This window comes from Pseudomonas sp. URMO17WK12:I11 (assembly GCF_007677725.1).
Taxonomy (GTDB): domain Bacteria; phylum Pseudomonadota; class Gammaproteobacteria; order Pseudomonadales; family Pseudomonadaceae; genus Aquipseudomonas.
This window is the reverse complement of sequence record NZ_VEDF01000006.1, coordinates 1-57,671: the sequence shown is the minus strand read 5'-3', so window position 1 is coordinate 57,671 and position 57,671 is coordinate 1. Positions and strand designations below refer to the sequence as shown.

46 protein-coding genes and 1 pseudogene (1 of these 47 running past the window's edge) are annotated in these 57,671 nt (G+C 63.0%); 21 read left to right on the top strand and 26 right to left on the bottom strand.

What is annotated here, in order from left to right; genetic code table 11:
- Window positions 1-450 carry the 3' portion of a response regulator gene (locus tag FS665_RS13240; protein ID WP_145188877.1) on the top strand. 246 nt of this gene lie to the left of the window's left edge, so 450 of the gene's 696 nt are visible here — the last part of the coding sequence; its start codon lies off the left edge, out of view; it ends in the stop codon at window positions 448-450.
- 7 nt (window positions 451-457) lie between these two features.
- On the opposite strand, the gene FS665_RS23690 is transcribed toward FS665_RS13240, so the two are convergent.
- The 4 genes and pseudogenes from FS665_RS23690 to FS665_RS13225 form a co-directional block, all read right to left on the bottom strand.
- Complete coding sequence (locus FS665_RS23690) at window positions 458-907, bottom strand: hypothetical protein (RefSeq protein ID WP_256675098.1); 450 nt, start codon at window positions 905-907, stop codon at window positions 458-460.
- A gap of 38 nt (window positions 908-945) precedes the next feature.
- Window positions 946-1,275 (bottom strand): annotated as a pseudogene (locus tag FS665_RS23685) (RHS repeat-associated core domain-containing protein); the annotation flags it as partial.
- Window positions 1,276-1,450: 175 nt separating this feature from the next.
- The gene (locus FS665_RS13230) at window positions 1,451-2,356 is read right to left on the bottom strand and encodes a LysR family transcriptional regulator (protein WP_145188871.1); all 906 of its coding nucleotides are present in this window, start codon (window positions 2,354-2,356) and stop codon (window positions 1,451-1,453) included.
- A 60-nt stretch (window positions 2,357-2,416) separates the two neighbouring features.
- Window positions 2,417-5,344 (bottom strand): aminotransferase, encoded by a 2,928-nt coding sequence (locus FS665_RS13225; protein ID WP_145188868.1) that lies wholly within the window; start codon window positions 5,342-5,344, stop codon window positions 2,417-2,419.
- Between the two features lie 179 nt (window positions 5,345-5,523).
- Between FS665_RS13225 and FS665_RS13220 the strand changes: the two genes are divergently transcribed.
- A complete protein-coding gene (locus FS665_RS13220) occupies window positions 5,524-7,728 on the top strand; it encodes a TonB-dependent siderophore receptor (protein WP_145188865.1) in 2,205 nt (734 codons plus the stop codon).
- Between the two features lie 59 nt (window positions 7,729-7,787).
- Here FS665_RS13220 and FS665_RS13215 read toward each other — a convergent pair whose 3' ends face one another.
- The 7 genes from FS665_RS13215 to gloB form a co-directional block, all read right to left on the bottom strand.
- On the bottom strand, window positions 7,788-9,395 hold the full coding sequence (locus FS665_RS13215) for an ABC transporter ATP-binding protein (protein ID WP_145188862.1): 1,608 nt from the start codon (window positions 9,393-9,395) through the stop codon (window positions 7,788-7,790).
- Window position 9,396: 1 nt separating this feature from the next.
- Window positions 9,397-10,416, bottom strand: a complete 1,020-nt coding sequence (locus FS665_RS13210; RefSeq protein ID WP_145188859.1) for an ABC transporter permease — start codon at window positions 10,414-10,416, stop codon at window positions 9,397-9,399.
- A 1-nt stretch (window position 10,417) separates the two neighbouring features.
- Window positions 10,418-11,491: a microcin C ABC transporter permease YejB gene (locus FS665_RS13205; RefSeq protein WP_145188856.1), complete on the bottom strand. Its 1,074-nt coding sequence runs from the start codon at window positions 11,489-11,491 to the stop codon at window positions 10,418-10,420.
- 1 nt (window position 11,492) lies between these two features.
- Complete coding sequence (locus FS665_RS13200) at window positions 11,493-13,328, bottom strand: extracellular solute-binding protein (RefSeq protein ID WP_145188853.1); 1,836 nt, start codon at window positions 13,326-13,328, stop codon at window positions 11,493-11,495.
- Window positions 13,325-15,154, bottom strand: a complete 1,830-nt coding sequence (locus FS665_RS13195; protein ID WP_218570366.1) for an extracellular solute-binding protein — start codon at window positions 15,152-15,154, stop codon at window positions 13,325-13,327. The genes FS665_RS13200 and FS665_RS13195 overlap by 4 nt, the downstream gene beginning before the upstream one ends.
- A gap of 97 nt (window positions 15,155-15,251) precedes the next feature.
- Window positions 15,252-16,682, bottom strand: a complete 1,431-nt coding sequence (locus FS665_RS13190) for a lytic transglycosylase domain-containing protein (protein WP_145188851.1) — start codon at window positions 16,680-16,682, stop codon at window positions 15,252-15,254.
- Window positions 16,683-16,782: 100 nt separating this feature from the next.
- The gene (gloB, locus tag FS665_RS13185; RefSeq protein ID WP_145188848.1) at window positions 16,783-17,562 is read right to left on the bottom strand and encodes a hydroxyacylglutathione hydrolase; all 780 of its coding nucleotides are present in this window, start codon (window positions 17,560-17,562) and stop codon (window positions 16,783-16,785) included.
- Between the two features lie 83 nt (window positions 17,563-17,645).
- On the opposite strand from gloB, the gene FS665_RS13180 reads away from it, so the two are divergent.
- The 4 genes from FS665_RS13180 to FS665_RS13165 all read left to right on the top strand — a co-directional run bounded on the left by FS665_RS13180 (window position 17,646) and on the right by FS665_RS13165 (window position 22,078).
- Window positions 17,646-18,419: a methyltransferase domain-containing protein gene (locus tag FS665_RS13180; RefSeq protein WP_145188845.1), complete on the top strand. Its 774-nt coding sequence runs from the start codon at window positions 17,646-17,648 to the stop codon at window positions 18,417-18,419.
- A 13-nt stretch (window positions 18,420-18,432) separates the two neighbouring features.
- A complete protein-coding gene (gene rnhA, locus FS665_RS13175) occupies window positions 18,433-18,870 on the top strand; it encodes a ribonuclease HI (protein WP_145188842.1) in 438 nt (145 codons plus the stop codon).
- A 124-nt stretch (window positions 18,871-18,994) separates the two neighbouring features.
- Window positions 18,995-19,750, top strand: coding sequence for a DNA polymerase III subunit epsilon (gene dnaQ / locus FS665_RS13170; protein ID WP_145188839.1), 756 nt, complete (start codon window positions 18,995-18,997; stop codon window positions 19,748-19,750).
- Between the two features lie 78 nt (window positions 19,751-19,828).
- Window positions 19,829-22,078 (top strand): Orn/Lys/Arg decarboxylase N-terminal domain-containing protein, encoded by a 2,250-nt coding sequence (locus tag FS665_RS13165; RefSeq protein ID WP_145188834.1) that lies wholly within the window; start codon window positions 19,829-19,831, stop codon window positions 22,076-22,078.
- On the opposite strand, the gene FS665_RS13160 is transcribed toward FS665_RS13165, so the two are convergent.
- Window positions 22,062-22,280 carry a hypothetical protein gene (locus tag FS665_RS13160; RefSeq protein ID WP_145188831.1) on the bottom strand — a complete coding sequence of 73 codons (219 nt, stop codon included), beginning with the start codon at window positions 22,278-22,280 and terminating at the stop codon, window positions 22,062-22,064. The two genes, FS665_RS13165 and FS665_RS13160, sit on opposite strands and share 17 nt — an antisense overlap.
- A gap of 157 nt (window positions 22,281-22,437) precedes the next feature.
- Here FS665_RS13160 and FS665_RS13155 point away from each other — a divergent pair, with 157 nt between their 5' ends.
- Window positions 22,438-22,998, top strand: coding sequence for an NADPH-dependent FMN reductase (locus FS665_RS13155; protein ID WP_145188828.1), 561 nt, complete (start codon window positions 22,438-22,440; stop codon window positions 22,996-22,998).
- Window positions 22,999-23,001: 3 nt separating this feature from the next.
- On the opposite strand, the gene phnX is transcribed toward FS665_RS13155, so the two are convergent.
- Together phnX and FS665_RS13145 are read right to left on the bottom strand one after the other, a co-directional pair.
- Window positions 23,002-23,829, bottom strand: a complete 828-nt coding sequence (phnX, locus tag FS665_RS13150; protein WP_145188825.1) for a phosphonoacetaldehyde hydrolase — start codon at window positions 23,827-23,829, stop codon at window positions 23,002-23,004.
- Window positions 23,830-23,858: 29 nt separating this feature from the next.
- Window positions 23,859-24,974, bottom strand: a complete 1,116-nt coding sequence (locus tag FS665_RS13145; RefSeq protein WP_145188822.1) for a 2-aminoethylphosphonate--pyruvate transaminase — start codon at window positions 24,972-24,974, stop codon at window positions 23,859-23,861.
- Window positions 24,975-25,083: 109 nt separating this feature from the next.
- Here FS665_RS13145 and FS665_RS13140 point away from each other — a divergent pair, with 109 nt between their 5' ends.
- The 11 genes from FS665_RS13140 (at window position 25,084) to FS665_RS13090 (ending at window position 43,440) form a co-directional block, all read left to right on the top strand.
- Window positions 25,084-25,950, top strand: coding sequence for a LysR substrate-binding domain-containing protein (locus FS665_RS13140; RefSeq protein WP_145188820.1), 867 nt, complete (start codon window positions 25,084-25,086; stop codon window positions 25,948-25,950).
- Between the two features lie 54 nt (window positions 25,951-26,004).
- The gene (locus FS665_RS13135; RefSeq protein ID WP_145188817.1) at window positions 26,005-27,027 is read left to right on the top strand and encodes an AraC family transcriptional regulator; all 1,023 of its coding nucleotides are present in this window, start codon (window positions 26,005-26,007) and stop codon (window positions 27,025-27,027) included.
- A gap of 63 nt (window positions 27,028-27,090) precedes the next feature.
- Window positions 27,091-31,602 carry an NEL-type E3 ubiquitin ligase domain-containing protein gene (locus FS665_RS13130; protein ID WP_178108344.1) on the top strand — a complete coding sequence of 1,504 codons (4,512 nt, stop codon included), beginning with the start codon at window positions 27,091-27,093 and terminating at the stop codon, window positions 31,600-31,602.
- 106 nt (window positions 31,603-31,708) lie between these two features.
- A complete protein-coding gene (locus FS665_RS13125; protein ID WP_178108343.1) occupies window positions 31,709-36,160 on the top strand; it encodes an NEL-type E3 ubiquitin ligase domain-containing protein in 4,452 nt (1,483 codons plus the stop codon).
- A gap of 125 nt (window positions 36,161-36,285) precedes the next feature.
- Window positions 36,286-37,932 (top strand): AMP-binding protein, encoded by a 1,647-nt coding sequence (locus FS665_RS13120; protein WP_145188808.1) that lies wholly within the window; start codon window positions 36,286-36,288, stop codon window positions 37,930-37,932.
- A gap of 13 nt (window positions 37,933-37,945) precedes the next feature.
- Complete coding sequence (locus FS665_RS13115; protein WP_145188805.1) at window positions 37,946-38,713, top strand: SDR family NAD(P)-dependent oxidoreductase; 768 nt, start codon at window positions 37,946-37,948, stop codon at window positions 38,711-38,713.
- A 10-nt stretch (window positions 38,714-38,723) separates the two neighbouring features.
- A complete protein-coding gene (locus FS665_RS13110) occupies window positions 38,724-39,917 on the top strand; it encodes an acetyl-CoA C-acyltransferase (RefSeq protein WP_145188803.1) in 1,194 nt (397 codons plus the stop codon).
- 8 nt (window positions 39,918-39,925) lie between these two features.
- Window positions 39,926-41,053 carry an acyl-CoA dehydrogenase gene (locus tag FS665_RS13105; RefSeq protein WP_145188800.1) on the top strand — a complete coding sequence of 376 codons (1,128 nt, stop codon included), beginning with the start codon at window positions 39,926-39,928 and terminating at the stop codon, window positions 41,051-41,053.
- 13 nt (window positions 41,054-41,066) lie between these two features.
- The gene (locus FS665_RS13100; RefSeq protein ID WP_145188798.1) at window positions 41,067-41,840 is read left to right on the top strand and encodes an enoyl-CoA hydratase; all 774 of its coding nucleotides are present in this window, start codon (window positions 41,067-41,069) and stop codon (window positions 41,838-41,840) included.
- Between the two features lie 278 nt (window positions 41,841-42,118).
- On the top strand, window positions 42,119-42,523 hold the full coding sequence (locus tag FS665_RS13095) for a TraR/DksA C4-type zinc finger protein (RefSeq protein ID WP_145188795.1): 405 nt from the start codon (window positions 42,119-42,121) through the stop codon (window positions 42,521-42,523).
- Window positions 42,524-42,969: 446 nt separating this feature from the next.
- A complete protein-coding gene (locus FS665_RS13090; protein ID WP_145188793.1) occupies window positions 42,970-43,440 on the top strand; it encodes a hypothetical protein in 471 nt (156 codons plus the stop codon).
- 61 nt (window positions 43,441-43,501) lie between these two features.
- Here the strand turns inward: FS665_RS13090 and FS665_RS13085 are convergent, their stop codons facing one another.
- The 7 genes from FS665_RS13085 to FS665_RS13055 all read right to left on the bottom strand — a co-directional run bounded on the left by FS665_RS13085 (window position 43,502) and on the right by FS665_RS13055 (window position 50,658).
- Window positions 43,502-43,867, bottom strand: coding sequence for a Na+/H+ antiporter subunit G (locus FS665_RS13085; RefSeq protein WP_145188791.1), 366 nt, complete (start codon window positions 43,865-43,867; stop codon window positions 43,502-43,504).
- A complete protein-coding gene (locus FS665_RS13080) occupies window positions 43,864-44,142 on the bottom strand; it encodes a K+/H+ antiporter subunit F (protein WP_145188788.1) in 279 nt (92 codons plus the stop codon). The genes FS665_RS13085 and FS665_RS13080 overlap by 4 nt, the downstream gene beginning before the upstream one ends.
- Window positions 44,139-44,627, bottom strand: a complete 489-nt coding sequence (locus FS665_RS13075; RefSeq protein WP_145188785.1) for a Na+/H+ antiporter subunit E — start codon at window positions 44,625-44,627, stop codon at window positions 44,139-44,141. Before FS665_RS13075 ends, FS665_RS13080 begins: the two co-directional genes overlap by 4 nt.
- On the bottom strand, window positions 44,624-46,303 hold the full coding sequence (locus tag FS665_RS13070) for a monovalent cation/H+ antiporter subunit D (RefSeq protein ID WP_145188782.1): 1,680 nt from the start codon (window positions 46,301-46,303) through the stop codon (window positions 44,624-44,626). Before FS665_RS13070 ends, FS665_RS13075 begins: the two co-directional genes overlap by 4 nt.
- Entirely contained in the window at window positions 46,300-46,644 is a 345-nt protein-coding gene (locus FS665_RS13065; RefSeq protein ID WP_145188779.1) for a Na+/H+ antiporter subunit C, read from the bottom strand. Before FS665_RS13065 ends, FS665_RS13070 begins: the two co-directional genes overlap by 4 nt.
- Complete coding sequence (locus tag FS665_RS13060; protein ID WP_145188776.1) at window positions 46,644-49,559, bottom strand: monovalent cation/H+ antiporter subunit A; 2,916 nt, start codon at window positions 49,557-49,559, stop codon at window positions 46,644-46,646. The genes FS665_RS13065 and FS665_RS13060 overlap by 1 nt, the downstream gene beginning before the upstream one ends.
- 148 nt (window positions 49,560-49,707) lie before the next feature.
- Window positions 49,708-50,658 carry a DMT family transporter gene (locus tag FS665_RS13055; RefSeq protein ID WP_145188773.1) on the bottom strand — a complete coding sequence of 317 codons (951 nt, stop codon included), beginning with the start codon at window positions 50,656-50,658 and terminating at the stop codon, window positions 49,708-49,710.
- A gap of 83 nt (window positions 50,659-50,741) precedes the next feature.
- Here FS665_RS13055 and FS665_RS13050 point away from each other — a divergent pair, with 83 nt between their 5' ends.
- Window positions 50,742-51,305 (top strand): helix-turn-helix domain-containing protein, encoded by a 564-nt coding sequence (locus FS665_RS13050; RefSeq protein ID WP_145188769.1) that lies wholly within the window; start codon window positions 50,742-50,744, stop codon window positions 51,303-51,305.
- Between the two features lie 6 nt (window positions 51,306-51,311).
- Here FS665_RS13050 and soxR read toward each other — a convergent pair whose 3' ends face one another.
- Window positions 51,312-51,749: a redox-sensitive transcriptional activator SoxR gene (soxR, locus tag FS665_RS13045; RefSeq protein ID WP_256675091.1), complete on the bottom strand. Its 438-nt coding sequence runs from the start codon at window positions 51,747-51,749 to the stop codon at window positions 51,312-51,314.
- A 104-nt stretch (window positions 51,750-51,853) separates the two neighbouring features.
- On the opposite strand from soxR, the gene FS665_RS13040 reads away from it, so the two are divergent.
- Window positions 51,854-52,222 carry an antibiotic biosynthesis monooxygenase gene (locus FS665_RS13040; protein WP_145188763.1) on the top strand — a complete coding sequence of 123 codons (369 nt, stop codon included), beginning with the start codon at window positions 51,854-51,856 and terminating at the stop codon, window positions 52,220-52,222.
- A 1-nt stretch (window position 52,223) separates the two neighbouring features.
- Here the strand turns inward: FS665_RS13040 and FS665_RS13035 are convergent, their stop codons facing one another.
- Both FS665_RS13035 and FS665_RS13030 read right to left on the bottom strand, forming a co-directional pair.
- Entirely contained in the window at window positions 52,224-52,994 is a 771-nt protein-coding gene (locus FS665_RS13035; RefSeq protein WP_145188760.1) for a S9 family peptidase, read from the bottom strand.
- A complete protein-coding gene (locus FS665_RS13030) occupies window positions 52,978-54,090 on the bottom strand; it encodes a DUF3182 family protein (RefSeq protein WP_145188757.1) in 1,113 nt (370 codons plus the stop codon). The genes FS665_RS13035 and FS665_RS13030 overlap by 17 nt, the downstream gene beginning before the upstream one ends.
- A gap of 185 nt (window positions 54,091-54,275) precedes the next feature.
- Between FS665_RS13030 and FS665_RS13025 the strand changes: the two genes are divergently transcribed.
- On the top strand, window positions 54,276-56,084 hold the full coding sequence (locus tag FS665_RS13025) for an aminopeptidase P family protein (protein ID WP_145188755.1): 1,809 nt from the start codon (window positions 54,276-54,278) through the stop codon (window positions 56,082-56,084).
- A gap of 58 nt (window positions 56,085-56,142) precedes the next feature.
- Here FS665_RS13025 and FS665_RS13020 read toward each other — a convergent pair whose 3' ends face one another.
- Both FS665_RS13020 and rhtA read right to left on the bottom strand, forming a co-directional pair.
- A complete protein-coding gene (locus FS665_RS13020) occupies window positions 56,143-56,424 on the bottom strand; it encodes a hypothetical protein (protein ID WP_145188752.1) in 282 nt (93 codons plus the stop codon).
- Between the two features lie 186 nt (window positions 56,425-56,610).
- Window positions 56,611-57,498, bottom strand: coding sequence for a threonine/homoserine exporter RhtA (rhtA, locus tag FS665_RS13015; protein ID WP_145188749.1), 888 nt, complete (start codon window positions 57,496-57,498; stop codon window positions 56,611-56,613).
- Window positions 57,499-57,671 lie beyond the last annotated feature (173 nt).

Below are 57,671 nucleotides of genomic sequence, written 5' to 3'. Positions count from 1 at the left end.
GTGCGTGCCAGCGAGGTGCAGAAGGTCGACGCGCTGGATGGTGGGGCCAACGACTACGTGACCAAGCCGTTCGGCATTCAGGAATTCCTCGCTCGGGTGCGGGCGCTGCTGCGCCAGGTGCCGCAGTCGGGCGGCAGCGAAGTGACCGCGAGCTTTGGACCGCTGGTTGTGAATTTCGCCTTTCGCAAAGTAACGCTCGATGGCGTGGATATCGCACTAACGCGCAAGGAGTACGCACTGCTGGCGCAATTGGCCGGGCACCCAGGGCGGGTGGTCACCCAGCAGCAGTTGCTCAAGGACATCTGGGGGCCGACCCACGTTGACGATACCCATTACCTGCGGATAGTGGTGGGGCATTTACGGCAGAAGCTTGGCGATGACCCGACGGCGCCGCGGTTCATCATTACCGAGGCCGGGGTGGGCTACCGCCTAGTGGCGGTATTGGCGTAAGCACCAGTCAGGAGGTTCTGCGAATTTGACCTAGTGTTTGCGGAATAGTAAAAGGCTCACCGCGCAGATTTAGCAAGTGCCAGCTTGTCGCGACCTCAAGAAGCCTTGCCGTTTCAATTTCGCTAATCAACCGTGCAAATGTTTTACGTGACGTTGGAATTTGGATTGCTTCGTGGAGTTGAAGGTTGCTGATGACTTGGTCTGTTCTCGCGGCTCTAAGGGTCAGTCGCAGGTCGTAGAAGTCTTTCCACTCAGATGCTTTGGCACTATGGCGCAATGGTTTTATACCCTGGAACGCACTGGCAAAGACATCGTCCAACGGTACGGAGGTCGGGGGAGTCCAAGTCCGTTTAAGTTTGATTTTAACGGATCCGATGAGTGCATTTTCGGTTTGGTGTAGCGTGGCCCCGTTTGCGCTCGCAGTCGGGTCGAGACTCTCGGAATCTTCATCTCCCATGGGTTTATAATATGCTCCATCCAGCGTCCGGTCGGGTCGCTAGCATTCACAGGGTCGCCTTGGACATAGACATAACAGTTGAGCCAGCCCGATCCGAACGGGCTGTGTGCGTCAGGTGAGTAGAAGCGCATGGTGGCGGTGGCGTATAGCCGGTGTCCGTTACCTAGCAAATAGCCGACTTGCGATGATCTATGCTCCCCTTTGTACGCTAAGGATAAATCACGGCCTTCAGTTTTTGTCAGGTGGCCGTAGACAGCGAAAGTATGCGAGTGAGTAGTGCCGCCCTGGGTACTTCCAATAACGGTGCGGTCGCCGGTGGTCGATAGCAATGAGGTCGTGCTCTCGGCGGTCCGGCTTGCGAGAATCACCTTGTCGGCCTGAAAAATGACAGTGGCTACGCTGCCAGTAACCGTTGCTTGCAGGTGGTCATTAATATAAAAGCATCTACTGCGTTTCACGGTCTGATCGCTTCCTCAGAATAATGTGAAAATAATCAGCCGCGAATGGCCATGGCACAACTGGCAAAACTATCAGGGGGCACGCTCATGGCCTGAGTGGTTGCTCAGCCAGACACTGGCGCATGATTGCCAAGTAGCGCTGCGCACCAAGGCCAAGTGGCCGTGCTTTGAGCCAGATGATGTCCACCCACAGTCGCAAACGGCTGGCCATGTTGTCGAAGCGTACTTCGGCCAGCGCGCCGGAGGCGATCAACGGCTCGACCAGAGGTTGCGGCAGGTAGGCCCAGCCCAAGCCTGATTGCACCAGGTCGAGAGTCGCCAGGTAGCTGTCGGTCAGCCAGATGCGTCGCGACAGCACCATGCGTGGGTCGGAGCCTGTGGCCTTGCCGGAGGCCACGATGATCTGCCGCTGTTCGGCAAACGCCTCTTCGGCCAGCGGCGTTTCGCTGTGTTGCCCAGCGGGGTGGCGCGGTGAGGCGACCGCCACCAGCAACTGGCTGCCAGCCTCCAGGAACGATTCCCGCTCGTCGATCCCGGGCCGCTCGAAGACCAGCGCCAACTGCACGCTGCCTTCGTGCAGCAAGCGCACTGCTTCGGTCTGCGTGGCCGAACGCACTTCGATTTCAAGGCTGGGGAATTCCTGGGCGAGTACCTGCAGCGGCTTGCTCCAGCGACCGGTTTGCAGCTCGGGCGCCATGGCGATGGTCAGACGTTTTTCCAGGCCCTGGTGCAATTGCAGGGCCTGCGCATCGAGCAGGTTGAGCTGGCAGATCACCTGGCGCGCCTGCGGCTCCAGGGCCAGGGCTGCGCTGGTGGGCAAGGCCTTGCGCGTGGACCGGTCGAACAGGGTCAGGTCCAGCTCTGCTTCCAGTTGGCCGATGGCCATGCTCACCGCCGAAGGCACACGGCCCAGCTTGCGCGCAGCGGCTGAGAACGAGCCGGCCTCGAGTACCGCAAGAAAAAGGGTCAGAGAGTCGCTGCTGAACGCCATAGCCGCCTACCTGTCGATCGGGTCGCAAAGTATGAACACTCGGCGGCCCGTATCACAGCCCTAAAGGCCTTCGGCCAGGACCTGCTCGATGCAGTCGACGAAGTAGTCGACGCTGGTTCGGGTGGTGCACATTGGCGGCTTGATCTTGAGGATGTTCAGGTGGTCGCCGGTGGGCTGCATGAAGATGCCCAGTTCGCGCAGCCGCTCGCACAGCAGCATGGTTTCTTCCGTGGCCGGTTCCAGGGTCTGGCGGTCACGGACCAGCTCCAGCCCTAGGTAGAAGCCCGAGCCATGGGCTGCGCCGGCCAGGGGGTATTTATCCACCAGCGCCTGCAAGCGCGCCTTGAAGTAACGCCCCGTTTCGCGGGCGTTGTGCCATAGGCCTTCCTCCTGCATGACGTCGAGGACCGCGATGCCGATACGGCAACTGACCGGGCTGCCACCGGCTGAAGAGAAGAAATAGCCCTCGGCCTCCAACGCCTCGGCGATCTCACGGCGAGTGATGACCACGCCCAATGGCTGGCCATTGCCCATGCCCTTGGCCATGGTGATGATGTCCGGCACCACGCCTTGCTCCTCGAAGCCCCAGAAATATTCGCCCAGGCGTCCGTAACCGACCTGCACCTCGTCGGCGATGCACACGCCACCGCGTGCGCGGACCCTGGCGTAGGCCTGCTGCAGGTAACCCGCCGGCAACGCGATACCACCGGCATTGCCGTACACCGGCTCGCACATGAAACCTGCCAACTGGCGGCCACTGGCATCGATCCTGGCCAGCTTGGCGTCGACATCGGCCAGATACTCGGCAGCCGTGTCCGCGCCGCGGAAGCGGCCACGGAAAGTGTTCGGCGCCTCGACCGGATGTACCCAGTCCGGGCGGGTTTGCAGCGCTTGTGGATTGTCGGCGATGGAGGTGGAAATGGCATCGGTGGCCACCGACCAGCCGTGGTAGGCCTCCAGCACGCTGAGCAGGTCACGCCCGCCGCTGTAGGCCCATGCCAGGCGGATCGCCAAATCGCCGGCTTCGGTGCCGCTGTTTACCATGAACACCCGATCGAAGCCTGGCGGTGCCAGCGCCAGCAGGCGCTCGGAGAACTCGGTGACGGCTGCATAATGGAAGCGCGAGTTGGTGTTGAGCAGCGACCATTGCCGCGCTGACTCGGCCACCATGCGCGGGTGGCCGTGGCCGAGCACCGCGACGTTGTTGAGCATGTCCAGGTACGAACGACCCTGCAGGTCGATCAGGTAATTGCGCCAGCCACGTTCGATCTGCGGCGGTTGGGCGTAGTAGTGCTTTTGCGAACGGGCGAAGCTGGCATCACGGCGGGCCAGCAGCGCCTGTGCGTCGGGCAGGGGCGCGGCATCGCAATCGAACCCCAGCAATGCAGCCGGCGACGGGCAGATGGCCAGCCAGGCCTTGGCATGGGACGGTTGGGCGAATCGCGGCGGGCAGATCGCCGGGTCCAGGCACAGCTGGACGGTCAGGTAAGCGCCACTGGTACCCAAGGGCTGCCCTTTGTCGAGATGCAGGCCGTCTGCCGGCGATTGCTCAAGCCCATGCAGCCACAACGTCCAGTCCGCTGTACGCAGGCAGCCTCGCCCATCGGCGTGACACTGCCAGGCGCCAGCCTGCGGTGCTTGCACACGGCTACCGGCCGGTAACAGCAGTTCAACCGCCAGCGCGCAGGTCGCAGGTTCATCGGCGCGGTCGATGTGGGTTTGCGACAGCCGGTACTCGCCATGCAGGGTGCACGCTGGTGCCGGCTGTGCCGACAGCAGTCGCTGGTCACACCCTGGCTGCTCCCAGTTGCCTGCCTGGTAATGCTCGCTAAGCACGCCCAGGTCCAAACGCGTCACCGTTTGTTCCCGCAGGTCAGGCAGCAACGGCGCACAGCCCTGCAGCGACACGACGTCCGCGGGCAATCCGGCAGCCTGCAGGATGGCCGCCTGCATCAAGGCCAGGGGCACGGCTGCGGCGGTGTCGAAGATCTCCCATTCATGGGCGATGTTATCGCGGGTGTACTGGTTATCAGGGTCGACCGCCAGTTGTTGCTCGCTGCTCAATACCAGCACCGCAGCGCGATTGAGCACCAGCGGCCACAGCGCCCGCAGCTCGGCCTCGGTCAGCGGGTTGATCGCCTGGTAGGCGCTGACTGCCGGCAGAATGCGCAGCGGGTCGCCTTCGGCGTGGTGCAACAGGGCGGCGCAGGTCACCGACAGATCGGCAACCCGCCAGGTGCGCAGCAGATCGCCGAAGTCGATGAGGCCCTGCAGTTGCCACTGCCGCTGCGCGTCACGTGCCCAGACGGTATTGTCGTCGGTGATGTCCAGGTGCACGGCCTGGCTGGGCAGGGCCTCGACCAGTGGCGCCAATACAGCGGCCGCTTCGCCGGTGATCCGTTCGAGGCGCGTACGCTGCCCGGCATCCGGTAATACAGATAGCAAGTGCGCGATCAATGTCTGGGCATGCTGCGGATCCCACTGCAGGGTACGCGTCAGTCCTGGGTGGTCGAAGCCAGCCAAGGCTTGGTCGAGCCGTGCGCACAGCTCGCCCAGCGCTGCCATGAGCTGCGCCGGCATATGCTTGAGACGGGTCAGCGGTTGACCCTCGATGAAGTCCAGCAGTCGTACGCGCAGCGCCTGGTCACCCACTTCGACGGCCAACAGGGTTTGCCCATCGCGCGCGGCTTGCACGGCCGGTACTGGCAGGCCCTGCCGGTGCAGGTAAGCCAGGGCGGCATGCTGAGCCTGCAACTCGACTTCGGCATAGCTGGCGTGGCAGGCCTTCAATACGTAACGGCCGGATGCGGCGTCGACACGCAGGTTCACGTCCTGTTGGCTACCCAGCGCCGTCAGCTCGCCCTCCATGCCATAGTGGGCCTGCAACAACGCCCGCGCCTGCGCCGCAGTGACCGCGGGGCTGGGCAGGGCAGAGCGCTCGATCAATGTCTCGAGTATGGCGGAGCTGGACTGTGGCTGGCTGGACATGGCGCTACCTTGAGTGCAGGTGTTTTTGTGTTGGGCCAACTTTATGCTTTGACTCGCTGATAGTAAAAGACGATTGTCTTCATGTTTTTTGACAGTAAGGGCGGTGCAATTATTTTCTGGATATGCGAAGCGTTACCATTTACGCTTCCTTTCCCATCCAGCGCCACCAGGTCATCACCATGTCATGCCTCTTTCCCTCGCGCCCCGCATTACTCGCGCTCTGCTGCTCGGCCACACTGGTGGCACAGGCGGCCGAGCCCATCCAGTTAGAAGCCACCGACGTCAACGCCGATGCGCTGAAGGCCCAGCCTGGCGCGCTGCCCGAAGCGTTCGCAGGCGGTCAGGTGGCCCGGGGTGGGCAGATGGGGCTGCTGGGTAACCAGGATTACATGGACGTACCGTTCACCATGACCAGCTACACCGCGCAGGTGATCGAGGACCAGCAGGCCGAGGATATCGGTGATGTGTTGGCCAACGACCCGTCGGTGCGCGAGTCGTTCGGCTTCGGCAACCAGTCCAAGGTCTTCGTCATCCGTGGCCTGCCCCTGGCCGGGGATGACATTGCCTTCAATGGCCTGTACGGTCTGCTGCCGCGGCAGATCATGTCGACCGATGGCGTCGAGCGGGTCGAGGTGTTCAAAGGACCCAACGCGTTCCTCAACGGAGTCAGCCCAACCGGCACCGGGCTTGGTGGCAACATCAACCTGCAGCCCAAGCGCGCTGGTGACCAGCCGACCCGTCGCTACACCCAGGACATCAGCACCGATGGCCGCCTCGGCGAGCACCTGGACATCGGCCAGCGCTTCGGCGCGGACAACCGCTTCGGCGCGCGCCTGAACCTCAGCCAGCGTGAAGGCGAGACGGCGATTGACGATCAGGATCAGCGCACCAAGCTGTTCACCGCCGGGCTGGATTACCGTGGCGATGGTTTTCGCCTATCCAGTGACATCGGTTACCAGAAGCAACGCATCAATCACCTGCGCAACTCGGTGCGCCTGGGCACGGGCGCCAACCTCACCACCAAGGCTCCAACCGCGCCGGATGCCAGCCACAACTATGGCCAGAACTGGAGCTACAGCGAGTCGGAAGATACCTTCGGCATGCTGCGAGGCGAATGGGACCTCAACGACAGTTGGACCGCCTACCTGGCCGGTGGCGCCCGCCATACCCGCGAGCACGGCACCTACGGCACGCCAGTGCTGGTCGGCAACAGTGGCAGGGCCACCCTCGGCGGCTCGGATATCGTCCACGGTGAGGACAATACCAGCTTCACCGCCGGGCTCAATGGCCGGCTGCAGACCGGCCCGTTCAGCCACCAGATTGCGCTGGGCGCCAGCACCTTGTGGGCGGAGCAGAGCAACGCCTACGTCTTCTACCGCTCCACCCCAGGCAACAGCAATATCTACAACCCGGGCAAATTACCGCGGCCGACTGACGTCAGCATCACCGGCGGCGACATGGGCGACCCGGGCGTCACCGGCAAGACCCGCAGCCGCAGCCTGGCGATTTCCGACACGATCGGCGTTTTCGATGACCGTCTGCTGCTGACCTACGGCCTGCGCCGACAGCAGTTGCGGGTGGAGAACTACTTCTACGACGGCACCACTCCGGCCACGCCGAGCAACCCGTCCAAGGACGGCAGCCGCAATGGCGAGCCCTACAGCGAGTCGATCACCACGCCGGTGTACGGCATCGTGTTCAAGGCCACCGACAGCATCTCGTTGTATGCCAACCGTATCGAAGGCCTGGCCCAAGGCCCCACCGCGCCGGCCAACGTGGTCAATGCCGGGCAGATGTTCCCACCGGGGCGCACCAAGCAGCTCGAGGCTGGCATCAAGTTCGACAAACAGACCTACGGTGCCAACCTGGCAGTGTTCCGGATCGAGAAGCCATCGGATGGCTACACTGACGGCGTCACCTACATCCGCGATGGCGAGCAGGTGAACAAAGGCGTGGAACTGAGCCTGTTCGGCGAGCCTGTCGAAGGCTTGCGCCTGATGGCCGGCGGCACGCGCATGAGTTCGCAGCAGAAGAACACCGCTAACGGGAGCAATGACGGCAATCATGCGATCGGTGTGCCGACCTTTCAGCTCAATGCCAGCGTCGACTGGGATGTACCCGGCGTGCCTGGCCTTGCGCTCAACGCCCGCATGCTGCGCACTGGCGGGCAATTCGTCGATGCGGCGAACAACGTCAGCCTGCCGACCTGGAACCGCTTCGATGCCGGCGCCCGCTACACGCTCAAGGTCGCCGAAAAAGACCTGACCCTGCGGGTCAACGTCGAGAACCTGACCGACAAGAACTACTGGGCTTCAGCCAATGGCGGCTACCTGACCCAGGGCGATCCTCGTCTGGTGAAGTTCTCTGGCACCATTGATTTCTAGCGTATCGGGAGCCATCGGTTCACGCCGCGCCATCAGTCATTGGCAGGGTGGCGCGTTGGCTAGCTACCCTCGACCTGCAAGAACGCCGCCTCGAGCAACTGCCGGGTATACGCATCCTGCGGAGCACGGAAGATTTGCTGCGCGTCGCCTTGCTCCACCACCTGGCCCTGCTTGATCACCATCAGTTGATGGCTCAGCGCCTTGACCACTGCCAGGTCGTGGCTGATGAACAGGTAGGTCAGGTTGTACTTGTGCTGAAGGTTGCGCAGCAATTCGACCACCTGGCGCTGGACCGTGCGGTCCAGTGCCGAGGTTGGCTCATCCAGCAGGATCAAGGCGGGCTTGAGCACCAGCGCCCGGGCGATGGCGATGCGCTGGCGCTGACCTCCGGAGAATTCATGGGGGTAACGATGGCGAGTGGCCGGGTCCAGGCCAACCTCTTCGAGGGCAGCGATGATCGCCGCCTCCTGTTCTTCAGGCGTGCCGATCTTGTGAATGCGCAGGCCCTCGCCGACGATGTCCGCCACGCACATGCGCGGGCTGAGGCTGCCGAAGGGGTCCTGGAATACCACCTGCATCTCTCGGCGCAGGGGGCGCACTTGCTGCTGGTTGAGGTGTTGCAGGGACTGGCCATGGAAGCGGATGCCGCCCTGGCTGGCAATCAGCCGCAGGATGGCCAGGCCCAAGGTCGACTTGCCCGAGCCGGACTCGCCGACGATGCCGAGGGTCTGGCCCTGGGGCAGGCTGAAGTTGATGCCGTCCACGGCCTTGACGTGGTCGACCGTCTTGCGCAGCAGGCCTTTTTTGATCGGAAACCACACCTTGAGGTCGTCGACCTCGAGCAGCGGCGCCCCCACTGGGTTATGCGCCGGCAGCCCGGTGGGCTCGGCATTGATCAGCATCTGCGTGTAGGGGTGTTGCGGTGCGCCGAACAAGGTCGCGCAGTCGGCTTGCTCGACGATCTGCCCACGCTGCATCACGCACACCCGGTGAGCGATGCGGCGCACCAGGTTGAGGTCGTGGCTGATCAGCAACAGGGCCATGCCCAGGCGTGCCTGCAACGACTTGAGCAGATCGAGGATCTTCAGCTGCACGGTGACATCCAGCGCCGTGGTGGGCTCATCGGCGATCAGCAGCTCGGGCTCATTGGCCAGCGCCATGGCGATCATCACGCGCTGCCGCTGACCACCGGAAAGCTCATGCGGCAGGGCCTTCAGGCGCTTGTGCGGCTGGGGAATACCAACCAGCTCCAGCAGCTCAAGCGTGCGCGCGGTGGCCTGTTTGCCAGTGAGTCCCTTGTGCAGCAGAAGAATCTCGTTGATCTGTTTTTCGATGCTGTGCAGCGGGTTCAGCGAGGTCATCGGCTCCTGGAAGATCATCGCGATGCGATCACCGCGAATGCGCTGCAGGCTCTTCTCGGTCTGCTGCAACAGGTCCTTGCCCTGGTAGACGATGGTGCCGCTGGGGTGATGGGCCAGCGGGTAGGGCAGCAGGCGCAGAATCGAGTGAGCCGTGACCGATTTGCCCGAGCCGCTTTCGCCGACCAGGGCCAAGGTCTCGCCCTTGCGGATATCGAAGCTGATGCCATCGACCACCCGGTTGACCTGCTCGCCCGTGACGAACTCCACGGCCAGGTCGCGTACTTCGATCAGGTTCTGTTGCGTCATTTCACTTCCTCGGGTCGAAGGCATCGCGGGCGGATTCACCGATGAACACCAGCAGGCTGAGCATGATCGCCAGCACGGCGAAGGCGCTGATGCCCAGCCACGGTGCCTGCAGGTTGGACTTGCCCTGGGCCACCAACTCGCCAAGCGAAGGCGCGCCGGGCGGCAGCCCGAAGCCGAGGAAGTCCAGCGCGGTAAGGGTGCCGATGGCGCCGGTCAGGATGAACGGCATGAAGGTCATGGTCGAGATCATCGCGTTGGGCAGAATGTGCCGGTACATGATCGCGGCATTGCGCATACCCAACGCGCGCGCGGCGCGCACGTATTCAAGGTTGCGCCCGCGCAGGAACTCGGCGCGTACCACATCCACCAGGCTCATCCACGAGAACAGCAGCATGATGCCCAGCAGCCACCAGAAATTCGGCTGCACGAAGCTGGCCAGGATGATCAGCAGGTACAGCACCGGCAGCCCCGACCAGATCTCCAGGAAGCGCTGGCCGGCCAGGTCCACCCAGCCGCCGTAGAAGCCCTGCAGGGCGCCGGCGATCACGCCGATGATCGAACTGAGCACGGTCAAGGTCAGGGCGAACAACACCGACACGCGGAAGCCGTAGATAACCCGCGCCAGGACATCCCGGCCCTGATCGTCGGTGCCCAGCCAGTTGTCCGCCGACGGGGGCGCCGGGGCGGGCACGCGCAGGTCGTAGTTGATGCTCTGGTAGCTGAACGGGATGGGCGCCCACAGCACCAGGCTGTCCTTTTTGTCCAGCAGATCGCGGATGTATGGGCTTTTGTAGTTGGCTTCGAGGGGAAACTCGCCGCCAAAAGTGGTTTCCGGGTAGCGTTTGAACGCCGGGAAATACCACGAGCCGTCGTAGCGCACGGCAATCGGCTTGTCGTTGGCGATCAGTTCGGCGCCCAGGCTCAGGCCGAACAAAATCAGGAACAGCCACAACGACCACCAGCCGCGGCGATTGGCCTTGAAGCGCTCGAAGCGGCGACGGTTGAGAGGGGACAGGGCCATGTCAGTGCTCCCGGCTGGCGAAGTCGATGCGTGGATCGACCAGGGTGTAGGTCAGGTCACCGATCAATTTCACCACCAGGCCGAGTAGGGTGAAGATGAACAGGGTGCCGAAGACCACCGGGTAGTCGCGGTTGATGGCCGCCTCGAAACTCATCAGGCCCAGGCCATCGAGGCTGAAGATCACCTCGATCAACAGCGAGCCGGTGAAGAAGATGCCGATGAACGCCGAGGGGAAGCCCGCGATCACCAGCAGCATGGCATTGCGGAACACATGGCCGTACAACACGCGCGAGCGGCTCAGGCCCTTGGCCTTGGCGGTGACCACATACTGCTTGCCGATTTCGTCGAGGAAGCTGTTCTTGGTCAGCAGGGTCATGGTGGCGAAGTTGCCGATCACCAGCGCGGTGATCGGCAGCACCAGGTGCCAGAAATAATCGAGCACCTTGCCGGTGGTGGACAGCTCGTCGAAATTGTTGGAGGTCAGCCCGCGCAAGGGGAACCAGTCGAAATAGCTGCCGCCGGCAAACAGCACGATCAGCAGGATGGCGAACAGAAAGGCCGGTATCGCGTAGCCGACGATGATCGCCGAGCTGGTCCAGACATCGAAATGGCTACCATGGCGCACCGCCTTGGCGATGCCCAGCGGGATCGACACCAGGTACATGATCAACGTGCTCCATAACCCCAGGGAGATCGACACAGGCAGCTTTTCGGCGATCAGGTCGATGACCTTGGCGTCGCGGAAGAAGCTGGTGCCGAAATCGAGTTGCGCATAGTTCTTGATCATCAACCACAGGCGCTCCGGTGCAGACTTGTCGAAGCCATACATGCGCTCGATTTCAGCAATCAGCGCCGGATCCAGGCCTTGCGCGCCGCGGTAGTTGGAACCGGCCACGGACACTTCGGCGCCGCCCCCGGCGATACGGCTGGTGGCCCCCTCGAAGCCTTCGAGTTTGGCGATCATCTGTTCCACCGGCCCGCCTGGGGCCGCCTGGACGATGATGAAGTTGATGACCAGGATGCCGAACAGGGTCGGGATGATCAGCAGCAGGCGCCGCAGGATATAGGCGAGCATGTCAGTTAGCCTCTTCCACAGGTGCTGCGTTCACCGCCGGCTGCACGTTGGGCTTGATCCACCAGGTGTCGATGCCAACGTCATACTTGGGCGACACCTTGGGATGGCCGATGTGGTTCCAGTACGCCACGCGGTTGGTCTTGATGTGCCAGTTGGGTACCACGTAGTAGCCCCATTGCAGGACACGGTCGAGCGCTCGGCAGTGCTCGATCAGGCTCTGGCGCGAGTCGGCGTTGATCAACTGTTCCACCAACTGATCGATGGCCGGGTCGCGCAGGCCAATGAAGTTGCGGCTGCCGGGGTTGTCCGCAGCGGCGCTGGACCAGAATTCACGTTGCTCGTTGCCTGGCGAATTGGATTGCGGATAACCCCCGACGATCATGTCGAAGTCTCGCGAACGCAGGCGGTTGATGTACTGCGACACATCCACGCGGCGAATCTCGAAACCGATGCCCAGGTCCGCCAGGTTGCGCTTGAATGGCAGCAACACGCGCTCGAACTGGGTTTGCGCGAGGAGAAACTCGATGCTGACGGGCTTGCCGTCCTTGTCGACCATCTTGTCGTCGACGATCTTCCAACCCGCTTCCTGCAACAGCTTGTACGCCTCGCGCTGATGTTCGCGGATCATGCCGCTGCCGTCGCTCACCGGGTTGGCGAAGGCCTGCTCGAACACCGCATCCGGGACCTTGCCGCGCAAAGGCTCGAGGATCTTCAGCTCAGCCGCCGACGGCAGGCCGCTAGCGGCCATCTCGGAGTTTTCGAAGTAGCTGTCGGTGCGGATGTAGGCGCCGTTGAACAACTGTTTGTTGGTCCATTCGAAATCGAACAGCAGGCTGATCGCCTTGCGCACTCGCACGTCCTGGAATACCGGCTTGCGCAGGTTGAAAATGAAGCCCTGCATGCCGACCGGGTTGCCGTTGGGAATCTCTTCCTTGATCAGGCGGCCGTCGCGTACGGCGGGCACATCGTAGGCGGTGGCCCAGTTCTTTGCGCTCATTTCCAGCTCGTAGTCGAATGCGCCAGCCTTGAGCGCCTCCAATGCCACGTTGTTGTCGCGATAGACATCGAAGGTCATGGCGTCGAAGTTGTAGGAACCGCGGTTGATCGGCAGGTCCTTGGCCCAGTAATCCTTGACCCGCTCGTAGCGGATCGAGCGCCCTGGCTTGACCTCGGCGACCCGGTACGGGCCGCTGCCCAGCGGCGGCTCGAGGCTGCCGCGGGTGAATTCGCGGTTCTGGTACCAATGCTTGGGCAGTACCGGAAGCTGGCCGAGGATCAACGGGAGTTCCCGGTTGTTGGTGTGCTTGAACGTGAACAGCACCTTGAGCGGATCTTCGGCCACCACTTCGGCGACATCGGCGTAGTACTGGCGGTACAACGGTGCGCCATCCTTCATCAGGGCATTGAAGGTGAACACCACGTCCTCGGCGCGCATGGGATGGCCGTCGTGAAAGCGTGCCTCAGGGCGCAGGTAGAAGCGCACCCAGCTGTTGTCCGGGGCCTTTTCGATCTGGCCGGCGACCAGGCCGTATTCGGTGAACGGCTCATCCAGGCTCTGGCGCATCAAGGTGTCGTAGATGCTGCTGATATTGTCTGCGGCCACGCCTTTGTTGATGAACGGGTTGAGGCTGTCGAAGCCGCCGAAGCTGGACTGGCGGAACGTGCCGCCTTTCGGCGCATCAGGGTTGACGTAGTCGAAATGCTTGAAGTTCGCCGGGTACTTCGGCGGCTCGTCGTACAGCGTCAGCGCATGTTGCGGCGCGGCCAGTGCAACCAGCGCCGGCAGGCTCAGGCAGGCGAGCAGGAGGCTGCGCGCCAGGCGATGGGTCGGCTTCATTGGGCTTTCTCCGAAGGCTTGATCCACCAGCTGTTCAGCCCCAGCGTGTAGGGCGGTGTGCTGACGAAGGCGAACCGGTTGCGGTAGGCCAGGCGGTGATTGTCGAGGTACCAGTTGGGAATCATGTAGTAATGCCAGGACAACACGCGGTCCAGCGCCCTGGCGGCCGCGACCTGGTCGTCACGGCTGCGCGCGGCGAGCAAGGTATCGAGCAAGTGGTCGACCACTGGATCCTTCACTCCTGCGTAGTTCTTGCTGCCTTTGACCGAGGCCTGGCTCGAATGGAAATACAACCATTGTTCGAGCCCCGGGCTCAGCGTCTGGTTGAGGGTCATCAGAATCATGTCGAAATCGAACTGGTCCAGACGCTGCTTGTACTGGGCGCGATCCACGGTACGCAAATGCGCGTCGATACCGATGCTGGCAAGGTTTTCGACGTAGGGCTGCAGAATGCGTTCCAGGTTAGGGTTGACCAGCAGCACTTCCATGCGCAGTTGCTGGCCCTTGCCATTGACCAGGCGCTGGCCGTCGAGTTTCCAGCCGGCCTGACCCAGCAGGCTCAGCGCCTGGCGCAGGGTCTGGCGGTTGATGCCGCGCCCGTCGGTGTGGCTGACCTGATAAGGCCGGGTGAACAACCGCTCGGGCAGCTGGTCGCGAAACGGCGCCAACAGCAGCCATTCCTTGCCCGTGGGCAGGCCGCTGGCGCTGAATTCGCTGTTGGGGTAATAGCTGGTCGAGCGCCGGTAGGCATCGCTGAACAGCGCCCGATTGGTCCACTCGAAGTCCAGCATCAAGCCCAGCGCCTGGCGCACAGCAGGGTCGCTGAAAGTGGCCCGGCGGCTGTTCATGAACAAACCCTGGGTTTGCGTGGGAATGCGATGAGGGATCTGCGCCTTGATCACTTCGCCCCGGCGTACTGCAGGGAAGTTGTAGCCATTGGCCCAGTTTTTCGCCTGGTGCTCGATATAGATGTCGAACTCGCCCGCCTTGAAGGCTTCGAAGGCTACCGTGGCATCGCGGTAGAATTCGTACTCGACCCGGTTGAAGTTGTACTTGCCGCGGTTCACGGCAAGGTCCTTGCCCCAGTAGTTCTTCACGCGCTGGAACACTAGCCTGCGCCCCGGTTGCACCTGGGTAATGCGATAGGGCCCACTGCCCAGCGGCGGCTCGAAGGTCGTGGCCTGGAAGTCGCGCTTTTGCCAGTAATGCTTGGGTAGCACCGGCATTTCCCCAAGGCGCAGGATCAGCAGCGGATTACCGGCCCGCTTGAACACGAAGCGAATGCGCAGTGGCCCGAGAATATCGACCCGCTGCACCTCCTGCAGGTTGGTGCGGTAGATCGGGTGGCCTTGCTTGAGCAAGGTCCGGTAGGAAAACGCGACATCGGCCGCAGTGATCGGCTTGCCGTCATGCCAGCGCGCCTCGGGACGCAGGTTGAATACCACCCAGCTGCGGTCCTCGCTGTACTCCACCGAACGGGCGATCAGTCCATAACTGGAGGTAGGCTCGTCGCCTGACGGGTCGTATTGGCCGGTACCGACCATCAGCGTTTCGTTCAGCTCACTGACGCCATACTGCAAGAAGTTGGGCGTGCTGACCGGGCTGGTACCCTTGAAGGTGTAGGGGTTGAGCGTGTCGAACGTGCCGAACGCCATGGCGCGCAAGGTCCCGCCCTTGGGCGCCTGCGGGTTGACCCAGTCGAAGTGGGTGAATGAGGCCGGGTACTTGAGCGTGCCGAATTGCGCGTATCCGTGGCTTTCGCTCACCATCGCGACGGCGGGGAAGCTCAAGGCCAGGCTGAGAGACAGCAGGAGGGGACGTATCAAGTCGGCATCCGATCCAGAGGCGTTGGGCTTTGATCGGCGTACAGTAACAGCTTGGCGGGTATGGAAAAAGAGAGGGGCTGCAAGCAGCCCCTGCGCCTCAATGCCCCAGGTAGACCGTCAGGGTCTGGCCCGGCTTGAGCGCGTGGCCACTGCGCGGGTTCCAGCGCTTGAGGTGCTGCATTTCCACATTGAAACGTTTGGCTACAAGATACAAGGAGTCGCCCTTGCGAACCTTGTATTGTGTCGAACGCTTGCCAGCGGCCGCGACCCGGTTGGCTGCCGCGCTTGGCGCATTGCCACCGCGCAGGGCCAATACCTGGCCGGCCTTGAGGCGGTTGCCGGGCAGCTTGTTCCAGCGCTGGATGTCCTTGACCGACACTCGGTTGGCTTTGGCGATGGTGCTCAGGTTGTCGCCACGCTTGACGCGGTAGCTGCGGGCCGTAGCCGGAGCGCGGCTTTCGGCCACGGCGCGAGCGAACACGGCCTTGTTCGGTTGCAGGCTGACCAGTTGCTCGGGCTTGAGGTTGGACAGGCTGGCGCTGAGCAGTTGCGCCTTGGCCGTTGGCACCAGCAGCTGCTTCGGGCCGTCGACGGTCATGCGCTTCTTGAAGGCCGGATTGAGCTGGAGCAGCTCGTCTTCGTCGATATTGGCGAAGGCGGCAACCCGCGACAGGTCAAGACGGTCGTTGATCGCCACCGCTTCGAAGTACGGCTCGTTGGCAATGGGGGTGAGGTTCACACCATAGGCTTCCGGCGTCAGCACCACCTGCGACAGGGCCAGCAGCTTGGGCACGTAGTCGCGGGTTTCCTGGGGCAGCGGCAGGTTCCAGTAATCGGTTGGCAGGCCAAGCTTTTCATTGCGCTCGATGGCCCGGCTGACCGTGCCTTCACCGGCGTTGTAGGCCGCCAGTGCGAGCATCCAGTCACCGTTGAACATGTCATGCAGCCGCGTCAGGTAGTCCAGAGCGGCATTGGTGGAGGCGGTGACGTCGCGGCGACCATCATAGAAGTTGGTCTGGCGCAGGTTGAAGTGGCGACCGGTCGCTGGCATGAACTGCCACATGCCGGCTGCGCTGGCGCGCGAGTAGGCCATTGGGTTATAGGCGCTTTCGATGGCCGGCAGCAACGCCAGTTCAAGCGGCATGTCGCGCTCTTCGAGGCGCTCGACGATGTAGTGCAGGTACAAGCTGCCGCGCTCGCCTGCGCTTTCCAGGAACGATGGGTTGCTGGCGAACCACAGGCGTTGCTGCTCGATACGCGGATTGACGTCGATGCTGTCCTGCAGGGCGAAGCCCCGGCGCATGCGTTCCCAGACATCCTGCGGCGGCTGTTCGGCGACCTTGACCACCAGCGGCGCGGGCTTGTGCTTGATCCGCGCCTGGTAGCTGTGCGCGCGGACGCTGTCGGTTTCCTCGACCTGGCGGGTGCTCTGGCAGCCCACCAGGGTGGCGGCGAGCGCCAGCGCACTGACTTGGGCCAGGCGCGTCAGGGCGACTGAATGAGCGGTTCTGCGGCTGCTGGAAGACATCGGCTGAGACAGGTATCCGGGCAAAAAATTTCGGCGATTCTAGAAACCGCACCCGGCCGGGTCAACCGTTGACAACCCATTGCGATATATCTTGAGGTTATCAGAAGCTGTCTTTCCAAGACCTCAAAGCAGCAAAAACAGTGACCTGCGAGTCGTTTGAATGTCCCTTCCATTCGTCTGCTTTTTGTTTAACTAATGTTTCAGCGGTACGTAAAAAGGGGTTGGTCAGGCGTTCCAGGCCGATGGTCGACGGCAGCGTGATGCGCTGCTCGGCGCGCAGTCGGGTGACGTCTTCGAAGCGTTGCTGAACGTGGGAGTTGCTCGGCTCCACGGCCTTGGCAAAGCGCAGGTTGCTCAACGTGTATTCGTGGGCGCAGTACACCTCGGTCTGCTCAGGCAGCGCCGCCAGGCGGGCCAAGGCAGGCTGCATCTGCTCGGGCGTGCCTTCGAACATGCGCCCGCAACCGGCAGCGAACAGGGTATCGCCGCTGAACAGCAGCGGTGTTGCTGGCTGGTCGCTGTAATAGGCAATGTGGCCCAAGGTGTGGCCGGGCACGGCCAACACCTGGAATGTGACGCCGAGCACCGTGACCTGATCGCCGTCGTCCAGCGCCTGGTCGCGCCCCGGGATCTGCTCGTTGGCCGGACCGCAGACATGCGCGCCGGTCAGTTGCTTGAGACGCTCGACGCCGCCGACATGATCATGATGGTGGTGAGTGATCATGATGGTGTCGAGTGTCCACCCGGGGTTGGCCTGCAGCCAGCCCTCCACCGGGCTGGCATCGCCAGGATCGACCACCGCGCAGCGGCGTTTGGCAGTATCCTGTAACAACCAGATGTAGTTGTCGGAGAAAGCAGGTAGAGCATCGATCTGTATCATGGTGCGGATCCGTATCGCCTGGCGTGGCACATGCAGGCATCTTAGCCGCCTTGGCGTGGTACGAGAACCTCGAGGGAGAGCGTATGACCGACCAAGCCTTTGCCCAGGCCGACCCGCAGTGGGTTGAGCTGATCAGCCTGGCCCGTGAGTGGTTCCGTGGCCCATTGGGCCAGCTGATGCTCAAGGAAGAGGAGAAACTGCTCGAAGAAGAGCTTGGGCGTTTTTTCGGCGGCTACCTCGTGCACTACGGCCCGTGCGCCGAAGCGCCCCCTACCGCACCGCGCGTGCAACGCAATGTGCGCCTCGGGGCGCCGTTGCCGGGGGTCGAGATCGTCTGCGAAGAGCAGGCCTGGCCATTGGGGGAGCACGCGGCCGACGTGGTGGTGCTGCAGCACGGCCTGGACTTCAGCCTGTCGCCCCATGGCCTGCTGCGCGAGGCCGCCAGCGCTGTGCGGCCGGGCGGGCACCTGCTGATCGTCGGTATCAATCCCTGGAGCGGTTGGGGTGTTCGCCACTGCTTCAGCCAAGGTGCGCTGCGCAAGGCGCGTTGCATTCCGCCGTCACGGGTAGGTGATTGGCTGAACCTGCTGGGCTTTGCGCTGGAGAAACGCCGCTTCGGGTGCTATCGTCCGCCGCTTGCCTCACCTGCCTGGCAGCAACGCCTGGCCGGATGGGAACGGCTGGCCGGTGGCTGGCAGAGCGCTGGCGGCGGGGTCTACCTGCTGGTGGCGCGCAAGATGGTGGTTGGCCTGCGGCCGTTGCGCCAGGAACGCCGCGAGCCGATGGGCAAGCTGCTGCCCCTGCCGTTGGCCAAGGTCAATCGCACGGCCGTTCATCCAGACACCGAAGAGCACTGAACAAGAGTGGTACATGAGCGATAGCGTCGAGATGTATACCGATGGCGCCTGCAAGGGCAATCCTGGCCCGGGCGGCTGGGGTGTCCTGCTGGTTTGCAAGGGCGTCGAGAAGGAGTTGTGGGGCGGCGAGCGCGAAACCACCAATAACCGCATGGAGTTGATGGCGGCGATCCAGGGCTTGATGGCACTCAAGCGCGAATGCGAGGTGGTGTTGACCACCGACTCGCAGTACGTGATGAAAGGCATCAACGAGTGGATGGCCAACTGGAAGAAGCGCGGCTGGAAGACCGCAGCCAAGGAGCCGGTCAAGAACGCCGATCTCTGGAAGCTGCTGGATGAGCAGGTCAATCGCCACAAGGTCACCTGGAAGTGGGTCCGCGGCCACATCGGCCACCCCGGCAACGAACGCGCCGACCACCTGGCCAACCGCGGCGTCGCTGAACTGCGATAGGTCCGCAGCAAGCGGCAAGTCGAACTGCCGGCGCGCTGGTTTTGCTTGCAGCTTGCAGCTTACCCCTTGCAGCGCGCCGAACGCGCTATAATGCGCGCCCTCGATGTAAGTTGGAGTGCCCGGCGTGGAGCAGCAGCAAGATAAACGGTTCGTCATTCTCGATACCGAAACCACCGGTATGCCTGTCAGCGAAGGACACCGGATCATCGAGATTGGCTGTGTCGAAGTCATCGGTCGACGCCTCACCGGCCGGCATTTCCATGTCTACCTGCAACCGGATCGCGAAAGCGATGAAGGCGCGATCAACGTTCACGGCATCACCGATGCGTTTCTGGTTGGCAAGCCGCGTTTCGCCGATGTCGCCGAAGAATTCTTCGCGTTCATCCAGGGCGCTACCCTGGTCATTCATAACGCGGCGTTCGACGTAGGCTTCATCAATAACGAGTTCGCCCTGGCCGGTCAGGCTGACCGCGCCGAAATCGCCAACCACTGCACCATCCTCGATACCTTGCTGCTGGCGCGTGCCCGTCACCCTGGGCAACGTAACAGCCTCGATGCCTTGTGCAAACGCTACGACATCGACAACTCGGGTCGCGAGTTGCACGGCGCGCTGCTCGACTCCGAGCTGCTCGCCGACGTCTACCTGGCCATGACCGGTGGCCAGACCAGCCTGTCGCTGGCAGGTCAAGGCGCTGATGACAACGAAGGGCAGGGCAGTGGTGGCAGCGAGATCCGGCGCATTGTCGGACGGGCACCGGGGCGGGTGATCCTGGCGAGCGCCGAGGAACTCGAGGCGCATGCCGAGCGGCTGGCAGCAGTGGCCAAGTCGGCAGGCGGCCCATCCCTGTGGCAGGCCCTGAGCGAAGCCACGGCGGGCTGATAACGGCGTCAGAAAAAGCCCACGCGGCAGTTGGGCTACTACCCTTAGGACAACGTGTCCGGCAAAGGTAGCTGGCTGATGTACAAGGACCTCAAGTTCCCGATACTCATCGTCCACCGCGCGATCAAGAGCGACAGCGTCGCAGGTGAGCGGATCCGCGCCATCGCCGATGAGCTGATCCAGGACGGCTTTGCCGTCATCAAGGCTGCCGAGCATACCGAGGCCCGGCTGGTCGCGACCACGCATCATGGCCTGGCGTGCATGCTGATCGCCGCTGAGGGGGTGGGCGACAACCTGCATCTGTTGCAGAACATGGCCGAGCTGATTGCGTTGGCCCATCTGCGCGCACCCAACCTGCCGATCTTCGCCTTGGGCGAACAAGTGACCTTGGAAAACGCACCGGCCGAGGCCATGGGCGAGCTCAACCAATTGCGCGGCATTCTGTACCTATTCGAAGACACCGTGCCGTTTCTGGCACGCCAGGTGGCCAGGGCCGCGCACAATTACCTCGACGGTCTGCTCCCGCCGTTCTTCAGGGCGCTGGTGCAGCACACTGCCCAGTCCAACTACTCCTGGCATACCCCCGGCCACGGCGGCGGCGTGGCCTACCGCAAAAGCCCGGTGGGTCAGGCGTTTCACCAATTTTTCGGTGAAAATACCTTGCGCTCGGATCTTTCGGTATCAGTGCCCGAATTAGGCTCGCTGCTCGATCACACCGGCCCCCTGGCCGAGGCAGAGGCCCGTGCGGCGCGCAACTTCGGCGCCGACCACAGCTTTTTCGTGATCAACGGCACTTCCACCGCCAACAAGATCGTCTGGCACGCCATGGTGGGTCGCGACGACCTGGTCCTGGTCGATCGCAACTGCCACAAGTCAGTGGTTCACGCCATCATCATGACCGGTGCGATCCCTATCTACCTGTGCCCGGAACGCAACGAGCTGGGCATCATCGGGCCTATCCCCTTGAGCGAGTTCAGCCCCGCTTCGATCCAGGCCAAGCTTCAGGCCAACCCGCTGGCCAGGGGGCGCGAGGGGCGGATCAGGTTGGCAGTGGTGACCAACTGCACCTATGACGGGCTGTGCTACAACGCTGGCATGATCAAACAGGCGTTGGGCGACAGTGTCGAGGTGCTGCATTTCGACGAAGCCTGGTTCGCCTATGCCGCCTTCCACGAGTTCTTCGAAGGGCGTTATGCCATGGGCACTGCGCGCGGCGAACGCAGCCCGCTGGTGTTCAGCACCCATTCCACCCACAAGCTGCTGGCGGCGTTCAGTCAGGCGTCGATGATCCATGTGCAGGATGGCGCATTGCGTCAGCTGGACCGGGACCGTTTCAATGAAGCGTTCATGATGCATATCTCCACCTCGCCGCAGTACAGCATCCTTGCCTCGCTGGACGTGGCATCGACCATGATGGAAGGACCGGCGGGGCGTTCGTTGTTGCAGGAGATGTTCGACGAGGCCCTGAGTTTCCGCCGGGCATTGGCCAACTTGCGCGAACACATCGCGGCCGAGGATTGGTGGTTCAGTATCTGGCAACCACCGGCTGCAGACGGCGCCCAGCGCCAGGACGCAGCGGATTGGCTGCTGCAACCGGACGACCCCTGGCATGGTTTTGGCGAAGTGGTCGAGGACTACGTGCTGCTCGATCCGTTGAAAGTCACGCTGGTCATGCCAGGGCTGAGCGCCGGCGGGATCTTGGACCAGCGAGGTGTGCCGGCAGCGGTGGTCAGCAAGTTTCTCTGGGAGCGCGGCTTGGTGGTGGAGAAAACCGGCCTGTACAGTTTTCTGGTGCTGTTCTCCATGGGCATTACCAAGGGCAAGTGGAGCACCCTGCTGACCGAGTTGCTCGAGTTCAAGCGCCACTACCAGGCCAATACCCTGCTCAGTACCTGCCTGCCCAGTATCGTTGCCGTGGATGGGCAGCGCTATCAAGGGCTGGGGCTGCGTGAGCTGTGCGATCAACTGCATGAGTGCTATCGCAGCAATGCCACTGCCAAACAGCTCAAGCGCCTGTTCACCCGCCTGCCTGAGGTCGCGACAAGCCCGGCGCACGCCTATGACCGGATGGTACGCGGGGACGTGCATGCGGTGCCGATCGAGCTATTGCTCGGGCGAGTGTCGGCGGTGATGCTGGTGCCTTACCCGCCAGGCATCCCCTTGATCATGCCGGGTGAACGCTTCACTGAGCAGACGCGCTCGATTCTCGACTATCTGGCTTTCGCCCGCGCCTTCAACAGCGAATTCCCAGGCTTCGTGGCCGATGTGCATGGCCTGCAGTATCAACATGGCCAGTACACCGTTGATTGCATCAAGGAATGCGAATGATCTCGACGCCCGTCTGGGCCAGTTCGAAGCGGTTATCACCCAGGTGGTTGACGCGGTCGCCGATGGCCAGGCGGTAGGTGGTGATCGGCGCGCCGACTGCGCTGCCGTCCGCCTGCAGGGTGGATTCCTGAAACTCGTGGACGGGATAGATACGGCCTTCGGCGTCACGGGCGTGAAATTGGCCGACCATTACTGCTGCCATTTGGGGGAAAACCTCTGAATTACGTAGGAAATGTCTGAATAGATAGACCGTCCGAGTTACAGGGAAGTTTTAATACCTCGGAAAAAAAACCAAGTCGCCGAGGAACGGTCATCTATAACTAACACGTCCCTTTTCCCAGCAAAGGTTGGAAATCGCCATGAGCCAGGTGTATTCGGTAGCGGTCGTCGTCGGCAGCTTGCGCAAGGATTCCTACAACCGCAAGGTGGCCCGCGCACTCTCGGAGCTGGCGCCGTCCAGCCTTGCCCTGAAGATTGTCGAGATCGGCGACCTGCCGATGTACAACGAGGATGTCGAGGCCCAGGGCGCGCCCGAGCCGTGGCAGCGGTTTCGTGATGAAATCCGTCGCAGCGATGCCGTGCTGTTCGTGACTCCCGAGTACAACCGCTCGGTCCCGGGCTGCCTCAAGAACGCCATCGACGTGGGCTCGCGGCCCTATGGGCAAAGCGCCTGGGGCGGCAAGCCGGCAGCGGTGGCCAGCGTTTCGCCGGGGGCCATTGGCGGCTTCGGGGCCAACCACAATGTGCGCCAAACCCTGGTATTTCTCGACATGCCGTGCATGCAGATGCCCGAAGCCTACATCGGCGGTGCGGCCAACCTGTTCGACGACAATGGCAAACTCAGCGAAAAGACCCGGCCCTTCCTGCAAGGTTTCATCGACAAGTTCGCCTCGTGGGTCAAGCTCAACCGCGCGGTTTGAGGTTCAGCAGGCTTGCGGCATCTCGCCTCTGGCCAGGCGCCTTTGAATATCGGCGATGGCCGCTGGCAGATCGTTGATGGTGTCGATCAGGTAGTGCGGCCGTGAGCCTGCGAATTGCGCATGGATGCGCGCCCGCTCCCGTTGCAGCTGCTCGCGACCCAGCGCCTGATAAGTCTCCCATGTCACCCCCAGGGCATTGCCCGAGCAAACCAACGCCACGGTCCACATGCCGGCGCGCCGCCCCTCGAGAATACCTGGGACGGTGTCGTCTACCTTCACGCAGGCTGCCACGTCGTCGATCCCCAGGGCGATGACGTTGGCCAGCGCTTGCGCAGGCCAGGGGCGAGCATTGGGGGTTTCATCACTGGCAACCACGTAATCGGCGCGGTAGCCCTGGCGCGCCGCCAGCTCGATGACTTTGTCCATCACCACGTTCGGATAGCCCGAACACGAGCCGATTTTCAGGCCAGCCTGGCGCAGGCGATCGAGGGTGTCCAATGCTCCGGGAATCAACGCCGAGTGCTGGGCAATGTGTTCGATCTGCAGCGGCATGAAGCGCTCGTAGAGGGCGGTCACGTCGTCGTCGCAGGGCTTGCGGCCGACTGCATTGCAGTAGCGCTCAGCGATGTGCGGCAGGTTGCACAGGGCGCGAATGTGATCCCACTTGCCCATGCCCATGGGGCCGCGCGCCTCGTCCAGGCTCAGGTGCACGCCGAACTCGGCGAACGCCTGGACGAAGATCTGGGTCGGGGCGAAAGAGCCGAAGTCGATGACTGTACCGGCCCAATCGAGGATGACGGCTTGAAGCTGACGGGGATTGCTGTAGTTCATGGTGGCCTCCAAGGGTTGCAACTGCATAATCAGCTGTTGAGCACGCGCATATCGCCTAGCACCTGGGCCACAGCGTCTACCGCAGCCTGCATACCGTTCCCAGCGGCCGCATCGATGCAGCCTATGCAGCCGATGCGAAAGGTGTCGACCTGGGTCAGCTTGCCCGGATAGATGAGAAAACCCTTGGCCTTGACCCGCCGGTAGAAATCATCGAAGCGGTAGCGTGGATGGCTGGGGGCGCGGAAGGTGACGATGATCGGCGCCTGGACATGCGCCGGCAGGAAGCTACGTATGCCGATCGCCTGCATGCCATCGAGCAAGGTCTTGCAGTTGCGGGCGTAGCGTTGCAAGCGCGCCGGTTGCCCGCCTTCTTCGGCATGTTGCTGCAGGGCTGCATGCAAGGCCGCCACCACATGGGTCGGCGGGGTAAAACGCCACTGGCCGGTTTTCGCCATGTACGCCTGCTGCTCATGCAGATCCATGGCCAGTGAGTGGGCGTTGCCTTCGGCAGCTGCCAGGGCCGCTTTCTCGGCCAGCACGAACCCCATGCCGGGCACGCCTTCAAGGCATTTGCCCGAGGCTGCGATCAACGCCTGAAAGCGGATATGTCGGGCATCGAGCGGCAACGCGCCGAATGAACTCATGGCATCGACGATCAAGTGCTTGCCGTGGCGCGCGACCACAGCGGCGATCTCCCTGAGCGGGTTGAGCAGGCCGGTGCTGGTTTCGCAGTGGATCAGCGCCACGTGGGTGAACGCTGCGTCGGCTGCGAGCACGCGTTCGAGTTCGGCGGCGCTGATGGGTTGGTCCTCGGCGCTTTGCAGCGTGCTGAAACGACGGCCCAGAACGCTGCAGATCTTCGCCAGGCGCTGACCGTAGGCGCCATTGATGAGCACCAGGACCTTGCCCGCGCGCGGCACCAATGTACCGATCGCCGCTTCCACGGCAAACGTGCCGCTGCCTTGCAGCGGTACGCAATGGTGACTGCTGCTGGCGCCGACCATGCCCAGCAACTGCTCGCAGACGCTGGCCGTCAGTTGATTGAAGTCGCGGTCCCAGGAGCCCCAGTCCGTCAACATGGCCTGGCGGGTGCGCAGTGACGTGGTGAGCGGTCCTGGGGTCAGCAGAATCGGTGTGATAGTCATCGAAGATAGCCCTCAAGCGGTAAGCGCAAGCGAGGGCACAGGTTGCAATCGCGCGGTTCATCAATCAAATTGCTTGTTCCGATCCCAGCCATAAGTCAGGCCGATGCCGATGAACCTGTTTCAGTTGCGTGCCTTCGACGCCGTGGCCCGCGAGGGCAGCTTTACCCGCGCGGCTGCGCGGTTGTTCATCAGCCAGCCGGCGGTGACCGGGCACGTCAAGGCACTGGAAGCGCATTACCAGGTGAGCTTGCTCAGGCGCACTGCGCGGCGGGTCGAACTCACCGAACAAGGCACTCGTCTGGCTGCGATCACCCGGGCGCTGTTCGGTCTGGCCGATGAGGCCCAGGCCATGCTCGAAGCCAATCGCCAATTGCTGACCGGGTGTCTGCAAGTGGCCGCCGACGGGCCGCATCGGGTCATGCCGATTCTGGCCCGGCTGCGCCAACGCTACCCAGGCGTGACCGTCAATCTGCGTTTGGGCAATGCCCAGGACACCCTGGCGGCGCTGCTCGGCGAGCATGCCGATGTCGCTGTGCTGACAGACGTCGAGCCGCGTAACGGCCTGCACTTGCAGCGCCTGTGCCAGTCACAGGTATGCGCGCTGTTGCCGGCCAGCCATGCCTTGGCCCAAGGCCAGGGCGATCTGTCCCTGGCTGAGCTCGATCAGCAGGTCATGGTGATGCGCGAGCCGAGCTCCATCACTCGAATCACTTTCGATCGGGCCTGCGCCGAGGCCGCAGTGCAGCCGCGCGTGCTGCTGGAGCTGGACAGCCGCGAAGCGGTGACCGAAGCGGTTGCCGCGCAGTTGGGCATCGGCGTGGTTTCATCGACCGAGATCGCCAACGATCCGCGGTTGGTGGCACGGCCATTGGCAGGGCAGGGGCTGGTCAACCAGCACTGGCTCGCCTGCCTTGAGCGGCGCCGGGAACTGCGCGTGATCCAGGCGTTTCTGAGCCTGGCGAGCGAGGCATGCTGACGTCTGCCAGCAGGGCCGGCTAAGATGGCCGGCAATGGAGCGATAGGGCCATCGATGAGCGAGAAAGACACCATCTCCATGCAACTGGTGCGCGAGGCGCTGTTGCAAACCTGTCCAGGTGCAGACGCTGACATGGGCTTGCTGGCGCGGGCCGGGATCGACGGGCAGGCATTGGCATGGCCAGAGGCGCGCGTCACTGCCCAAGCCTATGCCAGGCTTTGGCGACTGTTGGCGCGCCGTTGCAACGATGAATTCTTCGCCATGGACCCGCGTGGCCTGCGCAGCGGCAGCCTGGCATTCATGTGCCGGGCGAGCATGGCCCAGCCTACCCTGGGCGCTGCCTTGGAAACCGCCTTGGCGTTTCTGGCACTGATGCTCGAGGACCTGCAGCCGGCTCTCGTGCGCCAGCAAAGCCTGGCGCAGGTGGTGATCGATGAACCGCAGGAGGCGCCGCGACGGGCGTTCACCTACTTCACCTTCTGGATGATCGTGCACGGTGTTGCGTGTTGGCTGGCGGGCAGGCGGATCCCTATTCTGGCCATCGAGTCGCGCTGTGCCGAGCCGCCGTTCTGTGATGATTACCGGGTGATGTTTTCGGAAAACCTGCAATTCGACCGGCCACGCAGTCGCATGATCATTGCGGCCGATTGCCTCGATCTGCCGCTGCGGCGCAGCGAGGAAGAACTGCAGCGCTTCCTGGCCGAAGCGCCTGGCAACATTCTGGTCAAGTACCGTGACCCCGCTAGCCTGGGCCGGCGCATACGTCACGATTTGTCGCATCAACCGCCCAGCCAGTGGCCAGACGCCGACAGTCTGGCGCAGACGTTGTGCCTTTCGCTTTCGACCCTGCGCCGGCGCTTGGCTGACGAAGGGCAGACATTCCAGGGTCTCAAGGACAGCGTGCGCAGAGAGCTGGCCATCGCCTGGCTGGCGGCCCCCGAATTGAGTACGAGCGAGGTCGCCGAGCGCTTGGGCTTTGCCGACACCAGCTCGTTCTACAAAGCATTCCGCAAGTGGTTCGGCTGTAATCCAGGGCACTACCGGACGTTGATGCTGGCGCAGCAGGCAGGTGACTGATTCCCGCTGCTTGAAAGGCGCGCGATGAGCCAGTTTCGCAGGTTTCCCAGAGGGTTACCTGTCATGCCTGGATCCACATTGCCTGCCAAGATCGAACATGCCACGGATCAGTTTCTCGGCGAGATCCTGCCTCGCTGGTTGACCACGGCGCCGCCTGCGCAGATCGCTGCGCTGCGCCGGGCTTTCACTGCCCATATGGCCAGTCAGCGCAAGGTCAAGGCGGTGTTCGAGCGCCTCGTGCCGTTGCCCACCTTCGTGCAGGACTTGCTGCAAGCGGCGATCAAGCGCGACATGGGCCTGACGATCGATTTGGCCCGAGCCTGTTGGCGAGAAGAGCGGCGGACTTTTACCGTAAAACCAGGGGAACTGCCCAGCGGTGACAGTTACTTCGTGACAGTGCCGGCGCTGCAGGTGCTGATGCAGAATTTCAAGGACGGTGAGTCGTTCTACAGCGAGACTGCCTTGATTTACCCCGCCGATGAAGCCGCTGCTACCCCGGAGACAGTGCTGAGCAAGGACGCTGCCAAGGTCGTGTCCTTGTGTCGCAAAATCGACGCCGGCAAGCAGTATCAACAGCATCTGGCAAGGCTGTTCACCGACTCATTGACTGCCGAAGTGGGCGAGGACCTGCGGTGCAACTTCGTGCTGATGGCTGAACTGGCCGCCACCCGCGGCGCGTTGCCGTCGCAAGAGGTGGCTGTATTGCGTGACCTGGGACAAGGGCGCCTGCCCAAGCACAGCCAAAGTCCCACTGTTCGGTATGGCGAGTTGCAGATTCTGGACAGCTGTCTGTCAGGGCTGATGGTCATCGAACTCAGCGGCGACTGGAAACCCGGACTCACGGGTGCCGTGAAGCGCAACACGGTCAATGGTGTGCTGCTGTGCATGGCCGATGACCCCGACCAGCCGGTGCGCCACCTGAGCACCTGGGACGCGCTCAACACCTTGCTGGTGCAGTGGCTGAACGACGCGCTCAGGCGCGAGCGCCTTGTACAGCGGGTGGCACTGCACGACAGGGCACAGTTTCTTGAAACGCTCAGCCAGCGGCTGCTCGACGACGAGCCTGACCTCGGCGTGGATCTGAGTGCGTACGTTGGTCCTGCCGGGCAGTGGTTCGCGTCGCTGGCCGGGGCGCGGCTGCAGCGGATTCGCGACGATGCCCGCTTTGTCGTCGTGCCCACTGCCGATGCCGATGCCCGTCAGTCGGCCGAACGTCTGGCCTTGATGAAGTCCGTGGGCATGACCATCCTCAACCTGGCTGGCGCCTTTGCACCTGTGGTCGGGGGCTTGCTGCTGGCCGACATGGTCCGTCAAACCCTCGCGCAGGTGTGCGAAGGCGTCCTCCACTGGGCGCAGGGCCATCAGCACGAAGCGCTCGAACACGCGTTGGGCGTTGCCGAAACGGTTGCAGTCAACGCTGCTGTCCTGACCGGAGCAAAGGTCGTCGCCAGCGCCTTCAAGCGCAGTGCCTGGGTCGCCGAGCTTGAGCCGGTGGTCAACGATGCCAACCAGCAGCGGCTCTGGCGTAACGACCTCACGGCCTATCAGGATGGCAATCCCCCGGCGATGTTGCTTGAGCTCGATAACGGCCTGCTTAGCGACGGCGTCGAACAATGGTGGCGGCACGAGGGGCAGCACTATCCCGTGCGCGCCACGGCGCTCGCGGGTGGGTGGCGCCTGGTGGATGTGCAGGATCCCACCGCCTATGGTCCCGCGCTGGCGTTCAACGGCGAGCGAGGCTGGCGACTGCAGCATGAACGGCCCCTGGAATGGCAGGGTGTCGAGCAGTTGCTGGGCCGCCTGTGGCCAGCGGCGCAAGCATTGCAGGCGCAACGGATAGCCCAGGTACTCAACGTGGCGGACGTCGATGACGTTTATCTGCGCGGTTTGCTGGTGGAGAATCGTCCTTTGCCGATAGCGCTGCGCGATACCTTGGAGCGCTTCGCCGTGGATGCCAGGATCGATCGCTTCGTCGCGGCGATCGGCATTGGCGAGCCCGACACCGAGCTCTGGCAGTGGTGCATGGACGAGCTGGGCATCCAGGATCTTGGATTACCCGCGCAGCGAGCGGCGATCGGGCAGCAGGCACCTGCACTGCGTGAACGGATGTTCGAGCACTTCACCGCTCAGACAGTCGCCGATGATCCGCAGCTTGCGCTGGTACTGCGGGATTTCCCAGGGCTGCCCAAGCCCTATGCCGTGCATTTGCTAAAGGGCATCACGCTCGAGCAGCGCGTCAGCCTGCGCAGCCATGGGCGCATTCCGCTGGCGGTGGCGCAGCAGGCTCGGCAGTTGCTGCAGGTCGCGCAATTGACGCGCCTGCGTGAAGGCCTTTACCTCAACTGCTGTCAACGCGGCGACCAGCTCGAGCTGATCTTTGCCTTGCTTGAGCAACCGGGCCGCTGGCCGCTGGCCCCGACCGTGGAAGTACGTGAGGGATCGGCAACCGGCGCGCGCATCGCCAGCTTGCGCGCGCCTGTGCCGGGGGGCAAGGCTACGGTGCTGGTGCGCGCCGAGGGTGGGTTCAGGGTGCACATCGGGGCTGGCAGCGCTACCACCGAACAGAACGAGCCGGCCATGCTTGCCGAAGCATTGCTCGCATGCCTCGATGCAGCCGAGCGGGCCCGGCTGGGTTGGGAGGGGCCTCAGGCTGCGCAAAAACTGCGTGGCGACCTGCAGGCCTGGCTGCCCGCGCAGCGCTCGGCTTTGCTGCAGCTGTTGGGCAAGCCAGACGCAGGCGTCGCGCCCAATCCGATGCGCCGGCTTGCCGACGGGCGCATCGGGTACCTGCTCAGCGGGCGCCTGCCCGGTGATCACCCGCCATTGAACCTGTTGCGTGCACGAATCCGCGGGCTTTATCCAGGTTTCGACCAGCAGGAGGTGCAGCAGTACCTGGACATCCTGCTGCAACGTCCAGGCTCTGCCTATCGCAACCTGTTGCTGCAGGAGCAGGAGTACCGCGAGCTGAAAAAAGCGCTTGAGCTGTGGATCGAGCGCGCCCGCGGCAGCGAAGCCACTGCCCTGCGGCGGCGCGCAGCGCGGCGCTTGCGGCGCAACTGGCAATTGATTGGCGAGCGCATCGTCGATCAGTGGGATATCCCCCAGGGCATGAGCCTGAGCCTGGCTGACATGCCATTGCGCAGCCTGCCGCACCTGCCCTTGGCGACCAGCTTCAGCCACGTGGCCGAGCTGACGCTGACGGGATTGCGCCTGGAGCAGGTCCCTGAAGGATTTTTGCGAAGCTTCACCCGCTTGCGCTGGCTGAACCTGGGCGATAATGCGCTGACCAGTGTGCCGCCTGAGCTTGGGCAATTGAGCGAACTGCGCAACCTGCGCCTGGCCGGCAACCAGATCACCTTGAGCGCGGCCGGTGTGGGTACGTTGGCCAGGCTGACACGCTTGCAGGTACTGGACCTCAGCTTCAATCCGCTAGGCAGCATAAGCCTCAATCTGCGGCCCTTGGCGCGATTGCGCGAGCTCAGCCTGCGTAGCGCAAACCTGCTCAATGTACCGTCCGACCTGCACTGGTGCGGGCAGCTGGAAATCGCCGATTTGCGCGACAATCATCTGGCAAGCGTGCCCCAGGCGGTGCTCGACGCGCCTGAGCAGTGGCGCAGGGCACTGGTACTCAACGGTAATCCGCTGCCAGCGGCACTCAGCCGACGCTTTGGCATAGTTCCCAGCCTGGTCGAGCCAGTGGAGGACCTGCACGCCGCCGTGACCGCTGCCCGGAACACCTGGTTGCAGACGGCGAGCGAACAGGTACGCGGCGAGCGGGCCGCACTTTGGGACGCGCTGTATGCCGAGTCCGGCAGCCTCCCCTTGTTCCAGCTACTGACCGAACTGGTCGACACCCAGGATTTCCACAGTGTCCCGGCGGACCTCAGGCGACGGGTCTGGGCCTTGCTCGAAGATGCCGGCAACGATCCAGAGCTGCGCGAGGACCTGTTCACGCTGGCAAGCAATCCACGCACCTGCGTGGACAGCGTCGCGTCTTGCTTCAGTACCTTGGAGGTACGCCGCTACGTGGCCAACGCCCTGCGCGGCAGCGACCCGGCAGCGGCGACGCGGGCGCGCCTGCGCCTGGCCAGGCAGCTGTTTCGGCTCGATCAGGTCGAAATGATCGCGCGTGAAGACATGAATGTGCGTCGTGCGCAGAATCGCGCTGGCGATGAGATTGAAATAAGCCTGGCTTATCGCACGGGCCTGGCTATCGAGCTCGATCTGCCGGGCCAACCGCGCACCATGCACTTCCAGGCCCTCGCCGGGGTGACCCGCGAGCAGTTGGCTGCAGCCGCCGTCGCCGTGCGTCAGGCACAGGCCAGCGACGCATTGCCGCGCTATATCAGCCAGCGCGAATACTGGTTGGAAAGCCTGCGGGCGCAACATGGCCAAGCGTTCAGCGAGGTGGAGGCGCCATTCTGGGTGCGCCTGCAGACCTTGGAGTCGGCGCAGCTCGACAGCGTGGACTACTTGCGCAGCTCCAATGAACTGGCCATCGAACGCCAGGATGCGGTTGAGGTGCTGGCGCTGCGCCTGACCCGCGAAGCCTTGGCGAGCTTCGTCGATGACTGAGGCGCGCTGCGTTTGATCGGCGCTTCAGGCTGCACGATTCCCTCTGCCCGCGGCCCTGCCCATGGGTGAGCATCTGCGTTTTGCCAGCACAACGCAGGAGCCAAACATGGGCACTCAAGTAAAACGCTCGAACGAGGAGAAGATCTCGACGGCCACCACAGACTTCATCAGCGCCCGTTTACCCGACTGGCTCAGCCGCGCCTCGGCAGCGCAAATCGCCGCGTTGCGCGGGCTGTTCGCGGCGCACCGCGCAAGTCAGCAGCGCTTGCGGCAACACACCGCGCAACTGCTGCCGTTGCAGGTCTTTGCCGAACAGCGATTGAGCACGCTGCTGGCATCACCGCTGGCCGATGGCGTGCCGTTCAGTTCGCTCGAATGGCTGGAGATCACGCCCAGCTTCGATACCCTGACTAACGTGACGTTGCCCACCTATGGCTACGGCGAGCGCAGACGCAACGGCCTGCTGCAACTGATGAGCAACTTTGCGCCCACGGCCAGTTACTACCAAGGTACCGGTCTGGTCATGCCCGGCAAGGACCAGGTGCTTTCCGGCGACGTGGGCAGTTTGGTCCAGGCGTGTCGCACGCTGGATGTCGGCAAGCAATACCAGGGTCAGTTGAATGACACCTTTACGCCTGAGGCGATCGAGGCGCTGGCTGCAGACAAGCAAGCGGGCTTTCGCCTGGCCTGTAAGATCGCCGCGCTCAAGGGCGAGATTAGCGGCCATGAGGAGCTGGCGTTGCGGGAGATCGCCGAGCCAGACACCGACAAGCTGCCCAGCGGACTGAGAAGCTACCCCGGCCTGTTGCAGGTGCTGGGGCACCCGGTGGCCGATGGCCTGTACATTACACTCAAGGACACTGCTGGCGCCGAGAAGGCCGTGGTGCTGTATTTGCCAGGTGACCCTGTGAGGGCGCTGCGCCGTTACGACAATGGCGTTGCCCTGCAGCGAGCCGTGGTGGCAGAGCTTGCAGACGCTGGCTATCGCCAGTTCTTCAGCCAACTCATCGGCATCGAGCAGCGCCCTGCGTTCATCCGCACGTTGGCCCTGCGTCTGCGTGACCCTCACAGCGACCTGCAGCTGCTGGGCCGCGTGCCGCCGGCGTCGGTATTCAGCGCCTTGGCCCAGGAGCAGGTGCAGCGCGTCAAAGACGATGCGCGGTTATTGCTGGTACCCACCGCGCAGGCCGACGCCAAGGCAGCGCGAGCGAGGATCGAGGACTGGGAGAGTGTCGGCATGGGCATTCTCAACCTGGCGGGGTTGTTCATGCCGGTGGTCGGCGCGATGTTGCTTGGGCAATTGGTGGTGCAAACCGTAGCGGATGTGTACGAGGGTTTCGCCGATTTGGCCGAGGGGCATCAGCACGAGGCGCTGCAACACCTGTTCGACGTGCTTGAAACCGTTTTGGCCAGCGCCGCGACCGCAGGTACTGGCGTGCTGGTGAGTAACGCGGTGGTCGCTGCGATGGAGCCCGTGAACCTTGGCGGGCGAGGGCAGCGATTGTGGTCAGGCGACCTCACGTCCTACCAGTCGCAGCCTGAATCGCTCGAGTTGGGCAGCAACGGGTTGTACACCCAGGGCGGGCGTCAATGGATGCGCGCTGGCAGCCGTTATTTCGAGGTGCATCGACCAGATCCGGAGGCGCCGTATTGCGTGCGCCACCCCTGGCGCAGCGATGCCTACGCGCCTGAGGTGGTGCACAACGGCGAGCGCTGCTGGCGTCTGCTGCGCGAGCATCCGCAGGCCTGGGACGATCCCCAGCGCATGCTCGACACGCTGTGGCCGCAGCACCCACCGGCCAGCCTGCAGCGGGTCCGACAGATGCTGCACGTGGCCGGGGTCGATGAGGATGAGCTGCGTGGCATCCTATTGGAGAACCGCCGCACCCCGGTCAATCTGCGCGAAACCTTGCGCCGTTTTGAAGTGGACGCGCGCGTAGAGCGCTTTTTTGCACATGTGCGCGCCGGCCAGTTGCCTGTTGACGAATTGCCGCTGCTGCAATGGTGTGAATCGCAAGCGCTGGTGGGCACGGGCGTGGCCAATGTGCGCGCCAGCCAGACCGCCTTGCGTGAGCCGCTGTTCGAGCACTTGGCGAGCCTGCCGCCCATGGACGACGCCTTGCTGACGCTGCTGCGTCGAGATTTTGTGGCGCTGCCCGAGGCGTATGCCCGCGAGCTGCTGCATGATGTGTCAGCGCATACACGGCGCGAGGCGATTGCCGGGCAGAAAGTGCCGCTGGCGCTGGCGACCAAGGCGGCATCGCTGATGCGCGTGGCCCGGCTCAACCGTGCCCTGGAAGGCTTGTACTTGAGCAATGCCTACAGCGACGACAGCGGCGCATTGGTGCTGGCGGTCATGACCCAGCGGGGTTCGGCCTCCGTCAACCTGGAGCTTCGAGAAGGTTCTGCGGCCGGGCGTCTGATCGGGAGCGTGGTCGCCGATGCAGTCACCGAGGCGGCCAAGGTGCTGGTGCGTGACCAAGGCAGATTCTGGCTTTACGATGCCGCGGGCCATGCCCTGACGCTCGCGGTCGATGACGCCGGCGATCTATTCCGGGCAGTCGTCGCCGCGTTATCGACGCAACAGTTGGCCGAATTCGATATCACCGGCGCAGACCCGGCCGGTCAGTTGCGGAGCTGGGTAATGGCGCAGTTGCCTAGTTCCCACCAGGGCCTTGCGCAGTTGCTGAACTGGGCGCCGCAACCGAAGTGGTTCAACCCTGGCAGACGGCTTGACGATGGCCGAGTCGGTTATCCGCTGAGCGGGCGTGGCGCAGGCAGCGGCACACCCAGCTTGCTGCTGCGGGCGATCCTGCTGCGCTATTTCCCAGGACTGACCCCGGCACAGGTCGAACTGGAGATCGAGCGGCGGATTGCCAGTCGCGGTAGCGCTTATCAGGTGCTGCTGGATGTGCAGGACGACCACATGCAGCTGCAGCGTACCTTGAACCAGTGGGTGGGCAGCGAGCTGAACGAAACACGGCGTGCATTACGGGTGCGGGTGCGTGAAGAAATCGCCAGGGCCTGGCGAGTCCAGGCTGAGCCGGTAATCGATGGGCAAGGCCGACACAGTGGTCAACGCTTGCGTTTGTTCGGCCTGCAGATCAGCAGCCTGCCGGAAATACCGATGTCGGTCGAGTTCAACCACGTGTCGGCCTTGGTGCTTAATGAAACCGGGCTCACTCATCTTCCTTCGCGCTTCATCCAAGCATTCTCGGGCTTGCGTGAACTGAACCTGGGCAACAACAATCTGCTGCGCATACCCCACGGGATTGGTTACCTCACTGAACTGCGGGAATTGAACCTGCGGCATAACAATATCCGTCCGGATTCCGCTTCGTTGGCTGCGCTGCAGAGCCTGGCCCGCCTGACCCACCTGGACCTGAGCTACAACCCGCTGGGCCAGTACGCGATGAGCTACAGTCGCCTTCCTCATCTTGTGCGCCTGGGCCTGCGCAGCTGCCAACTGGGCACGTGGCCAGAGGGGCTGTGGTTGTGTGGGTTCCTCGAAGAGGGTGATCTGAGAGACAACGCGTTGACCGAAGTGCCCGCTGAAATTCGTCTGATGCCCTACGAGTTTCGCCGCTCGTTGCTGGTCGACAACAATCCGCTGCCGAGCCCGGATCTTTTGGCATTGCGGGCGTTGGATACCATCGTCGAGGCGCCCGATTCGATCGCCACCAACACCCCAGACGCCGAGCAGACGCGTGCTTGGTGGCTGGGAGCCGACGAACAGGCGCAGGCGGGTCGCGCGGTGCGCTGGCAGCGCCTGTCGGCGCAAGCCGGCGGCGGCGATCTGCTCCATTTGCTTGAGCGGTTGATGCCGTTGGCCGACTATGCCTGGACTCAAGGCTACATGACCGAGCAATTATGGGCGCTGCTGGCTGCCGCCGATGTCGATGACAACCTGCGCAGCGCCATGCTGCGGCTGGTTGGCCAGCGTCCGACGGACGACAACGCAGTCATTGATTGCTTCAGCCAGTTGCTGGTGCATCGACTGCGCAGTCAGAGCGGCGCGCTGGCTGCCGACGAGCCGGTCGGCAGCCGCGACGTCAGCTGGTTCAACCTTGGGCGCAGCTTGTTCCGACTCGAGCAGGTCGAGCGCGTGGCCAGGCAGGACATCAATGCGCGCAACGCGCGGCGCGAGGTGATCGATGCGCCGGGTATCAGGCTCGCCTACCGCGTGCGCTTGCGCCAATGGCTTGGCTTGCCAGGCCAACCCCGGGCGATGCATGTCAGCGATCTCAATCGCATCACCAGCGAGCAACTGCTGGCGGCACGTCGCGCGGTGCGAGAGGCTGAGACGCCGGCAGCCTTGGTCGCCTATCTGGGGCAGCGGCCTTTCTGGCAGGCGCTTATGCAACGAACCTATGCCGCCGACCTGGCCACGATCGAGCAGGTCTACCAGCAAGGCGCCCAAGCCCTGTTGGCGCAGCGCGCTGCACTGGGGGAGCAGCAGTACCAGGCGCAATTGATCGACCTGGAGGATCAACGAGACGCCGCGAAACGGGCGCTGAGCCTGCGCTTCATCCACGTCCTGGAGCGTCGCGCCGGTTGACTGGCGCAAGCGGCCAAACCGGTCATCCATATTGATGCTTTTGGCCATTGCCGCCTGTGCTGGCCAGGGCGAACATCGTCGCACCGATGGTTCAACTGCAAAAACAAGAGACCAGGAGTGCGACGATGCGCGATTACACCGAGGCCGCCCGGGGCTTCGACCTTGAGCAGACCGCGGCGGCGGCGCTGCAGGGCAACCTGCGGGCGCTCAATGCCTGTATCGAGTGCTGTGACCGCCATACCGGCCAAGGCCGGGTGGCATTGCGCTGGGAGAACGAACAAGGCAATAGCGGGCAGCTCGATTTCGATGCACTCAAGAACCAGTCCAGCCGCTTCGCCAATGCGCTGAAGGCGCAAGGTGTGCGCGCAGGCGATCGGGTCGCCGGGCTGCTGCCTCGTACCCCCCAGCTGCTTATCACCATTCTCGCCACCTGGCGCCTTGGCGCGGTCTACCAGCCGCTGTTCACGGCGTTCGGTCCCAAGGCCATTGAGCATCGTTTGCAGCAGTCCGCAGCCTGCGTGGTGGTCACCGATGCCCATAATCGCGGCAAGCTCGATGAAGTGACCGCCTGCCCAATCATCGTTACCGTCCAGGCCCGCCCCGGCGAATTGGATTTCCAGCAGTGCCTGGATGGCTGCGACGCAAACTGCGAGCCGGTGCTGCGCACGGGGGATGACCCTTTCCTGTTGATGTTCACCTCCGGTACCACCGGCCCTGCCAAGCCGCTTGAAGTGCCGCTGCGGGCCATCGTCGCGTTCCAGGGTTACATGCGCGATGCCATCGACCTGCGCGAGCCGGACCGCTTCTGGAATTTGGCTGATCCAGGTTGGGCCTATGGCTTGTACTACGCGGTCACCGGGCCGCTGTCGCTGGGCCTTAGCACGACTTTCTACGACGGGCCGTTCTCAGTCGAAAGTTGTGCCCGGCTGATCACCAAGCTGGGCATCACCAACCTGGCCGGCTCGCCTTCCGCGTTTCGCCTGCTGATCGCGGCGGGCAGCACGTTCTCGACAGCGATCAAGGGGCAGCTGCGGGTGGTGAGCAGTGCCGGAGAACCGTTGAATCCCGAGGTCATTCGCTGGTTCGCCGATGAACTGCAGGTGACCCTACACGACCATTACGGCCAGACCGAACTGGGCATGGTGCTGTGCAACCACCACGGCCTGCGCCATCCCGTGCACCAGGGCTCCGCTGGCTTCGCCATTCCCGGACACCGCATCGTCGTGCTGGGCGAGCAGGGCCAGGAGCTGCCAGCGGGGCAGCCAGGCATTCTCGCGGTAGATCGTGACCGCTCGCCGCTGTGCTGGTTCGGCGGCTACCTCGGCTTGCCCACCAAGGCGTTCGTCGGCCGCTATTACCTGAGCGGCGACACCGTGGAATTGAATGAAGATGGCAGCATCAGTTTCGTTGGCCGCAGTGATGACGTGATCACCACCTCCGGTTACCGGGTTGGCCCTTTCGATGTGGAGAGTGCGTTGATAGAGCACCCTGCGGTCATCGAGGCAGCAGTGATCGGTAAGCCCGATCCCCAGCGCACCGAGGTGATCAAGGCATTCGTGATTCTGGCTGCAGGCCACCCGGCCTCCGCCGAGCTTGCCGAAGCGCTGCGCCAGCACGTGCGCCAGCGCCTCTACGCCCATGCCTACCCCAGGGAAATCGAGTTCGTCAGCGAGCTGCCCAAGACCCCGAGCGGCAAGCTGCAGCGCTTCATCCTGCGCAATCAGGAAATCGCCCGACAACACGCGCAGCTAGCCACCGCAGCCAGCGCCTGACAGGAACCTTCACATGCACATTTTGAACGCACATTTCATCGTCAGCGGCGCAGCCTCAGGGCTTGGCGCTGCCACCGCACAGATGCTGGTCGAGGCCGGTGCCAAAGTCATGCTGGTCGACCTCAACGCGGCGGCCGTCCAGGCCAAGGCCGAGGCGCTGGGCGAAAATGCCCGTTTCGCGGTGGCAGACATCAGCGACGAGGTCGCGGCGCAAGCGGCGGTTGATGCCGCCATGCAGGCCTTCGGATCTGTGCAAGGGCTGATCAACTGCGCCGGTATCGTCGGTGCCGAGAAGGTGCTGGGCAAACAAGGGCCGCACGGGTTGTTGAGCTTTTCCAAGGTCATCAACGTCAACCTCATCGGCAGCTTCAACTTGTTGCGCCTGGCCGCAGCGGCCATGGCCGAGGGCACTGGGGACGAGGGCGGCGAGCGGGGCGTCATCATCAATACCGCATCGATCGCCGCCTATGACGGTCAGATCGGCCAGGCCGCCTATGCCGCCTCCAAGGGCGCGATCGCCAGTCTGACCCTGCCGGCGGCCCGCGAGCTGGCGCGATTCGGCATTCGCGTGATGACCATTGCCCCCGGCATCTTCGAAACCCCAATGATGGCCGGCATGAGCGATGAGGTCAGGGCCTCGTTGGCCGCAGGGGTGCCGTTCCCGCCGCGCTTGGGGCGCGCGCAGGAATACGCGGCGCTGGTGCGCCACATCATCGAGAACAGCATGCTCAACGGCGAGGTGATTCGCCTCGATGGCGCGCTGCGCATGGCTGCCAGATAAGGAGTACAACATGATTCCGAGCAATGATCCGATTGTCATCGTCAGTGCTGTGCGCACGCCCATGGGCGGGTTGCAGGGTGATTTGCAGAGCCTGAGCGCTGCGCAGCTGGGTAGCGCAGCCATTCGTGGCGCCGTCGAACGCGCCGGTATCGATGCCCAGAGCGTCGATCAGCTGCTGTTCGGTTGCGTGCTATCTGCTGGGCAAGGTCAGGCACCGGCGCGCCAGGCGGCGCTGGGCGCGGGGCTCGGCCAGCACACCCCGTGCACGACGTTGAACAAGATGTGCGGCTCGGGCATGCAGGCAGCGATCCTCGGCCATGACCTGTTGCTGGCCGGCAGCGCCGACGTGCTGGTGGCCGGCGGGATGGAAAGCATGAGCAATGCCCCTTACCTGCTGGACAAGGCCCGCGGTGGCTATCGCATGGGCCACGGCAAGATCATCGACCACATGTTCATGGATGGCCTGGAGGATGCCTACGACAAAGGCCGTCTGATGGGCACGTTTGCCGAAGACTGCGCGCAGACCGAGGGTTTCAGTCGCCAGACCCAGGACGAATTCGCGATTGCCTCGCTGACCCGTGCCAAGGCGGCAATCGAGCACGGCCGCTTTACCGATGAAATCATCCCGGTGCAGGTCAGCGAGGGTAAACAGACGCGGGTCGTTGCCAGCGACGAGCAACCGCCCAAGGCGCGTCTGGACAAGATCCCACAGCTCAAACCGGCGTTTCGCCAGGGCGGTACGGTGACCGCGGCCAATGCCAGCTCGATCTCCGACGGTGCCGCCGCATTGGTGCTGATGCGCCGCTCCGAGGCCGAGCGGCGGGGCTTGCAGGCGCTGGCGCTGATTCACGGCCACGCGGCTTTCGCCGATGCGCCGGCGCTGTTCCCAACTGCACCGATCGGGGCCATCGACAAGCTGTTGGCGCGCACCGGCTGGAGCCTGGCCGATGTTGACCTGTTTGAGATCAACGAAGCGTTTGCCGTGGTGACCTTGGCGGCGATGAAGCATTTCGACTTGCCCCATGACAAGGTCAACATCCACGGCGGCGCCTGCGCCTTGGGTCACCCCATCGGGGCCTCGGGCGCGCGCATCCTGGTGACCTTGCTCTGGGCCTTGCGCCAGAACAAGCTGCGCCGCGGCATCGCAGCGATCTGCATCGGCGGTGGTGAAGCCACGGCCATGGCCATTGAATGCCTGTACTGAGGTGCACCATGCTGGTATCTGAAGAGCAACAACAAATCGCCGATGCGGTGCGGGGGTTTGCCCAGGCGCGGCTCAAGCCATTCGCCGAGCAGTGGGACAAAGCCCATCGCTTCCCCCGTGAAGCCATCGGCGAAATGGCCGAGCTGGGCTTGTTCGGCATGCTAGTCCCTGAGCAGTGGGGCGGCAGTGACACCGGCTATGTGGCCTATGCCATGGCGCTGGAGGAAATCGCCGCCGGTGACGGTGCCTGCTCGACGATCATGAGCGTGCACAATTCGGTGGGTTGCGTGCCGATTCTGCGATTTGGCACCGAGCAGCAGAAAGCACGGTTTCTGACCCCGCTGGCCACCGGCGCCATGCTCGGGGCGTTCGCCCTCACCGAGCCCCATGCGGGCTCGGACGCCAGCAGCCTGAAGACCCGGGCGCGCCTGAACGGTGACCACTACGTACTCAATGGCAGCAAGCAGTTCATCACCTCCGGGCAGAACGCCGCAGTGGTGATTGTCTTCGCCGTGACCGATCCTGCCGCTGGCAAGCGAGGCATCAGCGCGTTCATCGTGCCGACGGACTCGCCGGGATATCAGGTGGCGCGGGTCGAGGACAAGCTTGGGCAGCATGCTTCGGACACCTGTCAGATTGTCTTCGACAATGTACAGGTACCGTTGAGCAACCGTTTGGGTGCAGAAGGGGAAGGCTACAAAATCGCCTTGGCCAATCTTGAAGGCGGCCGTATCGGCATCGCTGCCCAGGCGGTAGGCATGGCCCGCGCGGCGTATGAGGTGGCCCGGGACTACGCCCATGAGCGACACAGCTTTGGCAAGGCGCTGGTCGAGCATCAGGCGGTAGCGTTTCGCCTGGCCGACATGGCGACCCAGATTGCCGTGGCGCGGCAAATGGTTCTGCATGCCGCAGCGCTGCGTGATGCGGGGCGGCCCGCGTTGGTCGAAGCGTCCATGGCCAAGCTGTTCGCCTCGGAAATGGCCGAAAAGGTCTGTTCCGATGCCTTGCAGACCCTTGGCGGTTATGGCTATCTGAGTGACTTCCCGCTGGAGCGCATCTACCGCGACGTGCGGGTTTGCCAGATTTACGAAGGCACCAGCGACATTCAGCGCATGGTCATTGCGCGCAATCTTTGAAGGAGCAGCCTGCATGGCATTCGAAACCATCCTGTTGGACATCCACGGCAAGGTCGGCCTGATCACCCTCAACCGGCCCCAGGCGCTGAATGCGCTCAATGCGCAGATCGTTGGCGAGATCAACCAGGCGCTGGATCAGCTTGAGCGTGACGCGAATATTGGTTGCGTGGTCCTCACAGGCTCAGCCAAGGCCTTTGCCGCCGGTGCCGACATCAAGGAAATGGCTGAGCTGCAGTACCCGCAGATCTACGTTGACGATCTATTCAGCGACGCCGACCGCATCGCCAACCGGCGCAAGCCGATCATCGCTGCGGTCTCGGGCTTTGCGCTGGGCGGCGGCTGTGAGCTGGCGATGATGTGCGACTTCATTCTGGCCGCCGAAAATGCCAAGTTCGGCCAGCCGGAAATCAACCTCGGCGTGCTGCCGGGCATGGGCGGGACTCAGCGCCTGACCCGCGCGGTGGGCAAGGCCAAGGCCATGGAATTGTGCCTGAGCGGCCGTCTGATGGACGCTGAAGAAGCGGAGCGGGCTGGCCTGGTGGCGCGGATCGTGCCGCAAGCGCAGCTGCTGGAGGAGGCCCTGAAGGTTGCAGCGACGATAGCCGGCAAGTCCGTTCCGGTGAGCATGATGGTCAAAGAAAGTGTCAATCGCGCCTTTGAAGTGACCCTGAGCGAAGGTGTACGCTTTGAACGCCGGGTCTTCCATGCCGCGTTCGCCACCGAGGACCAGAAAGAGGGCATGGCTGCTTTCATCGCCAAGCGCGAGGCCCAGTTCCAGAATCGTTGAGACAGGTCAACGGTCCGGGTCGCTGCGCTCCAAGCCGGCGGCCCGGACGTGCTGGTTGTTGTACGATTGCCCCGGGCCTTGTGCCGGCACCGACCAGCGGATTGTGCCCAGTTGGGGCAAATTCGCTTCCGATTGCAGTTGCTCCACGCGACGTGGCGCCTTAGACTGCCGCCCCCTGTAAAAGAGTGCCGATAGGTGCTTGAAGAATTCTGTCATCGACGCTGAGGCGTCGGTGACCCCTGTATCGCCTAAATGCACATTTTTTCATAGAGAAATCGATGACCAAGGAACAGTTGCTGGCCATGTCGGCCGATGACTACATGAATGCCGACCAGCTGGCCTTCTTCACTGGCCTGCTGCAGGCGATGAAAGTCGAAACCCATGAACGCATCGAGCTGAGCCGCGCCACCATCGAGGGCCTGGACACGCCGTCGGATCCCGCCGACGTAGCGTCGGTCGAAGAGGAGCGCAGCTGGCTGGTCAATGCCATCGACCGCGACCAGCGCCTGTTGCCGCAGCTCGAAATGGCGTTGGATCGAATCGCCGATGAGAGCTTCGGCTGGTGCGATGACAGTGGCGAGCCCATTGGCCTCAAACGTCTGCTGATCAGCCCGACCACCAAGTACTGCATCGAGGCGCAGGAGCGTCACGAGCAGCTTGATCGTCACCAGCGCCAGGTTTAACCCGGCGTAGCGCGCGAGGCCCCATGAAGCGATTCATGGGGCTTTTTGCGTTTATCGCGAGCCTGAATACAGCTGGCTCGGCCCGTGACACAAACAAGAAATACGCTTTACCACTCGACGGATTTCAGTGTTTTCGTGCATATTTATCCAGGTAATGCGCCGATGGAACGTCGAGCCCTTTGTGCCGAGGGGCGCGCAGTTATCCATCGCATCTTTTCCGACAGGTTTGTTGTCAGAAACTACGCTGCCCTCGCGGCGCCTAGGTCGACCCCCTGTTTTGAGGCCGTATCTGGCAAGCCAGAGTAACGTTTCCTGCGTGCTGCATCGTCGGCGGGCACAGACGGTTCGTGCATTACTTTTATATTATTTTTCGCTTAACGCACTGTAATGCCGTGCCTCGCCGCTTGCGGGAGAGGGCGGATGTCACCGGTTTGAGGATTACTTCATTGGCAGTCAGTACACTTGATACCCACGCCTTGTTTGCCCTGGGCGATCTGCGCGGCAAGTTGGCCAAGCTGTTTCAGGGCCGTTTCATCTATGTCACCGAACAGACCCCCGAAGGCTTGTATATGGCCGAGATCGACACCGAAAGTGCTTTGGTGGTCGACGACAAACAGCGGTTGGAATTAAAGGTCGGCGATCACTTCCGCGCGGCTGTGTTGCCCAGTCGCGAGGGCGGCAAGTTGGAGATGCGCTTTCGCGAGATCAAGCTTAACGTCTATGGTGTGGGCGACTACGCGTTCGTCTCCGTGCCAGAAGGCGAGGGCATCGTCTTTCGCGAAGGCCAAGGGGTGATGCTGGTGTTCGCTGCTCAGCAGCAGATTCAGGAGGGCCTTGGCAAGCTGCTCAAGGCTGTGACGGGCAAGGTGGCAAAATGGCGCAAGGGCGAATTGACCACCTTCAAGGCCAGTGAGTGAGCAAAGCCCGCCCAAGCCCGGGCGGGCATATCGACAGATGGGTTGCCACGGCGTTGTCGTTTCAGTTACCGCGATCACCACCGCTGCTGACTTCCTCGGGCACAGGCTCTTTGGCCATGCGCTTGCGAAACAACGCCGCCCTGGCGAGCAATAGCGTGGTGACGGGTACGGTGATCGACAGCAGTATCGGGATCAGCCAGGCATGCAGCACGGGGCTTTGCTTGAGCCAGGAAAAGTAGATGATCGAGGCCAGCGCCACGCACCAGGCGCCGATGGTCGATGCCAATGCTGGCGGGTGCATGCGCTGGAAGTAATCCTTCAAACGCAGCAAGCCCAAGGCGCCGATCAAAGCGAACAGGCTGCCGATCAGCAATAGGGCGGCTGTGAGCAGTTCCAGCCAGAACGGCAGTTCCAAGGTTTCGTTCATTCGATCACCTCGCCCCGCAGCAGGAACTTGGCCAGCGCGAAGGAGCCGACGAAGCCGAACAGGGCAATCAGCAGGGCACCTTCGAAATAGGTGTCACTGGCATAGCGAATCCCCAGCACCAGCATCATCAGCATGGCCAGGATATACAAGTAGTCCAGTGCCAGGACCCGGTCCTGGGCGGACGGCCCGCGAAACAGTCGGATCAACGTCAGGCCCATGGCCAGGGCAAAGATGAACAGACTGGCGAGCACCGCAGTGGCAAGCAGACCGGTCATTGGAAGATCTCCATCAGAGGCCGTTCATAAGTGAGCTTGAAGTGCTCGATGAAGGCCGCTTCATCGGCCAGGTCGAACACATGAAGTAGCAGTACGCTGCGATCCAAGGCAAGCTCCGACCACACGGTGCCCGGCACTACCGTGGTGATCATCGACAAGGCCGCCAGGCCATGTGCGTCACGCAGGTCCAGTGGAATGTGCACGAACACCGAGTTTGGCGAACGTCGTCCAGCGCGTAGCACCCCCGCTGCCACCTGCAGGTTGGAGCGAATGACGTCGATGCCGACCCGGCCGACCAGCTTGAGGATTGTCCAAGGCCGGCGCACGTGGGCATGCTGGGGGCGCAGCGGCGCCAGCAATAGCGGGGCCAGCAGCGCGAGCGCGGCGGCCAGCAGCAGGTTGCCCGGGCTCACGGACAAATTCAGCACTAACCACAGGGCAAACAATGCGGCCGACAAGAGCGGGGCGGGGAATAACTTACTCATGGCTGCACCTGCGTGTCGACTGTGGTCGGGCCTGGTATCGGACGCGCCGCCATCACCGCTTCGATGTAGGCGGTTGGCGCCTGCAGGCTGGCGGCGGTGTCCTGGGTATAACGCAGCAATGGCTCGGCCCGCAGGCTGACGAAGATGCACAGGCCCAGCAGGATGACGATCGGCAGGCACTCATAGCGGCGCAGCACAGGCGAGGGTCGCTCCTCCGGCTTCCAGAAGCGCAGGATGCCAACCCTGCCGAAGGCGATCAACGAAGCCATGCCAGACAGCACCAGCAGCGTGACCAGCGCCCAGCCAGCCGCCGACAGGGGTTGGTCGGCCGGCGTGCCCAGGCCGAGTGGGTTGAACAGCGCACTGATCAAGTTGAGCTTGGCGACGAACCCGGATAACGGCGGCATGCCGATGATCAACAGCGCGCAGGCGATGAAGCTCAAGCCCAGAAAGGCCATGGTCCAGGGAATGATCTGGCCGATCACCGCTTTCTGCTGGTCGTCGAGGTTGATGCCTTTAGGCGGGTGCAGCGATTCCAGTGGCGAGGGCAGGGCGCCTTCCTCGTCCTCGAGCGGCGCTTCGTTCGCCGAGCGCGACCGCTCGATCAGCTCCGCCAGCAAGAACAGCGCGCACAAGGCCAGGGTCGAGTTGACCAGGTAGAACAGCGCCGCGCCGGTGAGCGCTGGCTGGGCGAAGCCAACGGCGCCGAGCAGGGTGCCAGCCGAAACGAGGATGCTGAGCGCGGCCATGCGCTCCAGACGCTGAGCGGCCAGTATCGACACGGCTGCGACCGCCAGGGTCACCAGACCGCCATAGACGAGCCACTGACCGCCGAAATGCGCCGATGCGCCGGCCTGGCCGGAGAACAGCAGGGTCCATAGGCGTAACAGTGCGTACAAGCCGACTTTGGTCATGATGGCGAACAGCGCGGCCACCGGCGCGCTGGCCGAGGCATAGGCCGGCACCAGCCAGAAGTTGAGCGGCCAGATACCCGCCTTGACCAGAAAAGCGATGGCCAGAATGGCTGCACCGGCATGCAGCAGGCCACGATCGGCCTCGGGCACCAGCGGTATCTTCAGCGCCAGGTCGGCCAGGTTGAGCGTACCCGTTACGCCGTACAGCATCGCGGCGCCAATCAGAAACAGCGATGAGGCGAACAGATTGATGGCGACATAATGCAAGCCGGCGCGCACTCGAGCTCGTCCCGAGCCGTGCAGCAGCAGCCCGTAGGACGCGGCGAGCAATACCTCGAAAAAGACGAACAGGTTGAACAGATCGGCGGTCAGGAATGCCCCGTACAGCCCCATCAACTGGATCTGGAACAGTGCATGGAAACTGGCGCCTGCCCCGTCCCAGCGCGCCCGGGCGAAGAGCAGGGCGCTGATGCCGATTACCCCGGTCAGGGTCAGCAGCAGCGCAGAGAGGTGATCGACTACCAACACAATGCCAAAGGGTGCCGGCCAGTTGCCTGGCAGGTAGACACCGAACGATTCGGCCTGGCCCTGGGTGCGCACCCACAGTAGCAGGTAGATGGCGATGCCCAAGCCTGCAGCGGTCGACAGCAGATTCAGACGGGCCTTGACCCGGCGATGCTTTTCACCGAGCAACAGCATCAATGCCGCGGTCAGCAGCGGCAGCAGGATGGGGGCGGCGATCAGTTGACTCATACCGCTCATTCGTCGCGCTCCCGGCCGTCAACATGGTCGGTACCGGTCAAGCCGCGCGAAGCCAGCAACACCACCAGGAACAGCGCAGTCATGGCGAAGCTGATGACGATGGCCGTGAGCACCAGGGCTTGCGGCAACGGGTCGGTGTAGTGCAGCAGGTCCTGGGTGATACCTTCCTTGATGATCGGCTCCTTGCCGATGAACAGGCTGCCCATGCTGAAGATGAACAGGTTGACCCCATAGGACAGCAGGCAAAGGCCCATGATCACCTGGAAAGTGCGTGGCCGCAGGATCAACCAGACCCCGGAGGCCGCGAGCACGCCGATGGCGACTGCAATGACTTCTTCCATCAGGCGGCTCCTGCTCGGTTGGCTTTGGACGGTTGCCCGGGGCGATAAGCGCGTACCGACTGATGCGCCAGGGCGGTGAGAATCAGTAAGGTCGAACCCACCACCACGGTGTACACGCCGACGTCGAAGAACAGTGCGCTGGCCACGTGCACGTCGCCCAGCACTGGCAGGTGCAAGTGCGCGGTATGGGTGGTCAGGAACGGATAGCCAAGCATCATCGCGCCCGCGCCGGTGAGCGTTGCGCAGAACAATCCAGTCCCCATCCAGCGCAGTGGGCGCAGGCTCATTTGCGCCTCGACCCACTGGGTGCCGGCGACCATGTACTGCAGGATGAACGCTACCGACATCACCAGCCCGGCGACGAAGCCTCCGCCTGGTTGATTGTGACCGCGCATGAACAGGTACATCGACACCAGCAGGGCCATGGGTAACAGCAGGCGCACCAGTACCGCCGGCACCATCATGAAGCCCAGGGCGGTGTCGGCGACGTGCCGCGGGTTGACCAAGTCGGTGACCACATCCGGAGCCAGTTGGCGCTGCTGGGCAGGCAACTGCATGCTTTCCTTGGGTGGGCGGAAGCGTCGCAGCAAGGCGAACACCGTCAGAGCTACCGCAACCAGCACGGTAATCTCGCCCAGGGTGTCGAACCCGCGGAAGTCCACCAGCATCACGTTGACCACGTTGGTGCCACCGCCTTGCGGCAAGGCGCGGCTGAGGTAGAACGACGAAATGTCGTTGGGGGTCGGCCGGGTCAGCATGGCGTAAGACAGCACAGCCATGCCACCGCCTACAAGAATGGCCAGCAGCAGGTCGCGCAGGCGCCTGGCGCGGGCACGATCGAACCGGCCCGGCAATGGCGAGACGCCCTCGATCCGCCGTGGCAGCCAGCGCAGCCCGAGCAGGATGAGGACGGTGGTGACCACTTCGACAACCAACTGGGTCAGTGCAAGGTCAGGCGCCGAGAACCAGACGAAGGTGATGCACGTCATCAAGCCACAGACACTGACCATGGTCAGGGCCGCCAGTCGATGATATTTGGCCTGATAAGCGGCGCCGATGGCGCAGGCGATAGCGATCAGCCACAGCGCGACGAAGACGCCAGAGCCTGGGATTTTCGGTCGCTCGCCCCAGCTGAGCCCACTGTAGAGCATGGGCGCCAGGCCAGCGATGAAGGCCGCGGTGACCAGCATGAACAGCTGCGCCTGCAGCCGGCGGCTGGTCAGTGCAGTTTCCAGGCGCCTTGCCAACAACATCAGGCGCAACAGGCCCAGCTCGAACAGGCGCTTGCCATTGAAGCGCTCGATCAGCGGCGGATAAGGGAAGCGGCCCCGGCGCAGCTGCTTGCGCAGCAGCAGGTAAAGCACGGCCCCGCCGCACATCGCCACCAGGCTCATGATCAGCGGGGCGTTCCAGCCGTGCCAGATGGCCAGGCTGTATTCAGGCAGCGTGCCGCCGACCACGGGCAGCGCGGCCGCTGCGAGCAGGGGGCCAACCGACTGGGCGGGGAAGATACCCACCACCAGGCAGGCCAGTACCAGAAACTCGACCGGGGCGCGCATCCACCGTGGCGGCTCGTGCGGGGTGTGCGGCAGGTCTTGTGCGGTGGGACCGAAGAACACGTCGACTGTAAATCGCAAGGCGTAGGCGACGCTGAATGCCCCGGCCAGGGTGGCAATGACCGGTAGAGCGGCCTCTACCCACGCAGTCGAGCTGATGAACACCGTCTCGGCGAAGAACATTTCCTTGGACAGGAACCCGTTCATCAACGGTACGCCGGCCATCGAGGCGCTGGCCACCATGGCCAGGGTAGCCGTGTAGGGCACCAGGCGTATCAGGCCACTGAGGCGGCGAATGTCGCGCGTGCCGCTTTCATGGTCGATGATTCCCGCTGCCATGAACAATGAGGCCTTGAAAGTGGCATGGTTGAGGATATGGAACACCGCGGCGACGGCCGCCAACGGGCTGTTGAGTCCCAGCAGCAGGGTGATCAGGCCCAGGTGGCTGATGGTCGAATAGGCCAGCAAGCCCTTGAGGTCGTTCTGAAACATGGCGGCGAAGGCGCCCAGTACCAGCGTGATCGCGCCAGCACCGCCGACGATCCAGAACCACTCCTCGCTGCCTGACAGTACCGGCCAGAGACGCGCCATCAGGAACACCCCGGCTTTGACCATGGTCGCCGAGTGCAGGTAAGCGGACACCGGCGTGGGCGCCGCCATGGCGTGGGGCAGCCAGAACTGGAAGGGGAACTGCGCACTCTTGCTCAAGGCGCCGAGCAGGATCAACGGCAGCAGCACAGGGTACAAGGCGTGTTCGCGTATGGTTGCACCGGCAGCCAGGACCCGGTCGAGGTCGTAGCTGCCGACCACATGGCCGAGCAACAGCGCCCCCACCAGCAGGCACAACCCGCCGGCGCCGGTCACCATCAGCGCCATATAGGCGCCGCGGCGAGCGTCGGCCCGGTGGTGCCAGTAGCCGATCAACAGGAAAGAGAACAAGCTGGTCAATTCCCAGAAGAACACCAGCTGAATCAGGTTGCCGGAAATCACCAGCCCCAGCATTGCGCCCATGAAGGCCAGGAAAAACGCGAAAAAGCGTGGCACGGGGTCTTGCGGCGACATGTAGTAGCGCGCATAGAGCGATACCAGGGTACCGATGCCCAGCACCAGTAAGGAGAACAGCCAGGCGAAGCCGTCCATGCGCAGCACCAGGTTCAACCCCAGGCTGGGAAGCCAGAGGAATTCCTCGCGGATCACCCCGCCGTGGGCAACCTGAGGGTACAGCAGTGCTACCTGGACGGTGCCGACCAAGGCCACGAGCCCGGCGAGTATGGACTCGGCGTTACGTGCATTGTGCGGCAGCGCAGCTGCCAGGCAACTGCCCATGAAGGGCAGAAGCAGTAGCACTATCAAGGACATAGCGATCTATTCTGGAAAGGTTTGCAGGGATCATACGTGCCAGACCGTTCATCACCAACACGCAAGCTGTCGCAGAATCCTACAAAAGCGCTGTGACTAGCTGTTTTTTTATAACAGCTTTTTACAGAGCATAGTCATCGCCAGGTAATCAGTGCCCAGCTTCAGGCTCGCGGGTGATGGCAACTTGCGTAGCATCATCGAATTGACGGTTGCGTCGCAGCTTTAGTTCGCTAATTACGACAGCGATGACGATCAACAGCCCGCCGAGCAGTGCGATGCCGGGCAGGCGCTCGCCGGCCAAGCGCCCGACGATACCGGCCCAGACAGGCTCGCCGGCATAGATGAGGGTGGCGCGGGTAGGCGAGACCGACTGCTGTGCCCAGTTCATCGCCACCTGGATCACCGCACTCATCACACCAAGGCCCAGCGCGCTCAGCAGCAACAGCCAGGAAAAGTCTGGCAGACGCTCCTGGGTCGGTACGATCATCAAAAATGCCAGCAGCGATGCAGTCGCCAATTGCACTACCGTGACCCGGCGTACATCGACCTGGCCTGCGAACCGACTGATCAGAATGATCTCCGCAGCGATCGCCACCGCACTCACCAAGGTCACCATCTCGCCTTCGCTGAAGTGCAGGCCGCCGCCTTCTGGCCCAGCCAGCAGCATCAGGCCGATGAAGGCCAAGCAGATGCCGATGCTTGGCATCAGGCCCGGGCGGCGGCCTAGCACCAGCCATTGCAGCAGCGGCACGAACGGCACGTAAAGTGCGGTAATGAACGCCGATTGGCTGCTGCTGATGGTTTGCAATCCCATGGTCTGCAGGCCGTAGCCGAGCATGATGGCAACGCCGATCAGCAGGCCAGCCTTGAGTTCGGTGAAGGTCAGGCCGGAGAGTGCCCGCGCCGAGGCCAGGCCGACGAACAAGGCAGCGGCCGCGAAGCGCAGGCCGACGAAGAACATCGGACCGCTCACGGCCATGACGTTGTGCACCAACAGGAATGTCCCGCCCCACAACATGGTGATGAACACCAGCACCCCTTCTGCCTTGCTCAGGCGGAACGAGACGGTGGTTGTCGGGCGGCTGCTGGCTGGCTTCATGTTCTTGCGCACTCGCTGAACGCGGCGCACAATCGCCGCAAAGTGCGCAGTATACTGCGCAGCCCTGCCATGTGAGCAATATAGTGCACAAAGATTCCGCCCACCGCGCCTCGGTATTGCAACACGTCAGCCTCAATGTACGGAGCCTGCGCAATGCTGCGGGGATGAGCCAGAGCGCGCTGGCCGAGCGCTCGGGGGTCAGTCGGCGCATGCTGGTCGCCATCGAGGCGGGCGAGAAGAACGTCAGCCTGACCACCCTCGACCTGATCGCCGAAGCGCTGGGTGTGGCCTTCAGTACGTTGATCCAAGCGCCGGATCAGCGCGACCCCAGCCGTATCGATGAACTGGCCTGGGCTGGCGAGCACCCATTGAGCCGGGCCACGCTGCTGGCCAGTAGCAGCGCCCGACGTGAGGTAGAAATCTGGGAGTGGCGCCTGGCGCCAGGTGAGTGTTACACCAGCGAAGCGGATGCCGAGGGTTGGCACGAGCAGATTTACGTGGCCGAAGGCCAGTTGACGCTCATCATCGAAGGCATCGAGCATGCGCTGGCAGCCGGCCATTTCCATGTATTTGCCAGCAACTGTCGCTATGCCTATCGCAATGATCAGGCAGTGCCCGTGCGCTTCGTGCGCAACGTGGTGATCTGAAGTCGCTCAAAGGTGCGGCCCTGGCCCCTCGTCAGCCAGGCGATCCTGACAGTTGCGCAGCGGGCACTCTTTGAGCGACATGCAGCCGCAGCCAATGCAGCCATCGAGTTGGTCACGCAGCCTGAGCAGCTCATCGATGCGACGGTTCAGGTCTTCACGCCAACGCGCCGAGAGCTGTTGCCAGTCCTGCGCAGTGGGGGTGTGGTCGAGAGGCAACGCGGCGAGCGCGCAGGCGATTTCCGCCAAGGGAATGCCAAGGCGCTGCGCCATCTTGACCACTGCTACGCGGCGCAGCATCGCCCTGGGATAGCGGCGCTGGTTTCCCGCATTACGCGTGCTGCTGATCAGGCCTTTGGTTTCATAGAAGTGCAGTGCGGTGACGGCAACACCACTGCGCGCAGCCAGTTGGCCCACGGTGAGTAGCTTATCGGCAGCGGCGGACATTGGTTTGGGCATAGAGGGATAACAGAGCGCTTGACCTTGAGTTAACTCGAGGTTTTACCCTGCTGGACATTCTCAAGCAAGCGCGTTCAGCCAGGAGACCTGCCATGACGGCCATGCCTAACGCTTTGTGGTTCACCCAGATGATCGAATATCACGTTCCTGCTTGCCGCCAGGAGTCCCTGGCCCAGGCACTGGCAACCCGCAGCGAGCAACTGGCCTCCCGCTGTCCTGGCCTGCAAGGGGTGAGCATACAGGCCAGCGATGATGGCAGCCGTGTGCTGCAATGCTTACAGTGGCAATCGCGTCAGGCCTGGGAGGCTTCAGCGCAGTGCTTCAGCGACGAGCCGTTCTTGCAGCTGCTCAGGCAGAACCAAGCCCATGGGGTCAATTTCGCGGCGTTCCAGGCCCTGCGCAGCCTGGTGCGCAGCAGCGATGGCGGCTTGCACTGCCAGTTGAGCCCCAATCACGCCTAGCTCAGGCATACCAGGGCGCGTAGTGCGGGTAGCGGTCCAGGCGTGCGCCGATCACCATCTCGCTGATCCAGGCGGCCAGGATCGAGCTGTAGGCTTTTTGACTCTGCTCACTGGACAACGCGTGGTCGGCGCCGTCGACGATGCGATGGGTAAGCGAATGGGCGTTGACGAAGGCTGAGCGATAGTTCATCAGCGTGGCGTGCGGTACGTAATCGTCCTGCTCGGATTCGACCAGCAACACGTCGCCTGCGAACTCAGCGCAGGCTGCCAGCGCTCGGTTATCGGCCGGGCCAAGCGTGCTTTGCCGGTAGGCGTTCAGGCGCTGGCGATCAAGCCCCTGCTTGGGCATGTTCCATTCGTCGTCCCAGTACATCGCCGGCACGCGCAGGGCCAGCCAACGCACCGGCCGCTGCAAGGTCAGCAAGGTAGCCAGGTAGCCGCCGTAGCTGCTGCCGATTACGGCAATGGCGTCGCTGTCCACGGCCGGATGGCTGACTAGGCGGTCATAGGCGACCAGCAGGTCCTGCAGGTTCTGCTCGCGGGTGACGGTCAGGCGCTGGCTTTCGGTCTTCTCATGGCCGCGCAGGTCGAAAGTCATGCACACGCAGCCCAGGCCGGTGATGTGTCGGGCGCGGGCCAGGTCGCGCTGCTGGCTACCGCCCCAGCCATGCACGAATAGAATCCCTGGCATCTTGCTGCCAGGGCTTACCAGCGTGCCGACGATGCTGTCATTTTCGACTTGCAGTTCAACCGTTTCACTCTGAATGCTCATGCTGGCCGATGCGCGCGTACTTGCTGAATTGTCCGAGTTCACTGTCGTTTCCTTGATAGAAGAGGGTGGCGTCGCTGGGCAGGGAAACCTGCGCAAAGACCTCATGGGTCGAAGCCTTCACGCGCAGCAGTGTCGGGTCGCTGGCAAACGCCTGCAGGGCCAGCATTTCCGCGCTGCTTGCCCCGCCCAGTCGCCAGGACTGTTCCAGCACACCGCTGCGAACCTGACCGTTGGCGGTGGTGCCGCGGGCGATGTCGTAATTGCGCCGGCTGGCGAGGAAACCTGGGAAGTGCTGTTCGGCAGCCGCCTCATAGACCATGGCCTGGTTGATCGCCAGGCGTAGATGCTCTTCGAGGGGCAACTGCAGCAAGGCGTCATAGCCGCCACGCACCACGGCCAGAGACGAGCCCCCGTACACTGACATGCCCTGGTGGTCGTGGGTCAGGTGCTGAATGCCGTGATAACTGCAGGTCAAGCCTGCGACCCTCACCTGGCCGACGCTGAAAGTCTCGACATCGTGTAGATCTTCCTCAAGCACCAGGCCGTAGAGCGCCAGCGTGCTGTCGTCCATTTCGCCAAGCAGTGGCTCGAGCTCTGCGGCCTGCGTGATCACGCACTGCCCGCGCCCCGCCGTGGCCAGTACCGGTTTCACCCGCACTGGCCCTTCAGGCAGCAGCAATTGCACGGCGCGTCGAGCATCGGCCTTGCTGAACACGCTGTAGCCGCGCAGCAAGGCATCGCTGGCCTGGCGAGCGAATCCGTCCGTCCAGCCGGGTGGCATTACCGCATCGGCAGGCCGTGGGTGAGAGATGGCCTTGGTGGCCATGTACGGCTGAGCGACCAAGCCGCCAAACAGGTCTGCCTCACTATGAATGCCTAGTGCGGCATAACGCTCGGGGCCGACCAGGGTTGAAGTGGGCAGGTAGTAGTAGCGCCCGTTGATGTCGCCCGGCAGTGCGTTAAGCACCTGATCGCAGCCGAGCAAGCAGGCCAGTCGCTCGGCGATCTTCAGGTGCACGGCACGCTCGTGCTCCGGGGTGTGCTCGCGCGTATCGAGCAAGATGACGGCAGTCTTGCGGTCGTTGACATTGGCCATGCGCACCTGCTTGCTGTCGGTGAATGTACAGTTGTGAAGCGCCCGTCGACGGTTAGTTCAGCGGTAAACGACTGATGGCGTATGCGAGCTTGGCCCCAGGCCTTGATCGACACCGTTGCGACGACGGGGCGGCTGCTCCATTATTTAGCGCACCAGAACACCACGATGGATTGCCAGGAGTGCGCATGAACGTTCAGACCACCGGAGTACAGACTGTGCCGGAGCGCTTGGCGCGGGTGCGTGAGGTCATGGCGCGGGAAGGCCTTGATGCTCTGCTGGTGCCGTCGGCCGACCCACATCTGTCCGAGTACCTGCCGGGTTTCTGGCAAGGGCGGCAGTGGTTGTCTGGCTTCGAGGGCTCGGTCGGCACGCTGGTGGTCACTGCTGCGTTCGCCGGCGTCTGGGTCGATAGCCGCTATTGGGAGCAGGCTGAGCGAGAACTGGCCGGGAGCGGTATCGCCTTGATGAAGCTGGCGCCCGGTAAGCCCGGAGCGCTCGAATGGCTGGGCGAGCACACGCCGGTCAATGGCGCTGTGGCAGTCGATGGCGCCGTGATGGCTTTGTCTGCGGCGCGCCAGCTCGAAGCTCGGCTACAGGCGCGCGGATCGCGCTTGGTCACCCACCAGGATGTGCTCGGTGAGGTGTGGCAGGGGCGCCCGGCGCTGCCGAGCAATCCGGTGTATCAGCATCTGCCGCCGCACGCCACGATCAACCGAGCGGAAAAACTGGCCCAGTTGCGTCGTACCCTGGAAGAGCGTGGCGCCGATTGGCACTTTATCGCCACACTCGATGACATCGCCTGGCTGTTCAATCTGCGTGGCAGCGACGTCTCTTACAACCCGGTGTTCCTGGCCTTCGCGTTGGTCGGCAAAGAGCAGGCGCTGCTGTTCGTGGGCGCCGATAAGCTCGATGGGCATCTGCGCCACGTGCTGGAAGTCGACGGTATCGAGGTGCGCGACTATGCGGCAGTGCAACAGGCGTTGGCGGAGCTGGCACCCGGCAGCCGTTTGCTGCTCGATCCGGCGCGCGTGACCTGTGGCTCGGTAAGCACGCTGCCCAAGCAAGTGCAGCTGGTTGAAGGGCTCAATCCGACGACCTTGAGCAAGTCACGCAAGACTCATCTGGAGCTCGCGCATGTTCGCCAGGCGATGGAGCAAGATGGCGCGGCGTTGTGCGAATTCTTTGCCTGGCTCGAAGCTCATCAAGGCCAGGAAGTCATCACTGAGCTGACCATCGACGAGCAGCTCAGCGCCGCACGGGCGCGCCGCCCGGGCTTTGTCTCGCTCAGTTTTGCCACTATTGCCGCTTTCAATGCCAACGGCGCGATGCCGCACTATCGCGCAACCGAGCGCGCCCATGCAGTGATCGAAGGTGACGGCTTGTTGTTGATCGACTCCGGCGGGCAGTACCTGGGAGGTACCACCGACATCACCCGCATGGTCCCGGTGGGCACGCCGAGTGTCGAACAGAAACAAGATTGCACGCGGGTGCTCAAGGGCATGATTGCGCTGTCCCGTGCGCGTTTCCCGAAAGGCATTCTCTCACCGCTGCTCGACGCCATCGCTCGGGCACCGATCTGGGCTGATCAGGTGGACTACGGTCACGGCACCGGCCATGGCGTCGGTTATTTCATGAATGTGCACGAAGGGCCTCAGGTCATTGCCTACCAGGCGCCATCCACGCCGCAAACGGCAATGCAGGTTGGCATGATCAGCTCTATCGAGCCTGGCACTTACCGGCCAGGGTCGTGGGGCGTCAGGATCGAGAACCTGGTGGTCAACCGCGAATCAGGTGCCAGCGCCTTTGGCGAGTTTCTCGACTTCGAAACCCTGACGCTGTGCCCAATCGATACCCGCTGCCTGCTCGCCGAGCGGCTGACCGATGAGGAGCGAGACTGGCTCAATCACTACCACGCAACGGTGCGCGAGCGCTTGTCGCCACTGCTGCAGGGTGACGCCCTGGCGTGGCTGCAATCGCGTACGGCTGCGATTTGAGCGAGCGCTTCCTAAGCGGCAGTTTAAAAGGAAGGGCAGCCAGTGGCTGCCCTTGATGTTATTTGCAGATGACGATCATGCTGCGGCTGGTGTAACCGGCAGGATTGATGCCGAACAGGTAGTCCCCCGCCTCGGCGTCGGTGTCCCCCGAACGGGCAATCACCTTGTACCCGCGCGAGCTACAGGAACTGGCGGCCTTGCTGTAGCACTTGTCCCACGAAGAAGACAGACCTGAGCAGTTGATGTGCAGGCCTTTCTTACCTTTTTTGACCTCAGTCTTGGCCGTAGCGGCACATCCGGCAATGGCCAAGACGGCCAGGATGAGCAAAATTCGTTTCATTCCTGTCCTTATATGCAGGGCGTGACTGCTGTCTGACCCTGTCGTTATGGCTTCGTTCTTCCTGAATTTCCCCGGCATCCATTCGTGCAGTGCGATCGTTGAGCGATGATGATCTTCGCCACAGCTTAATCAGCAGGCCAGGCTGCGACAATCCTTATCTCGTTGCGGTGGCCAATCGCTTGCCGATCAATCCGCGACAACCGCAGGGGTGGCTTTGCGGCCCATGGACAGTGTGGCTCCCACGGATGCTGCGATGATGGCTGCGATTGCCAGCCACTGCGTGGTGCTCAATACCTCGCCGAGAAACACCAGGCCCGACAACGCACCGATGGCTGGTTCGATGCTCATCAAGGTGCCGAACGTGCGAGCGGGCATGCGTGTGAGGGCGACCATTTCCAAGCTGTAGGGTAACGCGGTCGACAGCACCGCAACGGCCAGGGCCAGTGGAATGACCGCAGGAGTGAGCAATGCGCTGCCGGCGTGCACGATGCCGATCGGTGCGACGAATAATGCCGCGACCACAACGCCCAGTGCTGCGCTCTGGATCCCGTGCTCGGCGCCTGCGCGCTGGCCGAATAGAATGTACAGCGCCCAGCAGACGCCGGCGCCAAGCGCGTAGGCAGCACCGACCAGGTCCACCGGTTGCCCGCCATGGCCTACCGGGAGCAGCAAGAGCAGGCCCGCCACCGCAAGCGCAATCCACAGGAAGTCCAGCGCGCGGCGCGAGCCGAACAGCGCCACGGCCAGGGGACCTGTGAATTCGAGGGCGACGGCGATGCCCAGTGGCGTCGTCTGCAAGGACATATAAAAGAGGAAATTCATCCCACCCAATGCCATGCCGTAGATGACGACGTTACGCAGCGTGCTGGCGGTCATGCGTACACGCCATGGGCGCAGCACCAACAGCATGATGACGCTAGCGAAAATCAGGCGCAGGGTGGTGGTGCCTTGGGCACCGATCATGGGAAACATGGTCTTTGCCAGCGATGCGCCCGATTGAATCGAGGCCATGGCAATAAGCAGCAGGCCGATAGGGAAAAGCATGGCGGCCAGGCTGCGGGGCTTGTTGTTCATTTAGCGATGACATTCCTGAGGGGCGAGTGTGCAATATAGTGCGCAAATGGCGGAGTGGGGCGCAAGGACGGGAATGGACTAATAGATGAAATTAAAGGTTGACGCCCTCTCGAATCCCCTTATAATGCGCCCCACTTCCAGCGACAACGGAACGAGAAACTCCTTGAGAATCA

Coding starts and splice junctions, on each gene's coding strand:
- FS665_RS23690 (WP_256675098.1), bottom strand. CDS start 907: ATGGGAGATGAAGATTCCGAGAGTCTCGACCCGACTGCGAGCGCAAAC.
- FS665_RS13230 (WP_145188871.1), bottom strand. CDS start 2,356: ATGGCGTTCAGCAGCGACTCTCTGACCCTTTTTCTTGCGGTACTCGAG.
- FS665_RS13225 (WP_145188868.1), bottom strand. CDS start 5,344: ATGTCCAGCCAGCCACAGTCCAGCTCCGCCATACTCGAGACATTGATC.
- FS665_RS13220 (WP_145188865.1), top strand. CDS start 5,524: ATGTCATGCCTCTTTCCCTCGCGCCCCGCATTACTCGCGCTCTGCTGC.
- FS665_RS13215 (WP_145188862.1), bottom strand. CDS start 9,395: ATGACGCAACAGAACCTGATCGAAGTACGCGACCTGGCCGTGGAGTTC.
- FS665_RS13210 (WP_145188859.1), bottom strand. CDS start 10,416: ATGGCCCTGTCCCCTCTCAACCGTCGCCGCTTCGAGCGCTTCAAGGCC.
- FS665_RS13205 (WP_145188856.1), bottom strand. CDS start 11,491: ATGCTCGCCTATATCCTGCGGCGCCTGCTGCTGATCATCCCGACCCTG.
- FS665_RS13200 (WP_145188853.1), bottom strand. CDS start 13,328: ATGAAGCCGACCCATCGCCTGGCGCGCAGCCTCCTGCTCGCCTGCCTG.
- FS665_RS13190 (WP_145188851.1), bottom strand. CDS start 16,682: ATGTCTTCCAGCAGCCGCAGAACCGCTCATTCAGTCGCCCTGACGCGC.
- gloB (WP_145188848.1), bottom strand. CDS start 17,562: ATGATACAGATCGATGCTCTACCTGCTTTCTCCGACAACTACATCTGG.
- FS665_RS13180 (WP_145188845.1), top strand. CDS start 17,646: ATGACCGACCAAGCCTTTGCCCAGGCCGACCCGCAGTGGGTTGAGCTG.
- rnhA (WP_145188842.1), top strand. CDS start 18,433: ATGAGCGATAGCGTCGAGATGTATACCGATGGCGCCTGCAAGGGCAAT.
- FS665_RS13165 (WP_145188834.1), top strand. CDS start 19,829: ATGTACAAGGACCTCAAGTTCCCGATACTCATCGTCCACCGCGCGATC.
- FS665_RS13160 (WP_145188831.1), bottom strand. CDS start 22,280: ATGGCAGCAGTAATGGTCGGCCAATTTCACGCCCGTGACGCCGAAGGC.
- FS665_RS13155 (WP_145188828.1), top strand. CDS start 22,438: ATGAGCCAGGTGTATTCGGTAGCGGTCGTCGTCGGCAGCTTGCGCAAG.
- phnX (WP_145188825.1), bottom strand. CDS start 23,829: ATGAACTACAGCAATCCCCGTCAGCTTCAAGCCGTCATCCTCGATTGG.
- FS665_RS13145 (WP_145188822.1), bottom strand. CDS start 24,974: ATGACTATCACACCGATTCTGCTGACCCCAGGACCGCTCACCACGTCA.
- FS665_RS13140 (WP_145188820.1), top strand. CDS start 25,084: ATGAACCTGTTTCAGTTGCGTGCCTTCGACGCCGTGGCCCGCGAGGGC.
- FS665_RS13135 (WP_145188817.1), top strand. CDS start 26,005: ATGAGCGAGAAAGACACCATCTCCATGCAACTGGTGCGCGAGGCGCTG.
- FS665_RS13130 (WP_178108344.1), top strand. CDS start 27,091: ATGCCTGGATCCACATTGCCTGCCAAGATCGAACATGCCACGGATCAG.
- FS665_RS13125 (WP_178108343.1), top strand. CDS start 31,709: ATGGGCACTCAAGTAAAACGCTCGAACGAGGAGAAGATCTCGACGGCC.
- FS665_RS13120 (WP_145188808.1), top strand. CDS start 36,286: ATGCGCGATTACACCGAGGCCGCCCGGGGCTTCGACCTTGAGCAGACC.
- FS665_RS13115 (WP_145188805.1), top strand. CDS start 37,946: ATGCACATTTTGAACGCACATTTCATCGTCAGCGGCGCAGCCTCAGGG.
- FS665_RS13110 (WP_145188803.1), top strand. CDS start 38,724: ATGATTCCGAGCAATGATCCGATTGTCATCGTCAGTGCTGTGCGCACG.
- FS665_RS13105 (WP_145188800.1), top strand. CDS start 39,926: ATGCTGGTATCTGAAGAGCAACAACAAATCGCCGATGCGGTGCGGGGG.
- FS665_RS13100 (WP_145188798.1), top strand. CDS start 41,067: ATGGCATTCGAAACCATCCTGTTGGACATCCACGGCAAGGTCGGCCTG.
- FS665_RS13095 (WP_145188795.1), top strand. CDS start 42,119: ATGACCAAGGAACAGTTGCTGGCCATGTCGGCCGATGACTACATGAAT.
- FS665_RS13085 (WP_145188791.1), bottom strand. CDS start 43,867: ATGAACGAAACCTTGGAACTGCCGTTCTGGCTGGAACTGCTCACAGCC.
- FS665_RS13080 (WP_145188788.1), bottom strand. CDS start 44,142: ATGACCGGTCTGCTTGCCACTGCGGTGCTCGCCAGTCTGTTCATCTTT.
- FS665_RS13075 (WP_145188785.1), bottom strand. CDS start 44,627: ATGAGTAAGTTATTCCCCGCCCCGCTCTTGTCGGCCGCATTGTTTGCC.
- FS665_RS13070 (WP_145188782.1), bottom strand. CDS start 46,303: ATGAGCGGTATGAGTCAACTGATCGCCGCCCCCATCCTGCTGCCGCTG.
- FS665_RS13065 (WP_145188779.1), bottom strand. CDS start 46,644: ATGGAAGAAGTCATTGCAGTCGCCATCGGCGTGCTCGCGGCCTCCGGG.
- FS665_RS13060 (WP_145188776.1), bottom strand. CDS start 49,559: ATGTCCTTGATAGTGCTACTGCTTCTGCCCTTCATGGGCAGTTGCCTG.
- FS665_RS13055 (WP_145188773.1), bottom strand. CDS start 50,658: ATGAAGCCAGCCAGCAGCCGCCCGACAACCACCGTCTCGTTCCGCCTG.
- soxR (WP_256675091.1), bottom strand. CDS start 51,749: ATGTCCGCCGCTGCCGATAAGCTACTCACCGTGGGCCAACTGGCTGCG.
- FS665_RS13040 (WP_145188763.1), top strand. CDS start 51,854: ATGACGGCCATGCCTAACGCTTTGTGGTTCACCCAGATGATCGAATAT.
- FS665_RS13035 (WP_145188760.1), bottom strand. CDS start 52,994: ATGAGCATTCAGAGTGAAACGGTTGAACTGCAAGTCGAAAATGACAGC.
- FS665_RS13030 (WP_145188757.1), bottom strand. CDS start 54,090: ATGGCCAATGTCAACGACCGCAAGACTGCCGTCATCTTGCTCGATACG.
- FS665_RS13025 (WP_145188755.1), top strand. CDS start 54,276: ATGAACGTTCAGACCACCGGAGTACAGACTGTGCCGGAGCGCTTGGCG.
- FS665_RS13020 (WP_145188752.1), bottom strand. CDS start 56,424: ATGAAACGAATTTTGCTCATCCTGGCCGTCTTGGCCATTGCCGGATGT.
- rhtA (WP_145188749.1), bottom strand. CDS start 57,498: ATGAACAACAAGCCCCGCAGCCTGGCCGCCATGCTTTTCCCTATCGGC.